Source organism: Arthrobacter sp. SO5 (assembly GCF_020532805.1).
In the GTDB taxonomy this organism is placed as follows: Bacteria; Actinomycetota; Actinomycetes; order Actinomycetales; family Micrococcaceae; genus Arthrobacter.
In genome coordinates this window covers 1-56,774 of sequence record NZ_MQTQ01000021.1, presented here as the reverse complement: position 1 = coordinate 56,774, position 56,774 = coordinate 1, and the positions used below count along the sequence as shown (strand labels likewise).

Below are 56,774 nucleotides of genomic sequence, written 5' to 3'. Positions count from 1 at the left end.
TTAGGCGCCGCGGCACGTTGCGGTTCACCGTCTTCCCCGATAATGACGCCCGGCGCAATCACCGTTCCGGGCGGTAACTGGCGGAGCCGCAGCTGGGCGTTGGCCTGTTCCCGGGCGGCGTGCTGCGCCGCAAGGGCCGTCTGGATGCCATGGAAAAGCCCCTCGAGCCAGCCGACCAGCTGGGCCTGGGCAATGCGCAATTCCGCGTCCGTGGGGGTGGTCTCATCGGGGAACGGCAGATTGATCCGTTCCAGTTCAGCGACGAGCTCCGGGGCCAGGCCGGCCTCGAGTTCCTTGATGGAGCGCCGGTGGATTCCGGCGAGCCGGACCCGTGCGGCGTCATCCAGCGGGGCAGACTTCACCTCGTCCAGCAACTGCTTCATCATGGTTCCGATCCGCATCACCTTGGCCGGTTCATCCACCATGTCCTGGAGCTGGCTGGCTTTGGGCCGGGCCGCGGCGGGCCTGTCTCCGGGCGTTCCCGGTGCTCCCCAGCCTCCCGGTGCTCCCGCGCCGGCTGCCGGTCCTGGCGTTCCAGCCGCGGCAAATGGCGGCGCCTGGCTGCCATCCCGGGCGGGTTCGGGATCCAGCGCGGTCCCCTCGACGGGACCGCCGTTGGCAGGCTGCGTGGCGTTCGGATCGCTCATGGCTTCATACTCTCACGAGCCGCGGGCGGCGAACCGGGCGCCGCAACGCGGCACCCGGGCCGCCGACGCCGGAAACGGCGGAAGACGCCGTCGAGCACGATGGTGCACAACGGCGCCTTCCGGAAAGCAGCGGCCGATCAACACGGCCCGGTCAACCAACACAGGCAGCATTCGCCCGTCAGCAGCACCGGCTCTGCGGGTTGCTGTCCTGGCGGTCCGTGTGGTCCCGCCAAAACTCCCGTTCCGTCAGCGGCGGAATGCCCTGTCCCGCGGCTGCATGATGCTCCAGGTACTTCGTGTAGGCATCCGCGCCCATCACGCCGCCCAGGTACCGGGCGAAACCCCGGAACCCGTCAATCACCGCGTTCATGTCCGCGGCCGCATCAGTGCTGCCCGGCCTTTTCGAACCGAACATCGGCCGGGAGTTTTTCCCACTCGGCCATGAGCTCCCGCTCTGCCGGGGTGGGGATCACGCCGGCGGGGGCGAAAATGCGCGACGCGACGGCGGGGTCCTCGTGATTCGGGTTCGGCACACCGCGCGTTGCGTTGCGGAATGCCTTCACCGTCGCCAGGACCGCCGTGATGATGACGATGATGCTCAAGACCACAAAGATCACCGACAGCCAGCCCTGGATCATGGTGTTGCGGACCACGGCCTCCATCGCCAGCTGGGTCTTGGCGGTGCCGAAGGAGGTCTTGCCGTCCGCGAGGGCCTTGGCGAAGGCCGCGTTGTTAGCGAAGTAGCCCACGGCCGGCACCGGCGAAAAGATCTTGTAGAAGCTGGCCGTGATGGTCACGACGGCCGCGAAGGTCAGTGGAAGCGCGACGATCCAGAGGTACTTGAAGGACCCGCGCTTGGCCGCGATGGCCATGCAGACCGAGAGGGCGATGGCAGCCAGCAGCTGGTTGGCGATGCCGAACAGCGGGAACAGCGTGTTAATGCCGCCCAGCGGATCGGTGACGCCCATCAGCAGGACGGCGCCCCAGGCCGCGACCATGATTGCGGTGCACAGCCACGCGCCGGGGCGCCAGGAGTGCTCCTTGAACTTGGGAACGAAGTTGCCGATGGAGTCCTGCAACATGAAGCGGGCCACACGGGTGCCGGCGTCGACTGCGGTCAGGATGAACAGCGCCTCGAACATGATGGCGAAGTGGTACCAGAACGCCATCATGGCCGTGCCGCCAATGAACTGCTGCATGATGTGTGCCAGCCCGACCGCGAGGGTCGGGGCGCCGCCGGTGCGGGAAACGATGCTCTGCTCGCCAACGTTCCTGGCCGTCTCGGCCAGGAAATCCGGAGTGATGTTCACGCCGGCCAGTCCCAGGCTGTTGACCCACTGCGCGGCGGTCTCCACGGTCCCGCCGGTCAGGGCCGCGGGGGCGTTCATGGCAAAGTACAGGCCGCGGTCAATGGAGATCGCGGCGACGAGTGCCATGATGGCTACGAAGGATTCCATCAGCATGCCGCCGTAGCCGATGAATCGGGTCTGGCGTTCCTTCTCGAGCAGCTTAGGCGTGGTGCCGGAGGCGATCAGGGCATGGAAGCCGGACAATGCACCGCAGGCGATCGTGACAAAAAGGAACGGGAACAAGGAACCTGACAAGACCGGTCCGTTGTCCCGGCTGGCGAACTCGCTGAACGCCGGGACCGTGACTTCCGGACGGACCACGATGACGGCCACGGCCAGCATCGCAATCACACCGATCTTCATGAACGTGGACAGGTAGTCGCGGGGTGCGAGCAGGAGCCATACGGGCAGGACCGCGGCGATGAAGCCGTAGATGATGAGTCCCCAGGCGATGGTGACCTTGTCCAGGTGGAAGACGGCCGCGCCCCATTCGGTGCCGGCGACGGCGCCGCCGCCGATGATGGCCGCCATGAGCAGCACGAAGCCGATGAGGGAGACCTCCATGACCTTGCCGGGCCGGAGGTAGCGCAGGTACACGCCCATGAACAGGGCGATCGGAATGGTCATGCCCACGGAGAAGACACCCCAGGGGCTCTCGCCGAGGGCGTTCACGACGACGAGGGCGAGGATCGCGACGATGATCACCATGATGAGCAGTGTCGCGACCAGGGCAGCGGTGCCGCCGATCACGCCGAGCTCTTCGCGCGCCATCTGGCCCAGGGAGCGTCCCCCGCGGCGCATGGAGAAGAACAGCACGAGGTAGTCCTGGACGGCACCGGCCAGAACGACGCCGATGATGATCCAGATCGTGCCCGGAAGGTACCCCATCTGGGCTGCGATGATCGGGCCAACCAGCGGGCCGGCACCGGCGATGGCGGCGAAGTGGTGGCCGAACAGGACGTTGCGGTCCGTACGGACGTAGTCCTTGCCGTCGGCCTTGTACTCGGCCGGGGTGGCGCGGCGGTCGTTCGGCTTGGTCAGGTAGCGCTCAATGACCTTGGAGTAGAAGCGGTAGCCAATCAGGTACGTACACACAGACGCGAAGACAAACCAGATGGCGTTGACGGTTTCGCCGCGGACGATGGCCAGCATAAACCAGGCAACACCGCCCAGCAGGGCGATCGCAGCCCAGAGTGCGATTTTTGCCGGCGTCCAGGTGCGATCCTCGGCGTCGGCGACGCCCGGGTCTATCCCAGTGGGCGGGAGCGCCGGGTCCGGCACAATGCCATCATCGACTTGTAAATTACTTTGCGTGCTGTGCGGCATGATGCCCACGTCTCCTCCTTGAGAATCCCAACTGGGCAAATCCACTCGACAAACCTGCCCCAAGGCACCCTACCAACCTGGCAACCGCGGGGTATGGATTGGCGCCCGCGGTGCGCCGGGCGGCCCGGCGGGGGCGTCGAACGGTAGGGAAACGCCAGGAAGAAGGGAAGCGCTAGAGCGGCGGGTTGGCCAGTTGCATGAGCCGGGCCTCGCACAGGTCCAGCCAGCGGACCTCCGCTTCGGTCTGGAAGATGAGCGAATCCAGGACCAGGAGGCGGGCGGTGTCGGCGTGGCGCTGCATCGCCGCGGTGTCGCGCCGGGCCTTGGTGTACTCCTGCAGGGCGCGGATGGAGACCGCGCGCTGGGCCTGGATGGTTGCCCCGACGTCGACTCCGGGAAGGGTCAGCCCCAGCGCGAGTTTAATGGCCAGCTCATTGCGCGGCGGATTGGCGCGCGAAACGGGCGACGTGAACCAGGCCCGGACCTCGGCCTGGCCCTCCGGGGTGATGGAGTAGTTGACGTGGCCCGCGCCGTCGGCGCCTTCCTTGCGGACGAGGCCGTCGCGCTCCAGCCGGTCCAGGGTGGTGTAGACCTGACCAATATTGAGCGGCCAGGACGAGCCGGTACGGTCCTGGAACTCAAGCCGCAGCTGATAGCCATAGCGTGGCCGGTCCTGCAGCAGTGCGAGGAGGCTGTGGCGAATCGACATGGGGCTCCCGGAGGTAGCGGGACGACAGCATACACGCGCCCCAAGACGCGTGTATACCGCGTATGGAATTACCGTACCGGCATTTACGGTCCGGACGCAATCCGGCGTATGCCATACCGGGCATACGTCGTCCCTGCCGCCCCTGGCCGGCCGCCGCCTACATAACCAGCAGGATCTTGCCTACGTGATCCCCGCTGTCGAAGTAGCGGTGCGCGGCGCGGACCTCGTCCAGCGGGAAGGTCCTCGCCACGAGCGGCCGGATCCTTCCGTCTGCCAGCAGCGGCCAGACGGCGTCGCGGACCGCGTCCATGATGACGGTCTTCTCCTCGACCGGGCGGGGGCGCAGGGCCGTGGCAATGATGGCGGCCCGCTTGCTCAGGAGCCTGCCGAGGTCCAGCTCGCCCTTGGCACCGCCCTGCAGCCCAATGACCACGAGCCGGCCGTAGTCCGCCAGGGCCTCGACGTTCTGTTTGAGGTATTTTGCGCCGACGACGTCGAGGATGACGTCCGCGCCCTTGCCGTCGTTCTGCGCACGAAGGCTCTCCGGGAAGTCCTCCTCGGCATAGTTGATCGCGATGTCCGCTCCCAGGAACGCCTTTGCCGTGCCGACCTTCTCCGCGGTCCCCGCCGTCGCAGCCACGCGGGCGCCGAAGGCTTTGGCGAGCTGGATGGCCATCGTGCCGATGCCGCCCGTGGCGCCGTGGATGAGCACGGTCTCGCCCGGCTGCAACTGGGCCGTCATGATCAGGTTGGAGTAGACCGTGGCCGCCACTTCCGGCAGGGATGCGGCGGTGACCAGGTCAACGCCGTCGGGAACCCGCAGGACCTGCCCCGCCGGAACAGCGACCTGCCCGGCGTAGCCGCCGCCGGCCAGCAGCGCAACCACCTTGTCCCCGATGGAGAATGGCTTGCTCACGCCGGGGCCGAAGCCGGCGATCCTGCCGGAAACTTCCAGTCCGGGGATCTCGGAGGCGCCCGGGGGCGGCGGGTACAGGCCCTTCCGCTGCTGGACGTCGGCACGGTTGAGTCCCGCGGCGACGACGTCGATCAGCACCTCGCCGGGGCCGGGCACCGGGGCCGGGACCTCACGGATCTCCAGGGCCTCGGGCCCGCCCGGCTCTGAAATGTAGACAGCCTTCATGGAGAACTCCGATTTTCTAACTGACTTCGTGCAGGGATGCTCCTGCGGCACACCACGTCCGGCAGCACCACTCCCAGAGTATGCGGGGTAGCTGCGACCGTCCGCGAGCGCCGCCGCGTTTTTTGTGGCTGTCCACCGGCTGTGGAACACTACTGGTTAGGGAAGGTTGTCCGAGCGGCCGATGGAGCTGGTCTTGAAAACCAGTGTGCGGTGACCCCGTACCAAGAGTTCGAATCTCTTACCTTCCGCGAAATGATGCCCCTGGCTAATGCGCTTGCCGCAGAGCCGGGGGCATTTTTGCGTTCCGCCGGTGGTCGGCCCTCGGGTTATCGAGAGCCCCAGGCGACAGCACGGCCACCTGGCCGCGCTACAGCGTGTCGAGGGGCGCAAAGCTAATCCACGCACCGGAGGACAGTACTTTCGGACGGGTCGCCACCCTTACGGATCCCACCGGAGCCGTGTTCAAGATCGTCGCCGAAAATCGCTGAGGCCTGGCCCCAGCGGATCGGGCGCCCGGAAAAACTTCAGAAAAGCTGAGGAAAAACTCCAGGAAAACTGCTGCAGTAAATGCCGGCCGGCCTCTTCCTTCCCGGAAACTGGCCGGTATTCTTTTGGCATGCCCGGCGCCCGGAGCCGCCGCGCGTAGGACATTTGCGCAGTTCACAAGCTCTGCCCACACCGTCTCTGGGGCCGCCTTTGAGGTCTCCAGGGAGCCTGTGAGGCGTTCCGCTGGGGGCCGTCTCGCCGAATGCACATGCAGTCCACCTTATGTTCATTCACCACTGATTTGCTGTGCCCGGAACTGCTTGACCAGGAGCAGACCGGCCGGTCCGCGGGCCATCTTCCCGGACACATTCCACCCAGCCCATACCTGGGCACCCTCATGAGAGTTAGAGCGGATGAAATACACACCTTGGAAAACAGCGCTGGGCACAGCACTGTCTGCGGCGCTCATAGCAGCGCCGCTGGCAGCCGTGCCGGCGTTCGCCGTGGAGGTCTCCCCGGCAGCGGCCGGCACTTCGCCGGTCATCATCAGCGAGGCCTACCTCAGCGGCGGCAGCGCCGGAGCGGCCTACAAGAACAAGTTCGTCGAGTTGTACAACAGCTCGGACGCCCCGGTCTCGCTGGACGGCTGGTCCATCCAGTACCGCTCCGCCACCGGCACCGCAGGACCGAGCACCACCGCGCCTCTCGCCGGCACCATCCCGGCCAAGGGGTATTACCTGTTCAAGGGCGGCAGCAACGGCACTGTGGGGCTGGATTTGCCCGCCGCCGATGCCACGGCCACCGGATTCAACCCGGCGGGCGGGGGCGGCACGATCGTCCTGGCCAAGCAGTCCACGGCCCTGAACCCTTTGGCCACCGGCTCGGTCATCGAACCCGCCAACGTTGCCGATCTGCTCGGCTACGGCAGCTCCAACACCTTCGAAACCCAGGCCGCCACCGCGCCGTCGGGCAACACGGACGTCAAGAGCATGAACCGCACCGGTGGTGCGGACAGCAACAACAACGCCGCCGACTTCACGCTCAACGCCGCCATCACGCCCAAGGCCGCCAACGGCACCGCCGCTCCCGGACCGGTTGACCCCGGACCGGTGACTCCCCCGGCGCTGAAGAGCATCGCCGAGATCCAGGGCACCGGCACGGCCAGCCCGCTCGCCGGCTCGCCCGTCACCACCCGCGGCAAGGTCACCGCGACGTTCCCGACCGGCGGCTTCGCCGGCTTCTATCTCCAGACCCCCGGCACCGGCGGCGACCTGACGCCCGCCAACCACACGGCGTCGGACGCCATCTTCGTCTACGCGCCGTCCGCCGTCGCGTCCGTGCAGACCGGCGACTACCTCGAAGTCACCGGCGATGTCGCCGAGTTCTACGGCATGACCCAGCTCAACGTCGCCGGCGCTGCCGGGGTCACCAAGCTCACCGACGCCGCCCCCGAGGTCAAGGCCACCGGCTTCGCCCTCCCGGCGGACGAGTCATTCCGCGAATCCCTGGAGGCCATGCTGCTGACGCCGCAGGGTCCTGTCACGGTCGCTGACAATTTCTCGCTCAACCAGTACGGCGAGATCGGCCTGGCCGGCGGCACAACCGCGCTGGAGCAGCCGACCGCCGTCGCCCCTTACGGTTCCGCCGAGTACACCGCCACCGTTGCGGCGAACGCCGCGCGCGGCATCAAGCTCGACGACGGCGCCAGCACCAACTTCCTCAAGGACGCCAGCACCAAGGCCCTGACGCTGCCGTACCTGACCACCGCGGACCCCGTCCGGGTGGGCGCGCCGGTGACGTTCAAGACCAACGTGGTGCTCAGCTACGCCAACAACTCCTGGAAGTTCCAGCCGCTGACCCAGCTGACCGCCGCCAACGCGGACGCGGTCCAGCCGGCCGGATTCGGCGCCACCCGCGCTGAGGCCCCGGCGTCCGTGGGCGGTAACCTCAAGATTGCCTCGTTCAACGTACTGAACTACTTCCCGACCACCGGCGACCAGGTCTCCGGCTGCACGTTCTACCCGGACCGGGCAGGGAACCCCATCACCGTCAAGGGCGGCTGCGACGTCCGCGGCGCCGCGAACGCCGAGAACTTCAAGCGCCAGCAGGACAAGATCGTTGCCGCCATCTCCAAGTCCGGCGCCGACGTCGTCACCCTGATGGAGGTCGAGAACTCGGCCAAGTTCGGCAAGAACCGTGACGATGCCCTCGCCAAGCTGGTTGACGCCCTGAACATCGCCACGCCCGGCATCTGGGACTACGTCCGCACACCCGCGAACGCTCCCCCGCTGGCGGACGAGGACGTCATCCGCACCGCGTTCATCTTCAAGAAGGCCGTCGCCGAACCCATCGGCGAGTCCATCATCCACAACGACACCGCCGCCTTCTCCAGCGCGCGCAAGCCGATGGCCCAGGTCTTCAAGCCCGTCGGCGCCGCCGATGACAAGAAGTTCATCGCGATCGCCAACCACTTCAAGTCCAAGGGCTCGGCTGCCACGCCGGACGACACCGACAAGGGCCAGGGCAACTCAAACCTTGCCCGCACCGCGCAGGCCAAGTCCCTGCTCGCGTTCTCGGATGACCTGCAGAAGTCCAAGGGCACCGATAAGGTCTTCCTGATCGGCGACTTCAACTCCTACGCCAAGGAGGACCCGCTCAACGTCCTCACGGGCGCCGGGTACGTCAACCAGGACGAAAAAGCCAAGAACGCCGACGGCACCGCGAAGCACTCTTACCTCTTCGGCGGCCTCGTGGGCTCGCTGGACCACATCCTCGCCTCCCCCGCAGCCAATGCCGCGGTCACCGGCGCTGACATCTGGAACATCAACTCGGTGGAGTCCGTGGCGCTGGAGTACAGCCGCTACAACAACAACGTCACCGATTACTACGCTCCGAACCAGTTCCGGGCGAGCGACCACGATCCGGTGGTGGTGGGCCTGAACCTGCCCGTCACCCCGGCCAGCGTTGACCTGAACTTCCTGGGCATCAACGATTTCCACGGCCGCATCGATTCCAACACCGTGCTGTTCGCGGGAACCATCGAGAAGCTGCGTGCCGCTGCCGCCCCGGGCGCCACGGCCTTCATTTCGGCTGGCGACAACATCGGCGCCTCGCTGTTCGCCTCGGCGATCGCCAAGGACCAGCCGACCATCGATGTGCTGAACGCCCTGGACCTGCGGACTTCCGCGGTGGGCAACCACGAGTTCGACGGCGGCTGGGCCGACTTGCGTGACCGGGTCATCGCCGGCGGCGCCAACGCCAAGTTCCCGTACCTGGGTGCCAACGTTTACAAGAAGGGCACCACCGAACCGGCCCTGCCGGAGTACACCGTGCTGGACATGAACGGTGTGAAGGTCGCCGTGATCGGCACTGTCACGCAGGAAGTGCCTTCCCTGGTCACCCCCGCGGGCATCGCCGATCTCGAGTTCGGCGATCCCGTGGACGCCATCAACCGCGTCGCCGCGAAGATCAAGGCCGGCAAGCTCGCCGACGTCATCATCGTGGAGAACCACGACGGCGCCGGTTCCGGTGCCCCCGAAGGCGCCACCCTGGAGCAGGAAGTCGCCGCCGGCGGACCCTTCGCCAGGATGATCAAGGAGGTCACTCCGGACGTTGCCGCGATCTTCAACGGCCACACGCACAAGCAGTACTCCTGGGACGCCCCGGTACTGGATTCTGCCGGTCAGCCGACGGGCAAGACCCGCCCGATCGTCCAGACCGGAAACTACGGCGAGTACATCGGCCAGATCCAGCTGACCATCGACACCAAGACGATGTCCGTGACCGGCTACAAGGCGGGCAACGTCAAGCGCACCACCACCGCGGAGCAGCCGGCCGCCGACCTCGTGGCCGCCTACCCTCGGGTTGCGGCGGTCAAGGCCATTGTTGACAAGGCCGTCGCCGACGCGGCAGCGGTCGGCAACCAGCCGGTCGGCAAGGTGACCGCGGATATCACCACCGCGTTCGCCGGTTCCCCAGCCGTGCGTGATGACCGTGCCAGCGAATCCACCCTGGGCAACCTGGTGGCCGACTCCCTCGTGGACGCACTCAAGGCGCCGGAACTCGGCGCCGCCGAAATCGGCGTCGTCAATCCGGGCGGTCTGCGCAATGAGCTGTACTACGCCCCGGACGGCACCATCACCTACGCCGAGGCCAATGCGGTCCTGCCGTTCGTGAACAATCTGTGGACCACGTCCCTGACCGGGGCGCAGTTCAAGACGCTCCTGGAGCAGCAGTGGCAGACCAACGCTGACGGCACGGTTCCCAGCCGCGCCTACCAGCAGCTGGGCCTGTCCAAGAACGTCAACTACACCTACGACGCCGCCCGCGCCGCCGGAGACCGGATCACCTCCATCCGGGTCAACGGCAGGGTAGTCGACCCGGCGAAGTCCTACCGGATCGGCACGTTCAACTTCCTGGCAACCGGCGGAGACAACTTCCGCATCTTCAAGTCCGGCACCGGCACCAAGGACTCAGGACTCGTGGACCGTGACGCGTGGATCAAGCACCTGCAGACCCACAACCCGGTCTCGCCCGACTTCGCCCGCCGTTCCGTGGCAGTTGTGAACACCACTGCCGCCCAGGTCAAGAGCGGGGAAGCCATCACCCTGGCGGTCTCCAAGCTGGACCTCACCTCGCTGGGCAGCCCGGCCAACGCCTCGCTGCGCGCCGAGTTCACAGATGCCAAGGGCACCGTCACGGCTCTGGGGACGGTACCGGTTACCGCCGGCGCCGCCACAGTGGATGTGAAGGTTCCCGCGGGCGCGGCCGCCGGCACGGGCACCCTGGTGCTCACCGCCGTCGAATCCGCCACTGTGGTGAAGGCGGACGTGCTGGTCGCCGCCAGCGCGCCCGTCCCGCCGACGTGCACCGCCCCGGTTCCGCCGAAGAAGTGGTACGACGTGTTCGGGTGGATCAAGTACACGATCGCCTGGATCCAGTACCAGAAGTGCCTCAAGGGCTAGTTTCCTAGCCCCGCACCAGTGAGCATGCCCTCCCCTGGGCTGCAGCGGCGGACATAGTGCCAAGATGTCCGTTGCTCGGCCCGGGGGTGGGGCATGCTCATTTTTCGTTGCGGGGGTCTGATGCCGAGGTCTGCTGCGCGCCCCTAGCGTCCCAGGATGCCCCGGGCGATCTCGTCGGCGTCCCGAAGGGTGCGCTGGCCGCTGCGGTAAACGGGGCCCGACGTCGGCCGGGCCTCGGCCGCGATGGCGATCCCCCACTGCGCAGCGGAGAGCTGCAGGCCCAGGACGTAGAGGCCTTCCGTCACGGAGCCGTTCGCACGCAGCGGCCGGTACGGGTGCGGAGTGACGTCAAGCCCGGAGGTCTGCACCGGGACACCTTCCACCGTCATCATGAGGCGCGGCCGGACCAGGCCCTCGGCGAGCAGCTGTTCCAGCAGGGGCGACTCGTTGACTGCCACCCGGTTGGCCGGCGCGAGCGCCTCGACCATGGCCACTGCGCTGACCGGCCCGCCGCCGACCCAGGGTGACGCGGCCGTGAAGGTCCCGGACTTGCGGTCCACGGCAAATTTGGGGTCCGGCCCCACAAAGCGGACGACGCCGGCACGCACCAGGGCGGCGAGCTGTGCGGCACGGAGCGCGGGCGGGCCGCTGGCGAGTCCTTCCACGAAGGATTCGAACCAGCCACGGAGCCCGGCGACCCACGATTCGTCGGTGATGCCGCCGTCGGCCACCGCCGTCTTGAGCGCCGCCCGGCCGTGATGCAGGGCCCCGATGGCCATCTTCACCGGATCGTCCTCACCCAGCGCCGAGCGCCGGGCGTCATCGAGCAGATACTCGACGACGGCGGCGTCGAGCTCCGCCCGGGAACCAAAAGACCTCCCGGCCAGGGGCGCTGCAAGGCCCAGCAGGTCCAGCCGGTGGGCGGGGCGGACATGCACATCGAGCACCGAATCCACGGTGTCTTCCCACTTGGCCGTGGAGTGCGCGTGCGGACGCAGGGCTTCCGCCAGCGCGGCCAGGAACGCCCGGGGATCCGTGAGAAGGGCGCCCGGCTGCGAGCGCGCGAGTGTCGAGTAGTAGGCCCAGATGGCGTCGCGGTGCAGGAGCGGCCAGAGGTCGTGGTCGAAGGCGGGCTGGATGCCGGCCTCGGCGAACCTCGCGAGCGCCTTCTCGGTGCAGTAGCGCAGGGTCACGGCGGCCGGATAATACCCGGCGAGGCCGGCCTTGGCCCGGTACGGGGTGCCGCGGCGGGAGGCGGCGATGATGAGCGGTTCCCGGCCGGAGGGCACGTAGCTGAGCCCGCCGTCGTCCGCGGTGCGGAACCGGCCGCCGCGCCCCTCGGTCAGCTGGCCCATCGCGTCAAAGAAATTCAGGCCCATTCCGCGCACCAGGACCGGTTTGCCGGCCGGCACGCACGACCAGTCGACGTCGGCCGGAGCCGCCGGCGGCAGGTAGAGCAGGCCAAGCTCGTTCGCCGCGGACTGCAGCTCCCGCTGCTCCGGGTTCAGCCGCGACGCGAGGTGGCCCAGGGCCAGCACCACGGAGTCGGCGCCGAGCACTGCGCCGTCCGCAAGCCCGACGTCGAACCTCGCTCGGCCGCCACCCTCGCCGGGAGCTGTCTCGCAGACGGAGGTCGCCGTCGTTTCGTGGAAGTCCACCGTGACGCCGTCGGGCACCCGGGTGAGCAAGTCCTCCACGGTGGAGCGGAGGTAGCGCCCGTAGAGGGCGCGGCTGGGGAAGTCGGCGGAGCCCAGCCCGGCGAGCTCTGTGCGTTCCGCGGCGGTCAGCGAGGGGCAGGGGCTCGCCCGCTGGAGCTCGCGCCAGCGGTCGAAAGTGCTTCCGGCCAGCGGCCGCGCAAGATCCTCATCCTCCGGGACGATTGTGGGGTAGAAGGACTGCGTGTTCATCAGGTAGAGCCGGGACTGGCCGGGCTGCCAGACGTGCCCTGGACCGGCGGGATAGGGATCGACCACGTCGATGTGCAGCGTACTGCCGGGCCCCTCCGGACTCCAGTTGGCGAGCAGGCGCTCCAGGACACTCGTGCCCCGGGGACCGGCGCCTATCAGTGCCGTCCGGATGCTCTGCGATGTACCCACGGCATCCAGCGTATCGGTACGCCGCCGTCGTCCCGGACGGCGGCGGTGACTTGCTACCGGCGCGACGATGTTGCTTGGATGGAGCGATGACCGCCACCGAAGCCGCTCGCCCGTCCGTGCCCGCCCACCCGTCCGGCACCGCCGCAGCACCAGCAACCGCCGCAGCACCGGCAACCAGCCCCGAACCTGTTGACGAGAACATCTGGCTTGAGGACATTTACGGCACGGAGCAGCTGGCCTGGGTCCGCGAACAAAATGCCCGCACCGAGGAGCTCCTTGAGGATAGCGAGTACGCCGAGCTCGAGGGCCGCATCCTCGAGGTCCTGGACTCCACGGACCGCATCGCGATGGTCGGCAAGCACGGCGAGTGGTACTACAACTTCTGGAAGGACCAGCAGAACCCGAAGGGCCTGTGGCGCCGGACCAACTGGGAGAGCTACCGGGACGGTTCCCCGGAGTGGGACATCCTCCTGGACGTGGACGCGCTGGCGGCCGCGGAGGGCCAGGAATGGGTCTTCCATGGAGCCAATTTCCTCCGGCCGGCCGACGGCGAGCCGCACCGCCTGGCACTGCTGGCGCTCTCGCCCGACGGCGGCGACGCGAACCGCTACCGCGAGTTCGACGTCGGGACCCGCCGCTTCGTGGACCCCGGCGCCGGCGGCTTTGACCTCCCGACGGCGAAGGGCAACGCCGTCTGGCTGGACGCAGACACGCTGTTGGTATCCAGCACGGCCGAGGGACTGCCCAGCACAACGTCCTCCTATGCCCGGACGGGAGTCAAACTGCGCCGCGGCGGCTCCCTGGCATCCGCCGAGCGCCTGTTCGAGGTCCCCGAGGACCACATGATGGCGCTCGTGGTCCACGACTCCACCCCGGGCTTCGAGCGGACCTTCGCCCTGGACTGGATCAGCTTCTTCGAAAAGACCACGTCGGTACTGCGCGACGGGCAGTGGGTTCAGCTCGACGTCCCTGCCGACGTGAACGTGAGCTCGCACCGTGAATGGCTCCTGTTCCGGCCGCAGCGGGACTGGACAGTCGACGGGACGAGGCACCCGGCCGGTTCCCTGCTCGCCGCCGATTTCGAGTCCTTCCTGGCCGGCAGCCGGGAGCTGTCCGTGCTGTTCACCCCGGACGGGCACACCTCGCTGCAGTCCTGGAGCTGGACGCGGGACTTCCTGCTGCTGAACCTGCTCCGCGATGTGTCCTCGGAGATCCGGGTCCTGGACCCGCAACAGCCCGGCACCGACGCCGCCTGGGCCGCCACAGTGCTGGACGCCTGCCCGCCGCTGCACGACGTCAACGCCTACGCGGTGGACGACGAAGACGACGCCGAGGCCACGGATGACGACGCGACCGGCGGCACCGCCGCGGCGGTGGAGCGCGAGGCTCCGGGCGCGGGGAACGACTTCTGGCTCGTGGCCACGGGCTTCACGACGCCGAGCACCCTCACCCGGGGCACGCTCACGCGCGTAAGTGACGCCGGCGGTCTCCGTGTGGCCAGCACGCACGCGGTGATCCGCACGTCGCCGTCGTTCTTCAACGAAGCCGGGTACGAGGTCCAGCAGCACTTCGCGGTGTCCAAGGACGGCACGCGCGTGCCGTACTTCCAGGTGGGGTCCAAGGATCTCGTGCTGGACGGCCAGAACCCCACCCAGCTCTCCGGGTACGGCGGCTTCGAGATCTCCCGGACGCCCGCGTACAGCGGCGCGGTCGGCCGCGCCTGGCTGGAACGGCGCACCGCGGAATCGGCCGGTGCCGAGGGCGACGCTCCGCACAGCCGCGGCGGCGTCTACGTCGTGGCCAACATCCGCGGCGGCGGCGAATACGGCCCGTCCTGGCACAGGGCAGCGCTGCAGGAAAACCGCCACAAGGCCTACGAGGACTTCGCCGCCGTCGCGGCAGACCTGGTCTCCCGCGGCGTCACCTCCCGCCAGCGCCTGGGCTGCGTGGGCGGTTCCAACGGCGGGCTGCTGGTGGGGAACATGCTCACCCAGTACCCGGAGCTCTTCGGCGCCGTGTCCTGCGGCGTGCCGCTGCTGGACATGCGCCGGTACAGCAAACTGTCCGCCGGGCACTCCTGGATCGGCGAGTACGGTGACCCGGATGTGCCGGAACAGTGGGAGTTCATCAGGACGTTCTCGCCGTACCACCTGCTCCGGGACGGCGTGGAGTACCCGGAGACGTTTATCTGGACGGCCACCTCGGATGACCGCGTGGGTCCGGTCCAGGCCCGCAAGATGGCGGCGCGGATGCAGGCGATGGGCATCCCCAACGTCTGGTTCCACGAGGCCCTTGAGGGCGGGCACGCCGGCGCCTCGGACAACCGCCAGGCCGCAGCACTGCAGAGCCGCAGCCAGCACTTCCTGTGGCGGGCGCTGGCGGGCCGGGTAGCCTGACCCGGGTCCCCTCCCAGAGCAACGCAGGGTCACTTCCGGCCCATCAGGCGGCCCGACATGGGCGCGGAGTGACCCCGCGTTGGCCGTTTTGCGCTGCATGGCACGTTCTGCGTATCCTTGGTGGGCTAGTTGATAGCAATTGGAGACGTGCCAGAGCGGCCGAATGGGCTTCACTGCTAATGAAGTGTGGGGCACAACTCCACCGGGGGTTCAAATCCCCCCGTCTCCGCGTTTGGCCCCGGTCCCAGGACCGGGGCCTTTTGCGTGCCATGGCAGGATAGGCCCATGTCGAGCAACCCCGTAAAGAGCACCCCCGCATCGAGCACCAGCGCGTTTGACGCAATCATCGTAGGCGGTGGCCACAACGGACTGGCCGCGGCAGCCTACTTGTCCAGGGCCGGCCGCAAGGTCCTGCTGCTGGAAAAGCTCGAGCATCCCGGCGGCGCCGCGGTGTCAGCCCGGGCGTTCGACGGCGTCGACGCCCGGCTTTCGCGCTACTCCTACCTCGTCAGCCTCCTGCCGCAGCAGGTCATCGACGACCTCGGCCTGCGCATCGAGCTGGCCCGGCGCCGCTATTCGTCCTACACGCCGGACCCGCACCACGGCGGCCGTGCCCTGCTGATTGACAACGGGGACGACGGCGCGCCCGCTGCATCTTTCGCTGCCATCGGCGCTCCGGACGGCGAGTTCCGCGCCTTCACAACGTTCTACGCCGGCTGCCGCCAGCTCACCGAAGCCTTGTGGCCCACTATGACCGCACCGCTCCTGACCCGGTCCGAGGCGAAAAACCTCGCAGCCGGGGCCGGGGCCGGTGGCGTGTGGGAAGCGATGATCGAGCAGCCGATCGGACACGCGATCACCGGAGAACTCCGGCACGATCTGGTCCGCGGCGTGGTGCTGACGGATGCGCTGATCGGCACGTTCGCCCGGGCTGATGACGAGGATCTCCAGCAGAACATCTGCTTCCTGTACCACCTGATCGGCGGCGGCACGGGCGACTGGGACGTACCCATCGGCGGCATGGGTGCAGTGTCCGGGGAGCTGGAACGCTCCGCCCGCGACGCCGGAGCGATGATCCTGACCTCCGCCGAGGTCACTGCGGTCCGCCCAGGCGGCGTGGTCGGCTACCGCCACGATGGTGCCGAGCACGAGGCCACGGCACCGTGGGTCCTAGCCAACGTCGCCCCGGTGGTGCTGGACCGGCTCCGGCACTCCGGCGCTGCCCCGGGCTCCCCCGCGCCGCGCCCGGGGCAGAACCCGAACCACCTGCGCGAGGGTGCCCAGGTCAAGGTGAACCTGCTGCTCAAGAGGCTCCCCCGGCTCCTGGACCGCAGTGTCAGACCGGAAGCGGCGTTCGGCGGGACCTTCCACGTCAACGAGAGCTGGGCCCAGCTCGACGCCGCCTACCTCGCCGCCGCATCCGGCACGGTGCCGGACCCGTTGCCGTGCGAGATCTACTGCCACTCGCTGACCGATCCCAGCATCCTTTCCCCCGAGTTGCAGGCGGCGGGAGCCCAGACCCTCACGGTCTTCGGCCTGCACGTCCCGGACCGGCTGATCACCGCGGACAACAACGAGGAAAGGCGCGCTGAACTGCAGGACGCCGTCCTGAAATCTTTGAACTCGGTCCTGGCTGAGCCCATCGAGGGACTGCTGCTGACCGGCCCGGACGGACGGCCCTGCATCGAAACCAAGACGACGCTGGACATCGAACGGGCGGTGGGCATGCCGCGGGGCAATATCTTCCACGGCGGCCTCGACTGGCCATTCGTCGAGGACAACGCGCCCCTGGACACCCCCGCGCAGCGCTGGGGTGTGGCGACCGACGACCCGCAGATCCTGCTCTGCGGCTCCGGCGCACGACGCGGCGGTGCCGTCAGCGCCATCGGCGGACACAACGCCGCGATGGCGGTGCTGGAGGCCGGCAGCTAGCGACGGCCCCCGGGATTGCCGCCGTGGCTCTGCTGATCCGGGTGCTCGAGGCCAGCGGCACCCGGCAGGCCGCCGCGGTCAGCCGGCCTGCCCAAGCACCAGCGGAAGCACGGCGCCGGCGCCGGCGAGCCGGAGTGCCCGTCCGCCGACTGTCACGGTCCAGCGGCTGTCAACCAGATCGTCGATGAGCATCACGCTGTGGCCCTGGATGGCTGCCAGGGCCGCTTCCAGCTCCGGTCCCACCACGAGGCGGTCCCAGACGCCGGCGAGCCGGTAGGCGCTGTTGCCGCCCCGCCCGCCCGTAGGCCCGCCGTGTTCGAGCTGCAGCTGTCCGAGGTACGGGATGCGGCCGATCTCCGAGATGCCGCGGGCCAGTGAATCCACGAGGGCCGGTTTGTTGCGGGACGGGACGCTGATGATCGCGGCGGGACGGCCGGCGCCGCTCCAGCCCGGCGTGCGAGCGTCGCCCGCACCCCACTCGCGCAGGACCTGGACGCAGGCCTGCAGCATGCCGGGGTCCACTGTCCGGTCCGGTGCGCCGGCGGAGAAGGTCTCGCGCAGCGCGCCGCCCCAGCCCAGGTCCGTGAGCCGTGCCAGCGCCCGGCCGCTGGCAACGCTTTCCGCCGGCTTGATCTTGCCCTTCACGGGGACGCCCAGCCGGTCCATGCCGCTGGGCCACTGCAGCCGCGGTTCCATCGGCACGCCCGCGCGGCTCAGCGTCTGACCTGCGGCTTCCGTGGCGGAGGCGGCGATGTCTGCCGGGAACCACTGTCCGGCGCAGTTGTCGCAGCGGCCGCAGGCGTGCGCGGTCTCATCATCCAGGACCGAGGTGATGTACTCCATCCGGCAGCCCGCCGTGTCCTGATAGATCACCATGGAATCCTGCTCATCCACCCGCGCCTCGGCAATCCTGCCGTACCGCTCGGCGTCATAGTTCCACGGCCGGCCCGTCGAGCGCCATCCGCCGCCTACCCGCTCCACGGCGCCGTCGACGGCCAGCACCTTCAGCAGCAGCTCCAGCGGGGTGCGGCGCAGGTCCACCCGCGCTTCGAGCGCCACGGTGGAGACGGCGGTCCCCGCTTCGGCGAGGGCCGTCAGGACCGCCGCGGCCTTTTCCTCCGAGGGCATCGACGCCGTCGCGAAATACTGCCAGATGTCGCGGTCCTCGGAGCCGGGCAGCAGCAGCACGTCGGCGTTGGCGGCGCCACGGCCGGCACGGCCCACCTGCTGGTAGTACGCCACGGGAGAGGACGGAGCGCCCAGGTGCACCACGAAGCCGAGGTCCGGTTTGTCGAAGCCCATGCCGAGGGCGGACGTGGCCACGAGGGCCTTGACCTGGTTGTCCTTGAGGAGCTGTTCGGCGCGTTCCCGGTCCGCGGGGTCCGTGCGGCCGGTGTAGGCGAGGACCTCGTGCCCGGCCTCGGCCAGCAGCCGGGCAGTGTCCTCGGCGGCGGACACCGTGAGGGTGTAGATGATGCCGCTTCCCGGCAACTCGGTCAGGTGCGTCAGCAGCCAGCCGAGCCGGTCGCGGGAGTCTGGCAGGCTCAGGACACCCAGGCGGAGCGACTCACGGCCCAGGGCACCGCGGATGGTCAGCACACCTGCGCCCAGCTGCTCCTCGATGTCGTGGACCACCCGCGAGTTGGCCGTAGCGGTGGTGGCCAGCACGGGAACGGAATCCGGCAACTGCGTGATCAGGTCCGCGATGCGGCGGTAGTCCGGGCGGAAGTCGTGGCCCCAGTCCGAGATGCAGTGGGCTTCGTCGATCACCAGGAGCCCGGTGCGGCGGATCAGCTCGGGCAGCTGGTTCTCACGGAAGGCGGGGTTCGTGAGCCGTTCGGGGGACACGAGCAGGACGTCGACCTCGTCCGCCGCGAGCTGCTCGCGGACGGTGTCCCAGTCCAGCTGGTTGGCGGAGTTAATCGCCACGGCGCGGACCCCGGCCCGGGCGGCGGCGGCCACCTGGTCGCGCATGAGCGCCAGCAGCGGGGACACAATCAGGGTGGGCCCGGCACCGCGGCGGCGCAGCAGAAGCGACGACACAAAGTAGACGGCCGATTTTCCCCAGCCGGTGCGCTGCACCACGAGGGCCCGGCGGCCGCCGTCGACCAGGGCTTCGATAGCCTCGAACTGGCCGTCGTGGAACTCCGCGGCCGGGTGCCCGACGAGCTCGCGCAGCACTTCCTGGGCCTGCTCCCGCGTCCCGGCGGACCTGCCGCCGCCGGCAGAACCGCCGGCGGAACCGGCGGCAGCAGCGGGGGCGGCAGCGGGGGCGGACGGGGAAAGGACTGCAGAGTTCTGGTGATCGGCCATTGCTTCAGTATCCCAGCCGCCTCCGACACCGGCGAAGCCCAGAGCACCGACATGTGGACAATCACACCGCGCCAGCACCGCGCCGGCGCCGCCAAGCCCCTGTTCCTCCACAGCCCGCCCTCCACAGCCCGTCCTCCACAGCCCAGACCCGCCCTCAACGTAAGATAAGACGCGTGACTACGGAAAAGACAAAGACTTTTGACCTCTCGGCCTCCTTCAAGGCCTATGACGTGCGCGGCATTGTGGGCGAATCGATCACCGCCGAGATCGTCGAAGCAGTCGGCGCCGCGTTCGTCGACGTTCTGGAGCTTGCGGGCCAGACCGTGCTGGTCGGCGGGGACATGCGCCCCTCCTCCCCCGAGTTCAGCAAGGCCTTCGCCAACGGCGCCGCCCGGCGCGGCGCCAACGTCCAGCTCCTGGACCTCATCTCCACGGACGAGCTCTACTACGCGTGCGGGTCACTCAACGCCGCCGGGGCCGTGTTCACCGCGAGCCATAACCCGGCCGAATACAACGGCATCAAGTTGGCCAAGGCCGGCGCCGTCCCGATCTCCTCCGAAACCGGTCTCAAGGAAATCCAGGCCCTGGCCGAGCAGTACCTCAACGCCGGTTCCATCCCCGCTGCCCCCACCCGCGGGCTCATCGGCGTGCATGATGTCCTCAAGGGCTACGCCGAATACCTGCGCAGCCTCGTGGACCTCCGCGGCACGCGCCGGCTCAAGGTGGTCGTGGACGCAGGCAACGGAATGGCTGGCCTGACCACCCCCGCAGTGCTGGGCGACGCACTCCTGCCCCAGCTGCCGCTGGAGATCATCCCGCTGTACTTCGAGCTGGACGGTTCTTTCCCGAACCACCCCGCCAACCCGCTCGAGCCGGAGAACCTGCGCGACCTGCAGGCAGCCGTCCTCGAGCACGGCGCGGACATCGGACTTGCGTTCGACGGCGACGCGGACCGCTGCTTCGTGATCGACGAAACGGGCGAGCCGGTCTCCCCCTCGGCCGTCACCGGAATGGTAGCCCGCCGCGAGATCGCCCGCGCGCAGGGCCTCGGCGAGGAAAACCCCACAATCATCCACAACCTGCTGACCTCCCGCGCCGTCCCCGAGCTCGTGGAACGCCACGGCGGCCGGGCAGTGCGCACCCGGGTGGGCCACTCCTTCATCAAGGCCGTCATGGCTGCCGAAGGCGCCATCTTCGGCGGCGAGCACTCGGCGCACTTCTACTTCCGCGACTTCTGGAACGCCGACACCGGCATGCTCGCGGCGATGCACGTCCTGGCCGCCCTCGGCCAGCAGGAGGGTCCGCTGTCCGAACTCGGCCGCGAGTACGAGCCCTATAGGTCCTCCGGGGAGATTAACTCAGAGATCGAGGACAAGGCCGCAGCCGTGGAGCGGGTCCGCGCAGACTTCCAGGCAGAGGACGTCGAGGTCGACTACCTGGACGGGAGCACCTTCATCGCCACGGACGGCAGCTACTGGTTCAACCTGCGGCCCTCCAACACGGAGCCGTTCCTCCGGCTCAACGTCGAAGCCACCGATGCCGCCACCATGGAGCGCGTCCGCGACCGCGTCCTGGCGCTGGTCCGGGGCTAAGCAGGATGTCAGAAACACCGGCAGAAGTTCTGCAGGACATGCCTTCCGAATCATCCGACACCCCTGCTGGCTCCTGGCGCGACTCGGTGCCCGAGGCGAGTGCGACGGATCTGGAGAACCTGCTCGGCACCGGCGTCGGCTCCGCCCAGGAGCAGCTGGAACGCAACGGAGGATTCCTGCCGTTCGCGCTGGTGGTCGAGAACGACGGCGAGGTCCGGCTCGTTGCCGTGACCCCCGCCGACGCGGTCGCGGGAACCGACGCGGACTTCGATGCTGATTCGATGATCAGCGATCTCACCGAGCTCCTCCGGCAGCACCGGGATGAGTTCCGCGCCGCCGCCATCGTCTGCGACATCACGCTGCTCGAGGAGGACTCGGATGCCATCCATGTGGCCGCCGAACACCGGGACGGCTCACTGTTCGCCGCTGTCCTGCCCTACGCCGCCAATCCCGCGACGCACGAGCTGGAGTTCGGCGAGCTCTCCGCCGATACCAACGAGCCCGGTGTCTGGGTGGACTAGACCGGCCTAAGCTGAACTATGAAGATCAATGCCTTCGCGGATGTGAGCCTGCGCGCCATGATGGTACTCGCGGCCGCCCCCGACGGCGGGCTGCTCACCACCCAGAGCATCGCCGACGCGGTCGGAACCCCGTACAACCACGTCAGCAAGGCGATGGCGAAACTGCGTGAACTCGGGATGATCGACGTCGAGCGGGGGCGCCGCGGCGGCGCCCGGATCAGCCGTGCCGGGCGCGTCGCCACGGTGGGCCAGCTCCTCCGCCAGCTCGACACCCGGCTGGACCCGGCAGACTGCGTCGCCCCTGGCGGGACATGCCCCCTGATCAACGAATGCCTCCTCCGCAGCGCCCTGGCCCGCGCCCGCGAAGCTTTCTACCGCGAACTCGATGACATTGTGGTCGCCTCCCTGCCGACCACCCGCCAGATGACCCCGGTGTTCCAGTCCATCGGGCTGCGCCCCGCCCTCTGAGCCGCGCCCGCTGAGACGCAATCAGCCGCGCCCGGGAATCCGCCCGATTTGAAGTTGCTTTCTACAACCTGTAGAACAGGGTATAGATACTCGTATTTCAAATGCAGGTATTTCATCGGTCCGGTTGAAGATCCCCGGGCCACTATCTCAGGAGTCAACATGCTCTCGGACAAGTCCTTTCCCGTCATCGAGGCCACCTTGCCGCTGGTCGGTTCCCGGATCGGGGAGATCACCCCCAAGTTCTACTCCCGGCTCTTCGCAGCGCATCCGGAACTGCTGGACGGGCTCTTCAGCCGCTCGAACCAGCGCAACGGCAACCAGCAGCAAGCCCTGGCCGGAAGCATCGCCGCCTTCGCCAGCCACCTCGTCAGCAACCCGGGCACCCTGCCGGAGACCGTTCTCGCCCGCATCGCACACCGCCACGCCTCCCTCGGCATCACCGAACCGCAGTACCAGGTGGTCTACGAGCACCTCTTCGCCGCCATCGCCGAGGACCTGGCCGAGGTCATCACCCCGGAAATCGCCGAGGCCTGGACCGAGGTGTACTGGCTCATGGCCGACGCGCTGATCAAGCTTGAAAAGGGCCTCTACGCCGCGCAGGCCAACGGCGTGATGTGGACCCCGTGGAGGGTTGCCGCCAAGGCCCCCGCCGGCACGGGCTCCATGACCTTCACCCTGGAACCGGCGGACGACACCCCCATCACGCCGGCCCTGCCGGGCCAGTACGTCAGCGTTAAGGTCACCCTGCCGGACGGCCTGCGCCAGGTCCGCCAGTACTCCCTCTCCGGCGACGCGGGCGCCAGCCGCAGCTTCACCACCAAAATCGACGACGGCGGCGAGGTCTCCCCCGTGCTGCACAACACCGTCGAGGTCGGCGACGTCCTGGAAATCTCCAACCCCTACGGTGAGATCACCCTCAAGGAAGGCGACAGCCCGGTGATCCTGGCCTCCGCCGGCATCGGCTGCACCCCCACGGCGTCCATCCTGCGCTCCCTCGCCGAGTCCGGCTCGGACCGCCAGGTCCTGGTCCTGCATGCGGAGAGCGATCTGGAGAGCTGGGCACTGCGCTCCCAGATGACCGACGACGTCGAACGCCTCGATGGCGCCGACCTCCAGCTCTGGCTGGAGCGCCCGGAAGCCGGGGCCAGGGAAGGCTTCATGACCCTGCGCGAAGTGGACCTTCCCGCCAACGCGTCGCTGTACCTCTGCGGACCGCTGCCCTTCATGAAGCACATCCGCAACGAGGCCATCAACGCCGGCATCCCGGCCACCAAAATCCACTACGAGGTCTTCGGCCCGGACATCTGGCTCGCCAGCTAAATCCCCGCGGCGACAGCTTAGCGACGACGGCCCCGCACCCATCATTAGGTGCGGGGCCGCCGTCGTGCTGAGTAGTGGAACTAGCTCAGGCGTGCCTTCAGGCCCGCGAGCTCGGAACGCAGGGCCTCGGGCAGTGAGTCGCCGAACCGGGCGTACCATTCCTCGATCGAGGCGAGCTCGGCCGCCCACTCCTCGGGGTCGACGCGGACTGCGTCCTCCACGTGGGCGTGGGTCAGGTCCAGGCCGGTGAGGTCCAGCGAGTCACCGGTCGGCACGTAGCCGATGGGGGTCTCGACGGCGTCCGCCTTGCCCTCGATGCGCTCGATGGCCCATTTGAGGACGCGGGCGTTGTCGCCGAATCCGGGCCAGGCGAAGCCACCGTCCGCCGTGCGCCGGAACCAGTTGACCAGGAAGATGTGGGGCAGGCGTTCCTGGTTGGCCTTGGCGGAGAGGTTGACCCAGTGGTTCAGGTAGTCGCCGGCGTCGTACCCGATGAACGGCAGCATGGCCATGGGATCGCGCCGCAGCACGCCGACCTGCCCGGCGGCCGCCGCCGTGGTCTCCGAGGACAGCGTGGAACCCATGAAGACGCCGTTGGACCAGCTGCGGGACTGGGTCACCAGCGGAATGGTGGTCTTGCGGCGGCCACCGAACAGGATCGCGGAGAGCTCCACGCCTTCCGGGCTGAAGTACTCCTCGGCCAGCATGTCGATTTGGGAGATCGGGGTGCAGAACCGCGAGTTCGGGTGGGCCGCCGGCGTGTCCGACTCGGGGGTCCAGGAGTTGCCCTGCCAGTCGGTCAGGTGCGCCGGGACCTCCTCGGTCATGCCCTCCCACCAGACACCGCCGTCGTCGGTCAGCGCGACGTTGGTGAAGATGCTGTGGCCCTTGGCGATGGCGCGCATGGCGTTGGGGTTGGTGCCCCAGCCGGTGCCGGGGGCGACGCCGAACAGGCCGGCCTCCGGGTTGGTGGCCCGCAGTTCGCCTTCCTTGCCGATCCGCATCCACGTGATGTCATCCCCGAGGGTTTCGACTTTCCAGCCCGTGATGGCGGGATCGAGGAGCGCGAGGTTGGTCTTGCCGCACGCCGACGGGAAGGCCGCGGAGATGTAGTACTTCTTCTGCTCCGGCGAGGTGAGCTTGAGGATCAGCATGTGCTCGGCGAGCCAGCCCTCGTCGCGGGCCATGACGGAGGCGATGCGCAGGGCGTAGCACTTCTTGCCCAGGAGTGCGTTGCCGCCGTAGCCCGAGCCGTAGGACCAGATGGACCGCTCTTCGGGGAAGTGCACAATCCACTTGTCCGGGTTGCACGGCCAGGCGACGTCGGCCTGGCCGTCGGCCAGCGGAGCGCCGAGGGAGTGCAGGGCCGGGACGAAGAAGGCGTTCGTGGACGTGATGCGGTCCAGCACCTCGGTGCCGATGTTGGCCATGATGCGCATGGAGGCGACAACGTAGGCGCTGTCCGTAATCTCCACGCCAAACTTGGGGTCCTCGGCGTCAAGGTGGCCCATCACGAAGGGGATGACGTACATGGTGCGGCCGCGCATGGAACCGGCGAACAGGCCGCGCAGCTTATGCTTCATGTCCGCCGGCGCCATCCAGTTGTTCGTAAACCCGGCATCGCGTTCCTTCTCGGAGCAGATGAAGGTCTGCTCTTCGACGCGGGCCACATCGGCGGGATCGGAGAACGCGGCGAAGGAGTTGGGGAAGAGCTCCTCGTTCAGCCGGGTCAGTGTGCCCGCGGCCACGAGCTCATCCGTGAGCCGGGTGTTCTCCTCTTCGGTGCCGTCGACCCAGTGGATCCGGTCCGGCCGGGTCAGTTCAGCCACCTCTTCAACCCAGGCCAGCAGGCCAGCATGGGTGGTGGGTGCTTTTTCAAGCAACGGCAGTCGCGCCAGATCGGCCATTACGGTTCCCTTCCTCGGGTTCAGTCGTGTGTCCTAAATGCTAGGTGGCGCTCGGGGCCCCGTTTCGGGCCCGGACATGGCCTGACCCGCGGCGCAGGAATCAAAATCGCGCGAATTCAAGGAACAGGCGGTCCGATTCGTCTCATTTATGTGACTAAGGTCACGTAGACCGGTCTAGTCGGCCAGATTACACCAGCTTCGATTTGTAACTACAGCCCCACCTCGCGTAAAGTAATTCGAGGTTCGAGGGAGCGAGAAGTTCCCAGAAGGCCATGATGCGCCCATAGCTCAGCTGGATAGAGCGTCTGTCTACGGAACAGAAGGTCAGGGGTTCGAATCCCTTTGGGCGCACGAGAAACAAAGATCCGCACCGGTCCGCCGGTGCGGATTTTTTGTTTAAGCTCCCTTCGCCGCATACGGCACCGCTCCGGGCGTCTATTTCCTGGCCCAGAGACCTTCGGTTGCGCTGAGTGCTCGTCACCGTGTCCCGCGGGACGCCACTACACTCTCGATCCGGAAGCCTGTATACACTCCACACAACGCATAGCTAAGGAACATGATGAAAAGCATTCATTTGTGGAAACTCACTCTTCCAACCCTATGCCTCTGCACGCTCCTGGCAGCCTGCGGAACCCCACCCTCGGGTGGGCAAAGTACTGGCGCGCCAACTTACGAGTCAAGCAGCTCCACGGCCGCATCGCCTGGTACCAGCGCCGCACCTACCAGCCCCACACCACCCCCGGGAGGCTGCCCTACGTTCCTTCCATCGGCCCCTTGTGCTAACTACGTTAGCGTTTCGGGGACCTCAAAGGGCACAGATCTACCCTGGGTGGCATCCGGAAGCGTCAAGGTTCAATTGGCCTCCGTGAACGGAACCCGCCACCTGAGCGTGCAGGACAAATGCGGCCCCCTCAGCGGGCCAGTGACCATCACACGGAGCACCATGGTCGTCGGCGAAATCGCGGTAGGCGCCGTGGGGTGCGAGGGTGACATCAGCACCCAACACCTATGGGTCATGGAGTTTCTGAAGCGACCGATCGAAATGACTTTCAGCGAAGGCATTCTGAATTGGCGAAGCGGACCGGAAACGCTCAACTTCAAGAACGAGTAGCCGTCAAAACCGGCCGAGCCTGTCTTCGCACAGCCTGCCAAAGCCCAGGGCATCCATGAAGCCGGTGAAGACCGCGACTCCGGCGTGGGAGATCAGCGACTGCCGGTGAAAGCGACCGGGAAGGACGGCTCAAACCCGCTACAACAATTAGGACCGACGCCCGGCCGGCAAGCACGAAGGGGTGAACGGGTGGAAAACGCGCAACGCATCCCTGCTGCGAGCCTCCAAAGCTGCGCTTCAGCGGGCTCGTCACCACCCAGAAGCACAGCCGCCGCGTCGTCTACAGCATCGCCGACGGACACCTGACGCGCCTGGTCATGGAAGGCCTGAACCACGCCGACCACAAGGTCACCGGCGAACCCGCCCACGACTGACCCTCCGGACCGCCGGTGGGGATCTGACGCGAAAGGAAACGTGATGCGCACGCCCGCGCCCACACCGGCGCCGGGAGCGTCGTGCCGGCACCGCTGGTCCTCCATGAAGCCTGCAGCGCCCTTGCACCTGCACAGTCCTGCCCACCTGCCCGGCCCGTCGACTGGGGCCACCATGCGCCCGAGACCCCAATGAGGGCCGCTTTCCCTTCACCTTCGCCGAGACCGCCGCCGCAACGGCACCGCCAAGCACCACAGCAAAGCAGCCAAGGCGGCGCTGCCTCAACTCCCGATGCCGCCCAGAGCGTTGCCGCTACGGAAGCCTGACCGTGCCGGTGATTGCGGCCGCGTTTAGGCAGCGTGCGGAGAGATCGTCACGCTGAGCTCGGAGTCTAGAGCGACGGCGACTCGCTCCAGTACGGGGATCGTGGGCACGGCTCCGCCGGCCTCAAGGCGGGAGAGGGCCGACTGGGTCATGCCAGCCCTGGCGGCGACCTCCGTCTGTGACAGACCCAGCGCGAGTCGGCGTTCGCGAACGGCCTGGCCGATCAAGAACGCCCGCCGTGCCTCGTCGTAGCCTTCACGATAGTCCGCACTGCCCCGGCGCTGGTGTGCGACCTCTTCATAGGAGTTATGCGTAGGGTTCATCTCAACTTTCCTCACGTTCGTAGATGGTATGCGCGGCACCATGGGACTCTTCGCAGGTCCGCTGCGCTCGTACGGCCCGTTCGACCTCGTGCGTCTCAGCACTGCGGGTCTTGTGGAACGTGGTAAGCAAGACCACGCGACGACCCGGTGCCAGCCAATAGGTCACTCTGGTCTGCTGTCTGAGCAGACGGAACCGCAGCTCGCGAACCTTCCCGCCGAGATGGCGAGCATACGGTTCGCTGAGGGTCTCGGCGCGTTCGGCAAGCAGGCCCACAAGGAAGTCGACACGACCAAAGTCGCGGTCAGTGAGGCTTTCCAGCCATGCCCGCACCTCGGGTTCGATCTCGACTCCGTACAGATCCACCATGCACCCTACGCTATATACATTTCACGCTATATTGAAGTGTGACTGACGACGATCGAGCATCGTGCCCGTCCCGTAGATGGTTCCTCGAAGGACCACTGTCCGCCTAGGGATTGAAGGTGGCTTTTCGTTCAGGGAGCATCGGCTGGTGGGCAGCTGACCGGACCGTGTTTAGAAGACCGGTCAGTTTTCGGTCCACCACGTCATCGCCCCACGGGAGCTTCCTATTGGCGAACCAGCCCAAGCGATCGTAGGCAGTCGCTGATACCAACGTCTCGTCGCCGGCTGACGTGACCCGGACGTCAATGCCTACTGGCAATCGACTGGAGCCCATCGGTATCCCGGAGAGACGAAACAGAAAATCTGATCCGGAGTGAGCCTGTATTCCGGATTCGGTCTGGGTGGCTCGAAGTCCCGCTTTATCCAAAGACGCCAGGATCCGGCCAGACACAGAGGCTGCATCGACTTCCACATTGAATTCGTCGTCCATCGAATAGATCTTCACAAACGCCCCCGATTTCATGCCCGGATCCTCCAAACCATGACTCCAGCATGGGTCATCGTCAGTCGATAGCCGTCAGGGGCTACGGCCACGAAGCGTCCCGCTGAAGGATCCCCTTACGGGCCGCATCCGGCGCCAAATAGCCCCGCAAGAAGACCGCCATTTACCGCCGAAGGTCACAAATCTCTTCCATGAATTGGCTCGCTTGTAGCAGATATGGTCTTTTCGATACGAAGTCCGGACGAGCAGTCGGCCATTGTCGGATTTGCATCATAAGTAAATGCGGCTATCGGGCACCGCTACGCTTCGATGAAGATCCATCGGGCGCGAAGAAGGGCAAGCTCCGTGAACCCTTTTGCGGCCAACGGGCAATACATAGTGTGAGCACAGACAACGACATCATCAGGCGGTCCCGGGACAGCCCCGCAGTTTTCGGGGATTTGTACGACAGACACGCTTCAGTCATTTACAGATACGCCGCACGAAGGGCTGGTGACTTCGCCGCCGACGACGTGACGTCCGAAACCTTTCTGGTCGCCGGGGAGAAGCTGGAAACCTACGACCTCGACAGGGATGACGCCCGGCCCTGGCTGTTCGGCATCGCCACCAACCTTCTCCGGCGGCACGCCCTAAGCTCCTGACGACAAGGGGTGGCCGCGCTACGCGGCCACCCCTTGGTCAACACTCGCAGGGTCATCGTTCAACCAGAGTTGCAACAGAGCAGAGACGGCCGGACACCATTGGGGGTGACCGGCCGTCTCTTGACTGCTTTAACTCCCAAGCAAACCGCCACTATGAACCGCCATTCTCGGCTAACAGTCACGGGCGTCGGCACCGTCTCTGTAAGAAGGTGGGGGCGACGTGTGTCTGGCTGTGATGGCCCGGAGGTGGGCTAGGACGGTTTTCACGTTTGCTCGTTCGAGGGTTTCGGGGCGGCCCAGGCAGTCGATATGCCGGCCGGGTCCAAGGCCGGAAATCGGTCGGAGGACAAGTTCGGGATGATGATGCATATCGAGGGTGTAGCGGGGCATTAAGGCCACGCAGTCGCTGGCGGCGACAACGGCAGCAGCGACGAAGAATTCGTTGATCCGGTGTCCGATGCATGCTTCGCCACCTGCGATGCCGGCGATTTGTTCGATGGCGTTTTCGAGAGGAAAGCCTTGGTGGACGGCCACCCAGATTTCTCCGCGGAGGTCTTCCGGGTCAATGGATTCTTTGGCCGCTAGCTGGTGGTCCTTGCGGATGACGAGGTCCAGGGGTTCGAACAACAGCGGTTCCACGCGCACCGATGCCGGCCACGGCGGACTGCCCGTCCACCGGTGGGCGATGACCAGGTCGTGATCCTGGGTGAGGGCGGGAAAGCTTTCCTGGGCCACGTCGAAGTCGCTCAGGGTAACGCCGGGCTGGCCCGGGGCGTTCAACTTGGTGAGTAGAGGGCCGAAGAGGGCCAGCGCAGCACTATGGAATGCCGTGACCGCCACTACGCCCTGCGGTTCGCTCTGGAACTGCGTGACCGCCTGCTCCGCCCGTTCAAGCGCCACCTCCACTTCCACAGCCGCCAGGGCCAAGGCGCGCCCGGCATCCGTCAGGGCGGTCCGCCGTCCGTCTTTAAAGGTCAGCGGAACAGCCACGCCGCGCTGCAGGGCGCTGAGCTGCTGCGACACCGACGAAGGTGTGACGTGGAGGGCTGCCGCGACAGCGGCGATGCTGCCCCTCTCGCCCAATTCCCTCAAAGCGCGAAGCTGTCCCAATTCCATTAGTTCAAACTAATGCATGGGCCTCAAAACGAGCCTCTGGTGCTAATGGATGTATGTGGGGAACGATTGGCCGATGGGTACTTTTCTTGTGCGGTTCCGGGTCGATCTCCTGCTGCTTTTGGTGGCGGTGTCCTGGGGATCGACCTACCTGGTGGCAAAGGAACTCGTCACTGCGAGCACGGTGTTGGCCCTTCTGGCTCTGCGGATGCTGCTCGCGGCCGGGGTCATGGCTGCAATCGCAGGCGTGCGGCGCAATCGCTTGATCCGTAAAGAGGTGTTCGCCGGCATACCGATCGGGGTGCTGCTTGCAGCGGTCTTCGTCTTCGAAACATTCGGGATCGCGCATACCTCTGCAACGAATGCTGGGCTCATCATCAGCCTCACGATGGTCTTCACCCCGGTCCTTGAGTCCGTCGTCTTGCGCCGGCGGCTACCCGCCGCGTTCTTCGCAGCCGCCATAATTGCGGTAGTCGGCGTGGTTCTGCTGGCCGGCAACGGCACCTTCGACCTTCCCAGCTTTGGAGACCTTCTCGTGCTGGGCGCCGCGGTCGTTCGCGCCGCGCACGTTGTCTCCATGCACAAACTCACCGGCGGCAAAGCCATGGATTCGCTGCACCTCACGACCGTGCAGCTGGGAACCTGCGCCCTTCTATTTACGACAGGCTCGTTCATTTACGGGGATTCCATCCCGCACTACCTCTCCCGGATGGACACAGGGCAGGGAGTGATGTTCCTCTACCTGGTGCTCATCTGCACCGTGTTTGCGTTCTTCGTTCAGATCTGGGCGGTCAGGCGAACCTCAGCATCACGGGTCAGCCTCCTCCTCGGCACAGAACCGGTCTGGGCAGCCGTCATCGGAATAGTCATCGCGCACGACAGCATAGGGATCGCCGGGTACGTCGGCATTGCCCTCATTCTCACCGGAACTGCCTGGGGCCGAGTAACGGAACAGCGGCACCGCCAGCCAGAGCGGGAGATGCAACCTCTCCGCTCAGAGCCGAGGGCAGCGATCTCGGAGAACGAAAACGCGGGGCTCTAACTGAAAATCTCTGCGAGATCCCGGCCAACGACCGGCCGCGCACTTCAGGTTGGCATCAAGGGCAAAACCGCGATTTCAAGCTGCGATTTAGCCGCCATCTGAAGTAACAGTCACACACGTCGATCACGGACACACTTACTGTCCAACAAGCCCCGCTCCGACACCCGAGGAACCCAGCCGTGGCCCGGCGCCGCTCCGGCGTAGTCTTTTGCCATGACGGCACAACGTGAGCAGGAATTCGATGTCATTGTGATCGGCGCCGGCGCCGTGGGCGAGAACGTGGCCGCCCGCGTGGTCCGGGGCGGACTCACGGCGGTGCTGGTCGAAGCCGAGCTGGTAGGAGGCGAGTGCTCCTACTGGGCCTGCATGCCCTCCAAGGCCCTCCTCCGGCCCGGCACCGCGCTCCACGGGGCCCAGAGCGTTCCCGGCGCGGCGGAGGCCGTCACCCGGACCCTGGACGTGGCTGCCGTCCTCAAGCGCCGCGACTACTTCACGTCGAACTGGCAAGACGACAGCCAGGTCAAGTGGGTTCAGGAGACCGGGATCGAGCTGATCCGCGGCCACGGCTGGATCACCGGCCCCCGGAAAGTCGAGGTAGCCGGGCTGGACGGCAACAGCTACTCCCTGTCGGCGCGGCACGCCGTCGTACTGGCGACGGGGTCCACCCCCACTATGCCGCCCATCGAAGGACTGTCCGACGTCGAGTACTGGACGACGCGGGAAGCGACCTCCGCCCGCGAGGTTCCCGCCCGGCTCGCCGTGCTCGGCGGCGGAGTGGCCGGCACAGAACTCGCCCAGGCCTTCGCGCGGCTGGGCGCCGCCGTGACACTCGTGGCCCGCGGCAGCCTGCTCGGCGCATTCCCGGCGGAGGCGTCGAAGCTCGTCGCGGCCGGGCTGCGCGCCGACGGCGTCGACCTCCACCTCCACACCGGGACGAGCAGCGTCAGCGAGAACGAGGACGGTTCCCTCACCCTTGCGCTCGACGGCGGACGCACCGTCACCGCGGACAAGCTCCTCGTCACCACGGGCAGGCACCCCGCCCTGGAAGGACTAGGGCTCGAAAGCGTGGGACTTGCCCTGGCCGAGGGCAAGGGCCTGAGGCTCCGCACCGACTCCACCGGCCAGGTCATCGGCGCGGCCGGCGACGGCAATCCCTGGCTCTACGCGGCCGGCGACGCCGCCGGGAAGGTCTTGCTCACGCACCAGGGCAAGTATGAGGCCCGGGCCACGGGCGACGCCATCGCGGCCAGGGCCAGGGGTGAACTCAACGGCAATCCGGTGCCCTGGAGCCGCTACGCCCGGACGGCCGATGACCACGCCGTGCCTAACGTGGTGTTCACGGACCCGGAGCTGGCCAATGTGGGCCGCAGCGTCCAGCAGGCCGAAAAGGACGGTTACCGGGCGTCCTCCGTGGAACTCCCCATCCAGGTGGCCGGGTCCTCGCTGCACGCCGAACACTACGAGGGCTGGGCGCAGCTGGTGATCGACGAGGACCGCAGGCTCCTACTCGGCGCCACCTTCGCGGGGCCGGACGTGGCCGAACTGCTGCACGCCGCCACCATCGCGATCGTCGGCGAGGTGCCGCTGGACCGGCTCTGGCACGCTGTGCCGTCCTACCCGACCATCAGCGAGGTGTGGCTCCGGCTCCTCGAAGAATACGGGCTCTGAGCCGCTCACCGCCCTCTGCCGGGCGGCGGCTGCTGCGTCCCGCGCATTCTATTTGAACTGACCGGTCAGTTCGGTTAGCCTTGGTAGACATCCATCTGCGAAAGGCTCCCTTTGCTCCGCGTGCACCACCTCTCAGTGAACGGCAGACGGGACAAGCTGCTTCCGGCCACCACCCTTCAGGTCAAGCGCGGCGAACTCCTGCTGGTTTCCGGCAACCGCCAGGACCAGCGCACCGCCCTGGCCCTGGCCCTGACCGGACGCATGAAGCCCTCCAGCGGCCGTTTCACCTGGGACGGCAGCGCCAGGATCAAGAACCTCCGGCAGGCGAGCGCCGTGGTGGATGCCCCCGGGGTCAACGAGCCGGAGCAGCACCTGAGCGTGCGCGACCTCGTGACCGAGGATCTGGCCCTCGTTCCCCGGCGCTACCGCGGCGGGCTGCTCAGCAAACCCTGGCTCAAGGTGAACCGCTTCGAGGACATCGCCGGGTTGTGGACCGAACAACTCACGGCCGCCCGGCGGATCCATCTCCTCACGGCCCTCGCCCTCGCCAACCCGGCCACGGACCTGCTCGTGGTGGATTCCCCGGACCGCCACGGCGCCGATCCCGCGGACTGGCTGACGCGACTGGAGGACCTGGCGCACGACGCCGGGCGGCCGCTCGCCGTCGTCGCCACCGTCACGAGCATCCCGGCGGGCTGGGACGGCCGCTGCGCGGCCATCGGCAACGCGGCCGCCACCGACCCTGCCGGCATCCCCGCTGAAGACGACATTTCCCCTGAACAACCAGGTGCCCTCGAATCATTCGAGGCCTTAGAAACCGAGGACGTTAAGTGACTGTGCTGCGGCTGGCCCGCTCCGAACTCAAGCGCATGACCGGCGGGCTGTTGCCCAAGCTGACCATCCTGGCGCTGACCATGGTGCCCCTTCTGTACGGCGCCGTGTACCTGTACGCCAACTGGGATCCCTACGGCAAGCTGAACCAGATCGACGCGGCGCTCGTGGTGGAGGACACCGGCGCCCCCGCCGCCGACGGATCCCGGCTTGAGGCCGGTAAAAAAGTCGCCGACAGCCTGGTGGACGGTCACGTCTTCAACTGGCAGACGGTCTCCGACACCGAAGAAGCGGACAAGGGCGTCAGCGACGGCAAGTACGCCTTCGCCCTGAAGATCCCCAAGGATTTCTCCGCGAACCTGGTCTCCCCCGGCAGCTTCGACGCCGCCAACCAGGCCATGCTCAATGTCACCACCAACGACGCGAACAACTACCTGCTGGGCACCATCGTGGACAAGCTCACCACGGCCGTGCACACCACGGTGGCCACCGAGGTCGGAGAGGAAACCGCGAACCAGCTCCTCACCGGCTTCGGGACCATCCACTCCAAGATGCTCAAGGCATCCGACGGCGCAGGGAAACTCTCCGACGGCGTCGCCAGCCTCCACGACGGGACAGTCACCCTGCACCAGGGCACAGGCGAGCTCAGAAACGGCGCCGCGGAGCTCTACAAGGGCCAGCTTAAGCTCCGGGACGGCGCCAACGCGCTCAGCAGCGGCGCCGGCCAGCTCGGCGCCGGACTCACCCAGCTCAAGGACAAGACCGCCACCTTGCCGGCCGATTCCCGGGCACTCGCGGACGGCGCCGCGCAGGTGGCGGCCGGGAACGCCGCGCTCAATACCAAGATGCAGGCGCTGGCCGGCCAGGTGGCCGCCAGCGATCAGGCAGCCGCCCAGGCACAGCGCAACCGGGTGGTCGCCTCCAACGGCCGGCTCGTCGGCGCCGGAACCATCACCCCCGCCCAGGCAGAGGCAATCCTGGCGGACTTCGATGCCAACCCGGCCCCGCCCGGGTCCGCGGGCCCCGCAGCTGCCCTCAAGACCGCAGCAGGGCAGATCCAGCAACTGGCGGACGGGTCCGCTGGCGTCAGTGCGGGCGCAGCCAGGCTAGCGGCAGCCACTCCCGCCCTCGGCGGGGCCATCAGCCAGGCATCCACCGGCGCGGACCAGCTCTCCAGCGGCGCCGCAACCCTCGCCGCCGGGCAGCAGAGTGCACTCGACGGTGACGCAAAACTCTCCGAAGGCGCACAGAAGCTCGACGACGGTGCCGCGCAACTCGAGACCGGGGCCGCCACGGCCTCCGACGGCGCGGGCACCCTTGCCGCTGAAATCGCCAAGGGCGCCGGGCAGGTCCCCAATCCCGACGACACCCAGAAGAACAGCGTCGCCAAGGTGATGGCGGATCCGGTGGCCGTCAGCAACGTCTCACAGGCCAAGGCCGGCTCCTACGGCGCGGGGCTCGCCCCGTTCTTCCTCACGCTGGCCCTGTGGATCGGCGTATTCATGCTGGTCCAGGCGATGCGGCCCGTTACCCAGCGGGCGCTGGCGTCCAACGCCCCCGCGTGGAAAATCGCCGTCGGCGGCTGGCTTCCCTTCCTGGCCGTCTCGGCCCTCCAGGCGAGCCTGCTCACCCTCGTGGTCGATGTGGGCCTGGGCCTCAACCCCGCCCACCCCTGGCTGATGTGGTTCCTTATGCTGGCCGCTGCCATGGCGTTCAGCGCGATCATCCAGGGCGTCGTCGCCTTGCTCGGCACGCCCGGCAAGCTCGTGGTGCTCATCCTGCTGGTGCTCCAACTGGTCTCCTCCGGAGGCACGTTCCCGTGGCAGACCACACCCCAGCCGCTCCACGTGGTACACCAGCTCCTGCCCATGGGGTACGTGGTCAACGGCATGCGGCACTTGATCTACGGCGCGGACCTGGCCGTCATCCTCCCCACAATGCTGGGGCTGCTTGGCTACACATTGCTGGGAATTGCCATGTCCACACTCGCCGTCCGGAAGCACAAGTTTTGGACCCTGAAGACCCTGAAACCGGAGATCGCCGTATGAGCACGGAGGCAGGCGCCACCGGGGTCCCCGGCGACACAGAGGCGGTCGACTCCGGAAAGAAGCTCCGCCCGGCCCGCACCAACGCGACCCGGCAGAAGCTTTTCGAGGCTTCCATGGAACTGATCGGCGAGCGCGGCGTTGCAGGGGTGACGGTCGATGAGATCGCCGCGTCCGCCGGGGTGTCCAAGGGCTCCGTCTACTACAACTTCGGCAGCAAGTCGGACCTGGTCGCCCAGTTCCTGCGCCACGGGGTGGACATCCTGCTGGCACGGCTGCTGAGCGTCAAGGACGAATCGGCGGACCCGCTCGTGGCGATGGAGGGGATGATCGGGCAGGCCATGGATTTCATGGCGGATTACCCCGCGTTCGCCCGGCTCTGGGTCAGCGAAAACTGGCGGACCCGCAGCGAGTGGCAGGACACCTTCGCCGAGCTGCGCGGCAGGCTGCTCGCCGTGGTGGGGGCTGCTATTGACGCGGTGGCTGCCGCATACGCGGTGGACCCGAAGGTTTCGCGGGGCAGCCTGGAGACAGCCATCTTCGGGGCCTGTTTTGTGGTGGGCCTGGACCGGCAAACCTACAACCCGGAACGGACACGGGAGCAAAGTGTCGCCGCAATCATGGCGTCCGTGCGCGGCTACGTGATGAAGTAGCCCTTCTCGGGGATGATTGTCCACATGCGTCACATGGGTAACAGCGGCAAGATGGCCATCGGAGCGTTTCTGGCTGCCCTCGCGTTGCTGGTGCTGACCGTCGTGACCCTGCACGGGACGGTGGCGCTGTGGTTCCTGGCCGCCTCCGTCGCCGCCTATGTGGCGTGCGTGTCCGAGGTGGTCATCCGACGGCGCCACAGGACGCTGGTGGCCAGTGGGATCGGCAGCATCCTCTTCATCGCGTTCGGCATCGCGTTCCTGCGGCAATGGGGGCTGGCTTTCAACGCCGATCCGGACGCGATGTCCACCCGGGTGGATTCCGAGCATCCGGACCTGTACTTCTACCTCGCCGTGGCCGCCGGTGCGCTGACATTGCTGCTGCTTTTCGCCGGCACGGTGCTCCCCGGCAGGCGCCGGGGGGCCGCGTCTTCCCCGCGACGCCGCCCCGCGACGGCCTCGCGGACAACATCCCGGACGCCTACGAACCGGACAGCTACTAACCCGGCAACCAGGAATCCGGCAGCTGCGAACCGTGGCCAGGTTTCCCGGGTTTCAGGCCCACGGGGCGCACCGGGCGGGACCTCGACCAAAGGGGCAGCCCCGCGGCCCGCAGCCAAGGCCCCGGCGAAATCCGCCGCTCGTCGCCCCTCCGCGACCACTTCGCCCCGCCGCTAAGCGCGCATCCGCAGATTCCACGGCCGGGCCACCGCCGTCGTCAGGCCGGCCAGCGGGACCAGCCGAGTGAGCGGCGCAGCGGCGGTCGACGGGTTCAGAGGTTCCGGGGGTGGTCGTCCCTGGTTCCGTCGTTGTCCGGATTTACGGTCTGATCCTCGGCGGGATTCCGTGCACTGCGGTCCCGGCGCAGCTCGCCGCCCGTTGCCCCGCCGGGCGTTTCCGCCTGGACGTCGCCGCGTTCGCTGGTGACCACGTCCGGATCCACTTCGTCGGCCTTGCGCAGCTGTTCCTGGGCGCCGGCCCGGACGTCCTCGGCCTCTGCCTGGCGGTCGCGGGCCTCCTCGCGCAGACGCTCGGCCTCGACTTCCGCCTGCTTGGCGTCCGCCTCGGCACGTGCGGCCTTCGCCTCGCGCTCCCTGGCGCCAATCTCGTCGGTCCTGGCTTTCTCGCGCATCTCCACGGCCCGGTTTCGGTCCTCGGCTACCTTGCGCCTGCGGCTGACCATGATTGCCGCTGCGGCGATGGCGAGCACCACAACGACGCCGATGATGATCCCGATGAGCTGTCCTGAATCCACGATGATCCACCTTTTCTCTGGGCCCCAATGAAAATCAAGGGGTAAACAGGATCAGTAAACCGCAGAATCGACCGTGAGGCCATGCACTAGGGGCCGGATTATGGACGACGGCGGCCCCACTAGCCGCTACTTGGGGCGGGGAACCTTGAAATGCGTGAGCCGGGCATCCTGTCCGTCCAGCTCCGCCCAGGTTTTCTCGGTCTCCATCACGGTCAATGCGCTCGTGGGGTACCGAGTGGCGGCGTCCATATAGGCATCATGGTCGGAATCACGCGAGGCCAGGTGCATGGCCAGGTCCTGGACGCCGGGCATGTGGGAAATCACCATCAGCGTGGTGACGGTGTCCGGGACATGGTTGATCACCGCGAGCATGCGCAGCGCGGAGGCGGCGTAGAGACCGTCCTCCAGCTTCGGCGTCGGAGCCTTGTCGCCCAGCTCGCTGCATACCCAGGTGCAGGTCTGCCGCGTCCGGAGCGCACTGGAACAGAGGATGAAGTCGGGGACCACGCCGTGCTTGAGCAGCCATTGCCCGGCCAACGGCGCCTCCCGGTGGCCGCGTTCCTCCAGCGGGCGGTCGTGGTCCGCGACGCCGCCTGGCCAGTCCGCCTTGGCGTGCCGCATGATCACCAGCCGTTTGATGTGATGCGCACTCATGGGTCAAGCCTAGTGCTGACGCCGTTCCCCCGGGCATCACACCGGCGCCGGGGTCAGTCGTCCAGGACGAACGTCACTTCCAGCACGACGTGCCACGCGACCACAGCGCCGTCGTTGACCTCCACCTTCTGGTCCTTGACCCAGGCGCCCGTGACATTGCGCAGAGTCTTGTTGGCCCTTTCGATCCCCTCTTTGATCGCGTCGTCGAACGAGGTCTTGGAGTTCGAGCTCAGGGTAGTAATACGTGCAACAGACATGGTTCCTCCCAATAGTCGGATCAACGCTCAGAGCCTACGCCGGAGCCCCGAAACCCAACAGAGTCCAAGAGCCGCCCGATGCGCGAGAAACGATCACAGGACGAGCGAAAGCGCCCGTCCCCACAAGAGGGACGGACGCTTTGCGCAGGCCAGAAGCTAGATCGAGTATTCCGGAGCGGCCCAGACAACCACCTCGGGGTGCTCGTAGAAGCGGTAGCCCTGGCCTCGCACCGTGCGCACGGTGTTGGCGAGACGTCCAAGCTTGGAGCGCAGCCGGCGGATGTGCACGTCGATGGTGCGCTCATTCGGCACCTCTTCGGCGTTACGCCACAGGCCCTCGAGGAGCTCGTCGCGGCCCACGGTGCGGGTGCCGTTCTCCACGAGGTAGTTCAGGAGCTCGAATTCCTTGAACGTGAGGTTCAGGGATTCGCCGTCGAGGTGCACCTCGCGGCGAGCAAGGTCGATGAGGACGCCGGTGGGGCGCAGATCCTGCGGCTGCTGGAGCCGGCCGGTCTCGGCACGCTGGCGGGCGCCGACAGTGGGGTCACCGAAGGTGGAACGGACGACGTCGAGCGCGGAACCCGGGGTGCTGGCCGGCGCAACGGCGACTGCCGCGTAGCTTTCAGCGCCGGCCACCAGGGACTGGGCGTAAGCCCGGATCTCCTGGGCCAGCTTGGCGATGGAGGTTCCGGCCGCCGCGGCGGTCTCCTCGTCGATCCCCATGTACAGCACGAAGCCCCGGGCCACGTTGTCGGCCGGGACAGGGCGGAGCGCGGTGCCCTCACCCGGGGCGATCACGGGAGTCGGCGCCGTGGCGGGCGACGCGGGAACGGCCCGGAGCTGGCCGTAGGAGTTCGGGTTATAGCCCTGCGCTGCGTAACCCGGGGCCGGGAAGCTGCTGCCGGATCCCGCGGGGACGAACGGCGTGCGGCCGCCGAAGCCTTGGCGGATACCGGAGGCCTGGCCGGCCTTGCTGGCGTTACGGACGGAGATGTGGACGTATCCGGATGCAACTGACATGGATTGCTACCTCAAAAGTGAATGGCCGTGCGCGGATCGAATGCTGCATTTCCCCGCAATGGAAGTGGGGAGGGGCGCCCTACGCTGGACTGGGGGCGAATGCCTAGAAAACTATCTGGGGTGGAGACGTTTAGGCGTGCATTCGACAACAGCGCATCTCGAAACCAGCGGGTGTGCTGGTCCAGGAAGCTGCGGCTGCAGGTGCTGTTGAGTTCTTGTTCACAAGTGAAGTGTGCAACGTAACAATGAAGACTTGCAAGTAACAATGGGCCGCCAAGTCCACACTGTGAGACTAAAAGCGGAAATGTAGTACAAATCACAGTTCTTCCACGCCGAGCGAAAACCAAGTGTTTTGCAGAATGGACGTTCGGTAATTAAGGTAGGCCGAAGATCGTTCGGCACAAACAGCGTTACGTTCAGTTTTATTCACTCGAAATCAAGCCGTCGAAAACCTATGTCTACTTAGCATTAAATGTCCACTGTCCCACAGGGTGGTCATTGCATCCAGCTCACGACGCTGGGGTTCACAGCTTCCGCACAGTATCTCCAAAGCCGCACCTCACCGGAAAGACGGAAGGTTGTCCCATGGCCACCTCGCACTCTTTGACCAACAACCTTCCCCAGCTCTCGCATCCGGACGGCTCCCCGATCCGGGCGCTCGTGGTGGATGACGAGCCCAGCCTCTCCGAGCTCATGAGCATGGGGCTGCGGATGGCCGGGTGGTCCGTCGCGATCGCGGCCGACGGCCCCGCGGCGGTCAAGCTCGCCAAGGACTTCCGCCCCGACGTGCTGGTTCTGGACGTGATGCTCCCCGGCTTCGACGGCGTCGAACTCCTCGGCCGGATCCACGCGTTCGCACCTAAGGTCCCTGCCCTGTTCCTCACCGCCAAGGACGACGTCCAGGACCGGATCACGGGCCTCGCCGCAGGCGGGGACGACTACGTCACAAAGCCCTTCAGCATGGAGGAAGTCCTGTTGCGCCTGCACCGCCTCGTGCAGCGCTCCGGCGTCGCCGCGACGGACTCCGCCGAACTTGTGGTGGGGGACCTTGTCCTCAATGTCGATACCCGCGACGTCACCCGGGCCGGGGAGGAACTTCACCTCACCGCGACGCAGTTCGAGCTGCTGCGCTACCTCATGGAGAATCCCAAGCGCGTCATCAGCAAGGCCCAGATCCTGGACCGTGTCTGGGACTACGACTTCGGCGGCCAGGCCAACATCGTCGAACTGTACATTTCCTACCTCCGCAAAAAGGTCGACGCCGCCCACCCGCCCATGATCCACACCGTGCGGGGCGCCGGCTATGTCCTGAAGCCGGCGGACTGATCCGTGCCCACACCTTCCGGTGAGGTCCGCGCCCCCGGGCGCGACTGGCGCGACCCCTCCACCTGGCACCTGCGCACCCGGCTGGTCCTGGTCGCCATGGGCCTGCTCGTGGCGATCTGCGGCGCCGTCGGGCTGTTCAGTTACGCCTCCATGGACCTGTTCCTCACGAAGCAGCTCGACGCCCAAATCGGCCAGGCGTCCGAGCGTGCCCGCGAATTCGGCCGCCCCGCGCAGGGCATTGCCGGCGGCAGGCCCGATCCCCTGGACGCCAGGGGCCAGGGCGTTGGCACGCTCAATGCGCGGATCCTCAACGGCGCCGTCAGCCGCGCCGGCTTCCTGGCCGGAGACGCCACGCGGAAGAGCCTCTCCCCCGGCGACGATGACGTCCTGCTCGAACTCGCGCCCAACGGTATCCCGGCGGACCGCACCCTGTCCGCCGGCGACTACCGGCTCACGGCGGTGCGGGCTCCCTATGGCGACGTGATCATCACGGGGCTTCCGCTGGCGGAGAAGCAGAACACCCTCGCCTCGCTCGTCTGGACCATGCTGGTCGTGTCCGGCGGGGGCCTCGTCATCATCGGACTCGCGGGCACGGCGCTGATCCGCCGGACCATGCAGCCGCTGGAACAGCTGTCGGCGGTGGCCACCCAGGTCTCCCGCTTACGGCTCGACGCCGGCGAGGTGGCACTCGCGGTGCGCGTGCCGGCGTCGGCAGCCCACCCCGGCACGGAAGTGGGCAGCGTGGGCCATGCCCTCAACCAGATGCTCGACAACGTCTCCAACGCGCTCGAGGCCCGGCAGCAGAGCGAAACGAAGGTGCGCCAGTTTGTCGCGGACGCGTCCCACGAGTTGCGCACCCCGCTGACCGCCATCCGCGGCTACACCGAGCTGCTGCGGATGAGCGAACATTTCACGCCCGACGGTGAGCAGTCCCTGGCCCGGGTGCAAAACCAGTCCTTGCGCATGAGCACCCTTGTGGAGGACCTGTTGCTGCTGGCACGCCTGGATGAGGGCCAGCCGCTCAAGCCGAGCGACGTCGACCTCACCCAACTGGCGATCGAGACGGTCAGCGACGAGAAGGTCATGGCGCCGGACCACACTTGGCAACTGGAGCTCTCCGAAGAGCCGGTGATGGTCCGCGGCGATGCGGCGCGGCTCCACCAGGTGCTTGCCAACCTGCTGTCCAACGCGCGCAAGCATACCGAGCCCGGGACGACCGTGGTCACGGGGGTCATGCGCTCCCCCGGCGGCGGCGCCGTCGTGACGGTCACGGACAACGGCGCCGGGATCGACCCGGACTTTGTGGGCCGGATCTTTTCGCGCTTCGCCCGGGCCGATCCCTCGAGGCATAACCCCGCCGCGGCCATGGTCCGGGCCGGCAGCCCGTTGGCCGCCGGAACGCCGGTGGGAGCACCGACGCAGGGCACCTCCGAAGGGACCAGCGGACTGGGACTCTCCATCGTGCAGTCGATCGTGGAGGCCCACGGTGGAACCGTCGGTGTGACCTCCCGGCCGGGCAGGACGGAGTTCGTCGTCCGCCTTCCCGCCGCAGGCCCGCCATTTCGACGGTTCCCTGCGCGTTAGACGTTCGGCAGCATCGAGTGGGCGCGGCGCCGTCGAAGCGGGGTCATGAGAGAGCCGCCACGCACAAGTCGACGCACCGCCGTAGCCGTTCCTGTTATCAAAATGTGACTTCTACGTGGGACTCCTGTACCGTTTTTAGGGTGCGGCCGCTACTGTGGCCGCATATCCGGACTGACGCCAAGCTCTGCCGCTTGCCGGATTCCGCTCGACCAGGCAGAGGCGGGGAACCCAGAGTTCCCGGGCATCCAGCAACTTTGCACCCTTGGGGTGAAGCCGACACGTGAGGTTCCGTGCGGCCGGATATCGCATCCGAACCCGACAGCTAACTCCGCAGGCGTTGAGAGGCGATCATGACTGACTTCAAGGTACACCCGCGCCCTGAGGGGGATTCACGGACATCCCGTGCGGCGTCCTCCCGCCACCGCGCCGAGCCCGCCAAGCCCGCGTCGGCCCTGTCCCGGTTCACCGCCGGCCTTGGATCCACCGGCCGCCGCGCCGCCCTCGTCGCCACCGCCTGTGCGGTGCTCGTCGGGGTTGGCGCATCCGGCCAGGCCGCCGACACCGCCAACCACAGCGCCAGCGACGCCAGCTCGACCGCGGCCCCCAGCACCGCCGCGCCGCTCACGCACCTGGACTTCGAACGGGTCCGCGTCACTTCACAGGAAGCCCTGCCCTCCGTGGCCGGCGTCGCGCCCCAGTCCGCCAAGGTCAAGCCCGCCGAGGCACCCGCACCCGCACCGGCGCCTGAGCCGGCGCCTGCACCGGCGCCTGCGCCCGAGCCGGCAAAGCCCGTTGCCGTCGACGATCCTGCCGGTGCGCAGGCCTACGCCGCCGCCCAACTGGGCAGCTACGGTTGGGCGCCGAGTGAGATGCAGTGCCTCCTGAAACTCTGGACCAAAGAGTCCGACTGGAAGACCACGGCCACCAACGCCAGCAGTGGCGCCTACGGAGTGGTCCAGTCCCTGCCCGCCGAGAAGATGGCGAGCGCCGGCGCCGACTACCGGACCAACTACCGGACCCAGATCAACTGGGGCCTGAACTACGTCAAGCAGCGCTACGGGTCCCCCTGCGGTGCCCTGAACTTCCACTACGCCAACAACTGGTACTGAGCCCGCAGCCCCCAAGGGCCGGCCTGCGCTGAGGCGTCTAGCCGTTGGGCCTGCCGGGGAGGCACTGCACGGCCCATTTGTTGCCGTCGGGATCGGCAAAGTAGACGAACTGCCCCCAGTCCTGGACGTCGACGTCGCTGACGTCCACGCCGTTGGTCTTGAGCTGCTGATACGCGGCCTGGATGTCGCTGACCACAATCTGCAGACTCGGGGCGGTCCCGGGCGGGGCATCGGTGAGCCCCTCGCCAATGGCGATCGAGCAACCGGAGCCTGGCGGGGTCAGCTGGACGAAGCGGACGCCGTCCGAGGGCCGCTCGTCGTAGTCGGCGTTGAAGCCGACTTTGTTGACGTAGAAGTCCTTGGCGCGGTCCACATCGGACACGGGGACAAAGACGAGTTCAAGTTTCCAGTCCATGGCGCACAGGCTAGCCCGGACCATGGATTTCCGGAAGGGACCAACGGCCGGCCCAGTCCGGCGGCTCCGCTGACGCGGCTGTTCAGCCGGCGATGCCGTAGAGGCGGTCCCCGGCATCGCCCAGGCCCGGCACGATGTAGGACTTCTCGTTGAGCCTCTCGTCAATGGATGCCAGGACGATGGTGACGTTGGCGTCGGCGAGCTCTTCCTCCAGCTTGGCCAGGCCCTCCGGGGCGGCGAGCAGGCAGATGCATGTGACGTCGGAGGCGCCGCGCTTGAAGAGGAACTTGATGGCCTCACGCAGGGTACCGCCGGTGGCCAGCATGGGATCCAGGACGAAGATCTGGCGGTCTGTGAGGTCCTCGGGGAGGCGCTCGGCGTAGGTGATGATGTCCAGGGTTTCTTCATCCCGTGCCATGCCCAGGAATCCGACCTCAGCGGTGGGGACCAGCTTGGTCATGCCTTCGAGCATGCCGAGGCCGGCCCGCAGGATGGGGACCACCAGCGGGGTGGGTTTGGTGAACGCTGTGCCGACCGTGGTGCTGACCGGGGTCTCGATGGTCACCGGTTCGGTGCGGACCTCGCGGGTGGCCTCGTAGGCCAGGAGGGTGACGAGTTCCTCGGTGAGCTGGCGGAAGACCGGCGACGGAGTGTTCTTGTCCCGCAGAACGGTGAGCTTATGGGCGACCAGCGGGTGGTCCACAACGAGAGTGCGCATGGGTCAAAACTATCACCCGGCCGGCGTGGGTCCGCCCGTGGGACCGCCGGCGCCGACGTCGTCCTTGTCCCCTTGAGCGCCGCCGGCTGCGGCACCGTCGCCAAGGTGCGCCTCGTTGTCAAAGGTGGGCGCGGGCCCCGCGTGTTCGCGGTGCCGCAGCACATGGAAGAGCCGGTGGGCCAGGATCACGATCCCCAGCCAGGCCAGCCCCAGCAGCCACCCGAAGATCACATCCGTCATCCAGTGGTGGCCCAGGTAGACCCTGCTGAGGCCCATGGCCGCAACGAAAATCACACCCGCCGCGATCAAAGCCACGCGGGCCATCATCCGTTTCACCTGCAGGCAGGCCAAGTACACGACCACCCCGATCACCACGGTGGTGTTGAGCGTGTGGCCGCTGGGGAACGACGGTGAGTTCTCATAGGGTGGGACCGCGTCGGCGTGGTCCGGGCGGGTCCGGCCCACCAGCCTCTTGCCAAAGGCGGTGGCGGTGATGGACACCGCCGCCGCGCCGCCGACCAGGATCAGCGGCCGCCAGGTCCGGCTGACCCAGATGAGCCACGCCGTGAGGATGCTGGCCAGGATCGGCATGCCGATCCCGCCACCGATATTGGTGAAAGCCGTCACGGCCGAGTCCAGGGCCGGGCTGCGCAGTTGCTCCACCCAGGCCAGCGTGGGCTTGTCCAGGCTCGCGAGGCCGGCGTCGTCCACGACGTTGTCGTACACCTCGGCGCCGAGGAAGGCCAGGAAGACGACCACCAGGCCCCCGGCCAGCAGGGTGATCCACAAAGCGGCGTAGGGGACTACCCATTTCCCCCAACGCTCAGTTAAGGCGTTCACGACCGTCTCCTACTCTTCTCTGTTGCACAGCCTACTTAGCGTCGAAACTATCATTGAGCCATGACATCACCTGAGCCCCGCCATGCCGAATGGATGGGCCTCGCCCTCGACGAGGCCCGGCGGGCGCTTGCCACCGGTGACGTCCCGATCGGCGCCGTCGTGATCGGGCCCGACGGCGCGGTGCTCGGGTCGGGGCGCAACGAACGCGAAGCCCTCGGGGACCCGACGGCGCACGCCGAGATGGTGGCCATCCGCGAGGCCGCGGCCCGGCTGCAGATACGAAGCGCCCAGGCCGGAAAACCGGGAGACGGCTGGCGTTTGGAGGACTGCACGCTGGTGGTGACACTGGAGCCCTGCTCGATGTGCGCCGGGGCCGCGGTGCTGGCCCGGATCCCCAGGGTGGTGTTCGGCGCCTGGGACGAAAAAGCCGGGGCTGCGGGCTCCGTGTTCGACATCCTCCGCGAACGCCGGCTCAACCACTGGGCCGAAGTGTATGCGGGGGTCCGGGAGCAGGAATGCGCCGCGCTGCTGCGGGACTTCTTCGCCGGACACCGCGGACGCTGAATCCCGGACACCCCGGTTCTCCCTCTTCCTCATTCGCATCGCCCGAGCCCTACAGGCCGGCAGGGGATGCGCCCGCGGACACCGCCAGCGCGTCGATCCGTTTCTGCCGGGTGGCCGGCGAATCGAGGCTGAAGGCGCGGAAGTCGCCCAGGTCTTCCCGGATCCAGGCCTCCACCTCGGCAATCCGCCGCATCACCGCGGGGGTCGGGGCGTGGAACAGCCAGGGCACAATCCGCTCCCTGCCCGGTTCGTACTGCCAGAGCCCGATGATCCGGCCTCGGTCCAGGATCGGGTGGTCCGGGAGGTCCGCCTGCAGCGCCAGGGAGGCCATGACCTTCTTGTCCCGATCGGCCTCGTCGAGCAGGTCCGCCGCGTTGCGGCGCAGCAGCACGAGCGAATCCGTCCCGGCCAGCAGCTGGATCTGCTCTCCCGCGGATTCCTCGAACGCAGCGAGGCGGCCGACGTCGTCGGGCAGCATCCACATCCCCGCTCCCCCGGCGGCGGTCTCCGCGGTGGGCACCTCCACGGCGCCGACGGCGGCCAGCGCGGCCCTGCTCTGTGCCACGGTAAAGCCCGTGAACCATTGCGACTGCTTGAACGTGGCTCCGCCGGTCCACCCGAGGTACCGGCGGACCAGCTCGGTGCGGGCGCCGTCGTCGTCAAACGGGCTGGGCGGAAGACCCCAGGCCTCGTAGGCGTACCGCTGCTGGTCAAGTCGTCCGTTGGCCGGGACGCGGCGGATCCGCCCCTGGGACTGCAGGATTCCGAGGGCGGTGGGCAGCGTAGTGGTGGCGCCCTTTCGCTTGCCTTCCTCGCCAAGGTTGCGCACGGAATCGCCGAGCTCCTCCTTGAGCTGGCGCGGATCCAGGGGCGCGCCGGCCTCGGCTAGCGTGTGCAGTACCTGCTCCTCCAGCAGCGCGATTTCGCCGCGGTCGACGCCGAGCCGGCCGAGCACCCTGAACGTCGCCTCCGCCGCGTCCAGGCTTAGCTGCAGCGACCAGGCGAAATCGTCACGGCCCAGGACATAGGTGCAGCCGCGCGCCGTGGGGAGTTCGAGGATCCGGTGCGAGAGGACGTCGGCATCCACCTGTTCGCGGCGGATGCCGGCCCGGGCAAAGAGCGTGAGGTAGGGGTTGGCGCCGCCCACGGAACGAGCCCAGCCCGCCCGGGCAAAGACCTGTTCGGCGGTACAGCCGGCCAGCGAGCCGTCCAGACCCTGTTTGTGCCAGGCCCAGGCCCGGAGCCGTTCCGGGGTGAGCGTCCCGGCCGGAGGCATGTGCGCGGTCACGGACTCGGTACTCAGCGGCTCAGGCGTCATGGGGTTCCTAGCGCGGGTCGAAGCCGAGGGAGTAGGCGGCCCAGGCATCGGGGGTTTCGCGCAGGGTAACGTCCAAGCCGGCCAGCTCTCGCCCGTCCTGTCCCTCGCGGATCCGGGCTGCCACGGCGTCTGCGATGTACCGGGCCAGGGCCTCGGTGGTGGTCAGCTTCCCGGCGAAATCTGGGTGCTCGTCCAGGTTCTGATAGTTCAGCCCAGCAAGGATCGAATCCAGCACTTCGCCGGCCTCGCCGATATCGATCACGATCGAGTCCTCATTCAGCGTGCGGCGGCGGAAGGTCACCTCCGTGACGAAAGTGGCGCCGTGCAGGCCCTGGGCGGGGCCGAACGCCTCCCGCGGGAGGCTGTGGGCGATCATGAAGTTGCGGCGGACGGTCAGGCTGAACACGGACGTTACCTCGTAGCTTCTGTTGTGGCGGGTTCGGTGGCGGGGTCTTCACTCACCGGGTACTCAATGACGTGGCACAGCGCTTCCCGCGTGCCGTCCGAGAGCTGCTGGACGACGTCGGGCAGCTCTGCGAGCGGGGATGAGCCGGTCAGGAACACGTCAAAGCCCGGATCGCGCAGCAGGGAGACGGCGAGCCGGAGCCGGTCGGCGTTGGTGCGGCGGTGGCGGCGTGCGCGGGCCACGACGCCGACCTGGCTGGCACGGATGGACAGCCGGCGTGCGTGGAAGTCTTCGCCCAGAGGCACGGTGACTTTGCGGTCGGCGTACCAGGACATTTCGATGACGTCGCCGTCGTCTCCCGCGAGCTGCAGGGCGCGCGCAAGGCCAGCCTCCGAGGCGGAGCAGTGGATGACGATGTCGCAGTCCGGCAGGGCGTCGTCGGGGTGGCTGAAGTCAACGCCGAGGGTTTCGGCGAACGCGCGCTTGGCGGGGTCGACGTCGACCAGTTGCAGCCGTCCCAGCGGAAAGTCGCTGAGAAGCTTGGCCACCATGCCGCCGACGAGCCCTGCTCCGATTACGGTGACGCGGTCGCCGAGGCGCGGGCCTGCTTCCCAGAGCCCGTTGATCGCCGTCTCGACGGTGCCGGTCAGCACCGCGCGGCGGGCGGGAACATCCTCCGGGACCACAGTGAGCGACTCCACCGGAACGACGTAAAGGTCCTGGTGCGGGTACAGGCAGAAGACCGTTTTGCCCAGCCATTCAGCCGGGCCCTCTTCGACGACCCCTACGGACAAATAGCCGAACTTCACCGGTCCGGGAAAGGAGCCTTCCTGGTTCGGCGCGGCCATTTCCGCGGCGACGCACTCCGGAACTCGGGCGTTGTGGACCACGAGTTCGGTGCCTTTGCTGATGCCCGAAAACAGGGTACGCACGAGGGCTTCATGCGGTCCGGGCGCGGGCAGGACCTCACGCCGGAGCTCACCTTTCTCGGGTCCGACGGTCCAGTAGGCGGTGGCTGCGGTCTGCTGGTGGGTCTGCTGTTGAGAGTTGCTCATCTTGCTGACGAATCTAGTCCCGTGGGGCTGCGCGGGGAAGTGTTGTCCGCCCCGGCGTGCCGTCGCGTCCGGCACGGAGGGCGCCGTTTTGGGGATGAGCGCATTGCTCCGGTACCCTATACAGGTTGGTGACGTGTCCGAGCGGCCGAAGGTGCAACACTCGAAATGTTGTTTGGTGAAAGCCAACGTGGGTTCAAATCCCACCGTCACCGCCAGATAGCGAGGCCCCTGCTTCCCTTTGTTTACAAGGCAAGCAGGGGCTTTTGCTTTGCCCGTGCCGGCGTGCCCGGCCGGAAAGAGTCTGAGGCCCTACATGCCACCCGGCCGCTGGTCACCCTTGTGGGTCCGCAGGTTATCCTGCACCTTCCCGAACATATCCTTGATGGCAGTCTCCGTGCTGGTGAGCTTGTCCGGTTGGACGTAGACCTGCTGGGTGGGCGGCAGGCTGTAGTGGGCGGGCATGCCGCCCGCGCCGTCCACACCGGCCAGGACGAGAGTCACTCCGCCCTCCTTGCGCGCGATGGCGCCGATCCGGCCAAACACCAGGGTGAACTCGTCCGGCTCGAAGCTCACGGTCAGTCCGACATGTGTCCGGTCAAGATCGCTTGCCGTGACGGCCTTCTCGTTACCGGTCCCCGAATAGCTCATGTCCATCTCCTGTGGCGTTGGTGGCGTTGTACGCGAGCAGTCTATGTCCGGGCCCCGGAGGGCGGATAGGCCCGCACTGGTGCACAATGCCTCTATGACCAATGACGCTCCCCGCCCGGTCTACTTCCTCTCGGACAGCACGGGCATCACCGCGGAAACGCTCGGCAACACCTTGCTGACCCAGTTTCCCGAGAACGACTTTGACCGCATCACGGTCCCCTTCATCACGACGATCGACCAGGCGCGGGCGGTGGTCAACGTCATCGACGGGCTGGCCGTTACCGGCCTGCGTCCCATCGTCTTCTCCACCGCGGTGGGCAGCGAGATCCGCCAGACCCTCGCCAAGTGCGAAGGAATCGTCGTGGACCTGATCGGGACGCACGTCGGCGTGCTGGAGAGCGCCCTTGGCACGACGGCCAGCGGGGAACCCGGACGGGCCCACGGGCTGGGGAACGCGGCCCGCTACCAGTCCCGGATGGCCGCCGTCGAATACGCCATGGAGCACGATGACGGCCAGAGCCTGCGCGCCCTCGAAAAGGCGCAGGTGATCCTGGTGGCCCCGTCCCGCTGCGGCAAGACGCCCACCACCATGTACCTGGCGCTACAGCACGGCATTTTCGCGGCGAACTTCCCCCTGGTGGACGAGGACTTTGAGAAGGAAGGGCTACCCCGCCCGCTCCGGCCCTTCATTTCGAAATGCTTCGGCCTCACCACCAACCCACTGCGCCTGAGCCAAGTCCGCACCGAGCGCCGCCGCGGCTCACCGTATGCGTCGCTGCGGCAGTGCGGTTTTGAGCTGCGCAGCGCCGAGCGTTTGTATGTGTCCCACGGGATTCCGTACCTGAATTCGGCCAGCGTGTCCGTGGAGGAAATGGCCGCCACCATCCTGCAGCGGATGAATCTCAAGCATTAGGGAAATTTTTCACAATCACTGTGTGGCGCAGGTCATGTGGAAACACCGGCGCAGACCTGTCAGTGTGGGGAAGACTTCCGCCTATCAGCCGGCCTTCGCCGGACGCAGGGCGGCGCCCCGGCATGCCACCCAACTGCAAAGGAGCAGCAACCATGACGACAGACATCCTGTGGTTCTCGGACCTCGGACTCAAGGACCTGGACCGGGTAGGCGGCAAGAACGCCTCCCTCGGCGAAATGGTTCAGAATCTGACCTCTGCCGGCGTTCAGGTACCGGACGGCTTCGCCACGACGGCGGACGCCTACCGCAGCTTCCTGGCAGATTCGGGCCTGGGTCAAAAGATTGCCGACAGGCTGGTGGGCCTCGATACCGATGATGTGACGGCGCTGGCCGCAGCGGGCCAGGAGATCCGGGGCCTGATCCGCGAGACGCCGTTCCTGCCCGATTTCGAGACGCAGGTCCGCGCCGCCTACCAGCAGCTCGTGGACAAGCACGGCGGTTCCGAGGACCTCTCCTGGGCCGTCCGTTCCAGCGCGACGGCGGAAGACCTCCCGGATGCCTCCTTCGCCGGTCAGCAGGAGACGTTCCTGAACGTCCGCGGCATCGAGAACATCCTGGTGGCCATCAAGGACGTCTTCGCCTCGCTCTACAACGACCGCGCCATCGCCTACCGGGTGCACCACAAGTTCGAGCACGCCGAGGTGGCACTCTCGGCGGGAATCCAGCGGATGGTGCGTTCCGACGTCGGCGCTTCCGGCGTGATGTTCACCATGGACACCGAATCCGGCTTCCAGGACGCCGTGTTCGTCACCTCCTCCTACGGCCTGGGCGAGGCCGTGGTGCAGGGCGCGGTCAACCCGGACGAGTTCTACGTGTACAAGCCGGCGCTGCTGGCGGGCCGGCCGGCCATCCTCAAACGCGGCCTCGGCGAAAAAGCGCTCCAGATGACCTACACGAGCAACCGCGAAATCGGCCACACCATTGACTTCGTTCCGGTCGAGGCGTCGCTGCGGAACCGCTTCAGCCTCACGGACGACGACGTCGAGCAGCTGGCACGCCATGCCCTCGCCATCGAAGCCCACTACGGGCGCCCCATGGACATCGAATGGGGCAAGGACGGGATCGACGGCGGCCTGTACATCCTGCAGGCGCGCCCGGAGACCGTGCAGTCCCGCCGGCCCACCGGCCAGCGGACCCGCTTCCGCCTGCACGAGACCGGCCGGGTGCTCTCCGAAGGCCGCGCCATCGGGCAGCGCATCGGTGCCGGCCGCGTCCGGATCCTCACCGCCATCGATCAGATGGCCGCCTTCAAAACCGGCGACGTCCTCGTCGCGGACATGACGGACCCGGACTGGGAACCGATCATGAAGCGCGCCTCCGCGATCGTGACCAACCGGGGCGGCCGGACCTGCCACGCGGCCATCATCGCCCGCGAACTGGGGATCCCCGCCGTCGTCGGCACCGGGGACGTCACTGACGTCCTCTCCGACGGCCTCGAAGTGACCGTTTCCTGCGCCGACGGCGAGACCGGCTACATCTACGAGGGACTCCTGGACTTCAGCGTCGAGGAAACCGAGATCACCCAGCTGCCCGAGGCCCCGGTGAAGGTCATGATGAACGTCGGCACCCCGGAGCAGGCCTTCACCTTCGCGCAGCTGCCCAACCACGGCGTGGGCCTGGCCCGGCTTGAGTTCATCATCAACCGCCAGATCGGCATCCACCCCAAGGCGCTGCTGAACCTGGACGAGCAGCCGGCGGACGTGGCCGCGGAAATCCGCGAGCGGATTGCGGCGTATGACAGCCCGCGGGATTACTACATCAAGCGCCTGGCCGAGGGTGTGGCCACGATCGCCGCGGCGTTCGCACCGGAGCCGGTCATCGTCCGGATGTCCGATTTCAAGTCCAACGAATACGCCAACCTCATCGGCGGACCGGCGTACGAACCGCACGAAGAGAACCCGATGATCGGCTTCCGCGGCGCCTCCCGCTACCTGGAGCCGTCCTTCCGGGACTGCTTCGACCTGGAGTGCGAGGCCCTGTCCTTCGTGCGGAACGAGATGGGGCTGACCAACGTCAAGCTGATGATCCCCTTCGTACGCACCCTGGACGAGGCCAGCGGCGTGATCAGCCTGCTCGCGGAGAACGGCCTGCGCCGCGGCGAGAACGGCCTTGAGGTCATCATGATGTGCGAGCTCCCGTCGAACGCCCTGCTGGCCGACGAGTTCCTGGACTACTTCGATGGGTTCTCCATCGGCTCCAATGACATGACCCAGCTGACCCTGGGCCTGGACCGGGACTCCGCCATCGTCGCGGGCAGCTTCGACGAGCGCGACCCGGCGGTCAAGAAGCTCCTGAGCATGGCGATCAAGGCCTGCAAGGAGCGCGGCAAATACGTGGGCATCTGCGGCCAGGGACCTAGCGACCATGCGGACTTCGCCCAGTGGCTGGTCAGCGAGGGCATCGACTCCGTCTCGCTGAACCCCGACACCGTGGTGGACACCTGGCTCCGGCTCGCCGGCACCGCAGCGGGCGCCGGGGCAGGCGCCGGGGCGAGCTAGGGTTCTTCGCCGGAGCCGCGGGAGGCCGCGGGGCAGGTTCGCGCCTGTCCCGCGGCTACCCTGAGTCATGACCGATCAGCATAGGACCTGGCACGAGGGGCACAAAGCCACCCTGACCAAAGGCCAGCGCGCCGCCGACATCATGCGGAACGGGATGGGGAGTTGGCCCTTCGTGGGCGGCTTCATCGGCTTCATGCTGATCTGGGCCGCCATCAACACCCTGGCGCTGGCCACGAATTCCTGGGACCCGTACCCCTACATCCTCCTGAACCTCCTGCTGTCCATGCTGGCCGGACTGCAGGGTGCCATCCTCCTCATCGCCGCCAAACGGCAGGACGCGATCGCCGCGGCGATGGCCCAGCACGATTACGACACGAACGTGAAGGCCAAAGAAGAGATCGAGCTGCTGATGACCATCAACAGCCAGCAGCTGGAAATCCTGCAGGAACTCAGAGAGCTGGCCACGGTGCGGGCCGTCAGCTGACCGTCTGGCGGGCGGTCAGCCCGCGGCCATATTGACGGCCCAACCGGTCCTGAGTACGGTCGTGCGCATCAAGCCCGCATCCGCACACCCGCATACCCGCATCCGCACAGGAGGCTCCATGGGCAGCGCCGACTACGAATTCCAGACCGTGTGGCGGGTGGCTGGCAGCCCGGATGAAGTCGCCGCCGTGCTCGCTGACGGCACAGGCCTGCCCCGCTGGTGGCCGTCCGTGTATCTGCGCGCCGAACCCCTGCCCCGTTCCACTGACGGCGACGCCGGCATCCCTCCATCCGTGCGTCTTCACACCAAGGGCTGGCTGCCCTACACGCTCCGCTGGATCCTCACCGTCACGGAACCGGTCACTAACCGCGGTTTTGCGCTCGCCGCTGCAGGCGACCTCAACGGAACAGGCCGCTGGATCTTCGAGCAGGACGGCCCGGAGACCGTCATCACCTACGACTGGCGTGTCAGCGCCGCCAAGCCGCTGCTCCGCCGGCTGAGCTGGCTCATGAAACCTGCCTTCGCGGCCAACCACCGCTGGGCCATGGCCCGCGGCCAGGAAAGCCTCGCCCTCGAACTGCGACGCCGACGCCACGGCAGCGAACCCTGGTCCGTCCCCGAGCCCCCGCCGCCCACCTTCCGGCGGCTGTTCCGCCGAGGTTAGGGCCGGACAGCGGCCGGGCACCTGCCCTGACCACCTCCACTGGGCACCTGCACTGGCCACCTCCACTGGACATTTGCACAGGACCGGCCCGGTATTGCCGTCGACTAGCCCATTGAGGCGCGGCTTCCTTTCGCGGTTAGCTGGGTCACATCAGCGTTTGCTCCCTTGACCTAGGACACATCGTGACTTTGCAGACAGATCGGGCCGGCGGCGCCCCGGCAGCCCAGACCAACGCTCAGACCCGCGGCGGCGACGAGCTGCCCGCCGGCGGACTCTGCGCAGAAGACTGCCACTTCTGCTGGGGACCTGAGACGGACTGACACCCCGACTGCAGCCGGCGGCTGCGCCACAGGCTTTCGCAGCGCGGTAGAAATGCGCCGCTAGAATCAAGGGATAGCCCGCGGACGGTAAGAGCCTGCGGCGCAATCGTGACTTGCCGCTGCCGAAGCCGCCACTGAAGCCGCTGCCGAAGGGAGTGTTCCGTGCGCACTGCCAACCGGACACCCTTCCACGGTTTGCGCTCGGCCCTGGTGGCGCTGACGGTTGTTTCCCTCGCCGCCGGGGCCCACGTCACCGCCGGCGGCCACCTCCCTTCCCCCGGAATCGTGCTGGCTCTCCTGGCCCTCACCGGGCTGGCCTCCACGGCCGCGACCCGTCTGAAGCTCAACGCCCCGGCCCTGGCGGCCCTGCTGGGGGCCGGTCAGCTGGCGCTGCACGCATCTTTCACCTCGCTGAACGGGCCAGGATCCGGGTCCGGGTCCGGCGCCACCGTGCCGCACCACACCGGCTCGGCCTGGGTGCCCGCCGTGGCAGACCACACCCGGCTTCATGAGGCGGACCCCGGCCTTTCGCTGCTGATGCTCGCCGGCCACGCGCTGGCAACGCTCGCCTGTGCCGTCCTCCTCGCCAGGGGCGAGGACGCCCTCTGGTCGCTCTCCGCATGGCTCCGCCCGCTCGTCCACCTCCCGGCCCCGGTAACTCCCGACGCCGTCGCGGCGCCGCCCGCAGCTGGCCGGCACGAGGAGTCTGTACCGCTGCCCTGGCGCAACCTCCGCCCCGATTGCCGCCGCGGGCCGCCCGCCGCCGCCGTCGTCGTCGTCGTCGTTTATTGACGTTCCTCCCTGACTCTCTTCCCTGCCGCGGCAATCCGCCACACAGCTCAGCCGCGCCGCCACCCCATTTTTGTGCGCCTGCCCGCAGCGCCAGCGCACGCCCGAAAGGCACTCTCCCATGCGCAACACCAAGAACGCGGCCGCCCTCCGCCGCGCCCTCTCCGCCGCTGCCGTCGCCGGCGGAACCGCCGTGCTGATGCTCGCCGGCGTCTCAGGCGCCTCGGCCCATGTCGGCGTCACCCCGGACAAGACCGCCGCGAACTCCTACGCCTTGCTCACCTTCGGCATCCCGCACGGGTGTGAGGGATCCGGCACCACCAAGGTGACCATCACGCTGCCCGCCGAACTCAACGACGCGCAGCCCACCGTGAACCCGAACTGGACGGCCCAGAAGGTCATCGATCAGCTGCCCGAGCCGAAGAAGCTGGCGGACGGAACTTCGATCACCAAGCGGACCAGCCAGATCGTCTATACGGCGAAGGCCCCGCTGGACCCGGAACTCCGGGACGCCCTGGTGCTCTCGGTCAAGCTCCCGGACGCTGCCGGAAAGACCCTCTACTTCCCCACCCTGCAGGATTGTGAGCAGGGCCAGACCGACTGGTCGCAGGTTCCGCAGGAAGGACAGGACGCGCACGCCCTCAAGTCCCCGGCTCCGTCGGTCGCCGTTAGCGCCGCCGCCGACGGGCACGGCGCGGACGGGCACGCCACCGACGGGCACACCACGGACGGGCACGGCGCCCCGGCGGCCGCCGCCTCGGACACGGCACCCGCCGCGACCTCGGTACAGGCCGCGGCGGTGACGGACGACGGCGCGCAGGCCCGCAGCTGGGCCGGACTCATCGCCGGGATCGGAGGACTGGCCCTGGGAGGCGCGGCACTGCTGCGGCGCCGCGGCGCCCCCAAGGACTAGCTGACCTCGATTGATGCCCGGAAATCACAATCCGGGCATCAATCGGGCGCTGCCGTCGTGGCGTCGTTGACTCAGGCAACAGCGGGCACCAAGGTGGTGCCATGACGGCTCAGCGAATCATCAACGGACTCGTATTCACGACGGCGGCTGCCGCGGCAGCGCTCCTGCTCAGCGGTTGCGGGGGCAGCACCGCGCAGTCCCAGACATCGAGCGCACCGGCGTCCTCCCCGGCCAGTTCGGCGAGCCAGCCGGCGGCGGCATCCGGCGCGGCCAAGGGCACCACCCCTGCGCCGGCGGCGCCTCCTGCGCCGCCCGCCCAGGCGACCGCCCAGTCCGGCACCGCGCTGTGCAAGGCAGCCGGGCTCGCAGCAACCACCGATGCCACCGGCGGCGGCGCGGCCGGCAGTGTCTACATGCAGCTGATCCTGACGAATTCCGGCGCCGAGCCGTGCCTGCTGAAGGGTTTTGCCGGCGTCTCGCTGACCGCCGGCGCAAACGGGGACCCGATCGGCGCCCCGGCGGCGCGCGAGGAGTCCACCCCCGTTGCCGACGTGCTGCTGGCCCCGGGCCAGGCCGGAACGGCCACGCTGCGCTACACCCAGGCCCGCAACTACCAGGACTGCACCGTGGTTCCGGCGGCAGGTTTCCGGGTCTACCCGCCCGAAGACACCGCGTCCCTGTTCCTCGCCGAACCCCATGACGCCTGCAGCAACGCGGGCATCAACGTGTTGACCATCGGGGCGTTCACGGCCAAGTAGCCCTCGCGGCCCGGCCGCCCCCGCTTCCCGCGGCGGCCGGAATCCGCACCCCC

51 protein-coding genes, 4 tRNA genes and 1 riboswitch (1 of these 56 running past the window's edge) are annotated in these 56,774 nt (G+C 67.5%); of the genes, 32 read left to right on the top strand and 23 right to left on the bottom strand.

The genetic code is table 11. The features are described from left to right. The 5 genes from BJG92_RS03775 to BJG92_RS03755 all read right to left on the bottom strand — a co-directional run. Window positions 1-647, bottom strand: the 5' portion of a protein-coding gene (locus BJG92_RS03775) for a bacterial proteasome activator family protein (RefSeq protein ID WP_232082687.1). The gene continues 70 nt to the left of window position 1, outside the view; 647 of the gene's 717 nt are visible here — the first part of the coding sequence; it begins with the start codon at window positions 645-647; the stop codon falls past the left edge of the window. A gap of 178 nt (window positions 648-825) precedes the next feature. Beyond that, on the bottom strand, window positions 826-1,017 hold the full coding sequence (locus BJG92_RS03770; protein WP_232082686.1) for a YbdD/YjiX family protein: 192 nt from the start codon (window positions 1,015-1,017) through the stop codon (window positions 826-828). Window positions 1,018-1,030: 13 nt separating this feature from the next. Then, window positions 1,031-3,322, bottom strand: coding sequence for a carbon starvation CstA family protein (locus tag BJG92_RS03765; RefSeq protein WP_232082716.1), 2,292 nt, complete (start codon window positions 3,320-3,322; stop codon window positions 1,031-1,033). Between the two features lie 172 nt (window positions 3,323-3,494). Beyond that, window positions 3,495-4,031, bottom strand: coding sequence for a PadR family transcriptional regulator (locus BJG92_RS03760; RefSeq protein WP_232082685.1), 537 nt, complete (start codon window positions 4,029-4,031; stop codon window positions 3,495-3,497). Between the two features lie 157 nt (window positions 4,032-4,188). Then, a complete protein-coding gene (locus tag BJG92_RS03755) occupies window positions 4,189-5,172 on the bottom strand; it encodes an NAD(P)H-quinone oxidoreductase (protein ID WP_232082684.1) in 984 nt (327 codons plus the stop codon). A gap of 160 nt (window positions 5,173-5,332) precedes the next feature. Here BJG92_RS03755 and BJG92_RS03750 point away from each other — a divergent pair. Together BJG92_RS03750 and BJG92_RS03745 are read left to right on the top strand one after the other, a co-directional pair. Continuing rightward, a tRNA-Ser gene (locus tag BJG92_RS03750) sits at window positions 5,333-5,420 on the top strand. Between the two features lie 651 nt (window positions 5,421-6,071). Then, the gene (locus BJG92_RS03745) at window positions 6,072-10,622 is read left to right on the top strand and encodes an ExeM/NucH family extracellular endonuclease (RefSeq protein ID WP_232082683.1); all 4,551 of its coding nucleotides are present in this window, start codon (window positions 6,072-6,074) and stop codon (window positions 10,620-10,622) included. Window positions 10,623-10,765: 143 nt separating this feature from the next. Here the strand turns inward: BJG92_RS03745 and BJG92_RS03740 are convergent, their stop codons facing one another. After that, the gene (locus BJG92_RS03740) at window positions 10,766-12,718 is read right to left on the bottom strand and encodes an FAD/NAD(P)-binding domain-containing protein (protein ID WP_232082682.1); all 1,953 of its coding nucleotides are present in this window, start codon (window positions 12,716-12,718) and stop codon (window positions 10,766-10,768) included. Window positions 12,719-12,804: 86 nt separating this feature from the next. On the opposite strand from BJG92_RS03740, the gene BJG92_RS03735 reads away from it, so the two are divergent. The 3 genes from BJG92_RS03735 to BJG92_RS03725 all read left to right on the top strand — a co-directional run bounded on the left by BJG92_RS03735 (window position 12,805) and on the right by BJG92_RS03725 (window position 17,046). After that, complete coding sequence (locus BJG92_RS03735) at window positions 12,805-15,114, top strand: prolyl oligopeptidase family protein (protein ID WP_232082681.1); 2,310 nt, start codon at window positions 12,805-12,807, stop codon at window positions 15,112-15,114. A gap of 141 nt (window positions 15,115-15,255) precedes the next feature. After that, window positions 15,256-15,343, top strand: a tRNA-Ser gene (locus BJG92_RS03730). Between the two features lie 56 nt (window positions 15,344-15,399). Then, window positions 15,400-17,046 (top strand): NAD(P)/FAD-dependent oxidoreductase, encoded by a 1,647-nt coding sequence (locus BJG92_RS03725; RefSeq protein WP_232082680.1) that lies wholly within the window; start codon window positions 15,400-15,402, stop codon window positions 17,044-17,046. 78 nt (window positions 17,047-17,124) lie between these two features. Here the strand turns inward: BJG92_RS03725 and BJG92_RS03720 are convergent, their stop codons facing one another. Beyond that, window positions 17,125-19,359, bottom strand: coding sequence for an ATP-dependent DNA helicase RecQ (locus BJG92_RS03720; RefSeq protein ID WP_232082679.1), 2,235 nt, complete (start codon window positions 19,357-19,359; stop codon window positions 17,125-17,127). 173 nt (window positions 19,360-19,532) lie between these two features. On the opposite strand from BJG92_RS03720, the gene BJG92_RS03715 reads away from it, so the two are divergent. The 4 genes from BJG92_RS03715 to BJG92_RS03700 all read left to right on the top strand — a co-directional run bounded on the left by BJG92_RS03715 (window position 19,533) and on the right by BJG92_RS03700 (window position 23,260). Beyond that, complete coding sequence (locus tag BJG92_RS03715) at window positions 19,533-20,951, top strand: phosphomannomutase/phosphoglucomutase (RefSeq protein WP_232082678.1); 1,419 nt, start codon at window positions 19,533-19,535, stop codon at window positions 20,949-20,951. A gap of 38 nt (window positions 20,952-20,989) precedes the next feature. Continuing rightward, on the top strand, window positions 20,990-21,472 hold the full coding sequence (locus tag BJG92_RS03710) for a hypothetical protein (RefSeq protein ID WP_232082677.1): 483 nt from the start codon (window positions 20,990-20,992) through the stop codon (window positions 21,470-21,472). Window positions 21,473-21,490: 18 nt separating this feature from the next. Next, complete coding sequence (locus tag BJG92_RS03705) at window positions 21,491-21,940, top strand: Rrf2 family transcriptional regulator (protein WP_232082676.1); 450 nt, start codon at window positions 21,491-21,493, stop codon at window positions 21,938-21,940. 159 nt (window positions 21,941-22,099) lie between these two features. Continuing rightward, window positions 22,100-23,260 carry a globin domain-containing protein gene (locus BJG92_RS03700; RefSeq protein ID WP_232082675.1) on the top strand — a complete coding sequence of 387 codons (1,161 nt, stop codon included), beginning with the start codon at window positions 22,100-22,102 and terminating at the stop codon, window positions 23,258-23,260. 80 nt (window positions 23,261-23,340) lie between these two features. Here the strand turns inward: BJG92_RS03700 and BJG92_RS03695 are convergent, their stop codons facing one another. Beyond that, the gene (locus BJG92_RS03695) at window positions 23,341-25,167 is read right to left on the bottom strand and encodes a phosphoenolpyruvate carboxykinase (GTP) (protein ID WP_232082674.1); all 1,827 of its coding nucleotides are present in this window, start codon (window positions 25,165-25,167) and stop codon (window positions 23,341-23,343) included. Window positions 25,168-25,444: 277 nt separating this feature from the next. Here BJG92_RS03695 and BJG92_RS03690 point away from each other — a divergent pair. The 3 genes from BJG92_RS03690 (at window position 25,445) to BJG92_RS03680 (ending at window position 26,278) form a co-directional block, all read left to right on the top strand. Continuing rightward, window positions 25,445-25,518: transfer RNA gene (locus BJG92_RS03690), tRNA-Arg, on the top strand. A gap of 225 nt (window positions 25,519-25,743) precedes the next feature. After that, window positions 25,744-25,950, top strand: a complete 207-nt coding sequence (locus BJG92_RS03685) for a hypothetical protein (RefSeq protein ID WP_232082673.1) — start codon at window positions 25,744-25,746, stop codon at window positions 25,948-25,950. 82 nt (window positions 25,951-26,032) lie between these two features. Then, on the top strand, window positions 26,033-26,278 hold the full coding sequence (locus BJG92_RS03680) for a hypothetical protein (RefSeq protein ID WP_232082672.1): 246 nt from the start codon (window positions 26,033-26,035) through the stop codon (window positions 26,276-26,278). A gap of 722 nt (window positions 26,279-27,000) precedes the next feature. On the opposite strand, the gene BJG92_RS03670 is transcribed toward BJG92_RS03680, so the two are convergent. The 3 genes from BJG92_RS03670 to BJG92_RS03660 all read right to left on the bottom strand — a co-directional run bounded on the left by BJG92_RS03670 (window position 27,001) and on the right by BJG92_RS03660 (window position 28,184). Further along, on the bottom strand, window positions 27,001-27,297 hold the full coding sequence (locus BJG92_RS03670) for a helix-turn-helix domain-containing protein (protein WP_232082671.1): 297 nt from the start codon (window positions 27,295-27,297) through the stop codon (window positions 27,001-27,003). 1 nt (window position 27,298) lies between these two features. Further along, complete coding sequence (locus BJG92_RS03665; RefSeq protein ID WP_232082670.1) at window positions 27,299-27,664, bottom strand: type II toxin-antitoxin system RelE/ParE family toxin; 366 nt, start codon at window positions 27,662-27,664, stop codon at window positions 27,299-27,301. A gap of 103 nt (window positions 27,665-27,767) precedes the next feature. Beyond that, a complete protein-coding gene (locus tag BJG92_RS03660; RefSeq protein ID WP_232082669.1) occupies window positions 27,768-28,184 on the bottom strand; it encodes a hypothetical protein in 417 nt (138 codons plus the stop codon). A gap of 359 nt (window positions 28,185-28,543) precedes the next feature. On the opposite strand from BJG92_RS03660, the gene BJG92_RS18520 reads away from it, so the two are divergent. Then, complete coding sequence (locus tag BJG92_RS18520) at window positions 28,544-28,804, top strand: RNA polymerase sigma factor (protein WP_232082668.1); 261 nt, start codon at window positions 28,544-28,546, stop codon at window positions 28,802-28,804. A gap of 171 nt (window positions 28,805-28,975) precedes the next feature. Here BJG92_RS18520 and BJG92_RS03650 read toward each other — a convergent pair whose 3' ends face one another. Next, window positions 28,976-29,920: a LysR family transcriptional regulator gene (locus BJG92_RS03650; RefSeq protein ID WP_232082667.1), complete on the bottom strand. Its 945-nt coding sequence runs from the start codon at window positions 29,918-29,920 to the stop codon at window positions 28,976-28,978. 73 nt (window positions 29,921-29,993) lie between these two features. Here BJG92_RS03650 and BJG92_RS03645 point away from each other — a divergent pair, with 73 nt between their 5' ends. The 6 genes from BJG92_RS03645 to BJG92_RS03620 all read left to right on the top strand — a co-directional run bounded on the left by BJG92_RS03645 (window position 29,994) and on the right by BJG92_RS03620 (window position 36,831). Next, window positions 29,994-30,959, top strand: coding sequence for a DMT family transporter (locus tag BJG92_RS03645; protein ID WP_232082666.1), 966 nt, complete (start codon window positions 29,994-29,996; stop codon window positions 30,957-30,959). A gap of 213 nt (window positions 30,960-31,172) precedes the next feature. Beyond that, the gene (locus BJG92_RS03640) at window positions 31,173-32,627 is read left to right on the top strand and encodes an NAD(P)/FAD-dependent oxidoreductase (protein ID WP_232082665.1); all 1,455 of its coding nucleotides are present in this window, start codon (window positions 31,173-31,175) and stop codon (window positions 32,625-32,627) included. Window positions 32,628-32,738: 111 nt separating this feature from the next. Then, entirely contained in the window at window positions 32,739-33,461 is a 723-nt protein-coding gene (locus BJG92_RS03635) for an ABC transporter ATP-binding protein (protein WP_232082664.1), read from the top strand. Beyond that, on the top strand, window positions 33,458-35,506 hold the full coding sequence (locus BJG92_RS03630; RefSeq protein ID WP_232082663.1) for a YhgE/Pip family protein: 2,049 nt from the start codon (window positions 33,458-33,460) through the stop codon (window positions 35,504-35,506). The genes BJG92_RS03635 and BJG92_RS03630 overlap by 4 nt, the downstream gene beginning before the upstream one ends. After that, on the top strand, window positions 35,503-36,156 hold the full coding sequence (locus BJG92_RS03625) for a TetR/AcrR family transcriptional regulator (RefSeq protein ID WP_232082662.1): 654 nt from the start codon (window positions 35,503-35,505) through the stop codon (window positions 36,154-36,156). The genes BJG92_RS03630 and BJG92_RS03625 overlap by 4 nt, the downstream gene beginning before the upstream one ends. 24 nt (window positions 36,157-36,180) lie before the next feature. After that, window positions 36,181-36,831 carry a hypothetical protein gene (locus BJG92_RS03620; protein ID WP_232082661.1) on the top strand — a complete coding sequence of 217 codons (651 nt, stop codon included), beginning with the start codon at window positions 36,181-36,183 and terminating at the stop codon, window positions 36,829-36,831. Between the two features lie 94 nt (window positions 36,832-36,925). Here BJG92_RS03620 and BJG92_RS03615 read toward each other — a convergent pair whose 3' ends face one another. From BJG92_RS03615 to BJG92_RS03600, 4 genes are all read right to left on the bottom strand, one after another. Then, window positions 36,926-37,408 carry a hypothetical protein gene (locus BJG92_RS03615; protein WP_232082660.1) on the bottom strand — a complete coding sequence of 161 codons (483 nt, stop codon included), beginning with the start codon at window positions 37,406-37,408 and terminating at the stop codon, window positions 36,926-36,928. Between the two features lie 126 nt (window positions 37,409-37,534). Continuing rightward, on the bottom strand, window positions 37,535-38,062 hold the full coding sequence (locus BJG92_RS03610) for a histidine phosphatase family protein (protein ID WP_232082659.1): 528 nt from the start codon (window positions 38,060-38,062) through the stop codon (window positions 37,535-37,537). Between the two features lie 53 nt (window positions 38,063-38,115). Continuing rightward, window positions 38,116-38,319 (bottom strand): dodecin family protein, encoded by a 204-nt coding sequence (locus BJG92_RS03605; protein WP_232082658.1) that lies wholly within the window; start codon window positions 38,317-38,319, stop codon window positions 38,116-38,118. Between the two features lie 156 nt (window positions 38,320-38,475). Continuing rightward, a complete protein-coding gene (locus BJG92_RS03600) occupies window positions 38,476-39,339 on the bottom strand; it encodes a winged helix-turn-helix domain-containing protein (protein ID WP_232082657.1) in 864 nt (287 codons plus the stop codon). A gap of 585 nt (window positions 39,340-39,924) precedes the next feature. On the opposite strand from BJG92_RS03600, the gene BJG92_RS03595 reads away from it, so the two are divergent. The 3 genes from BJG92_RS03595 to BJG92_RS03585 all read left to right on the top strand — a co-directional run bounded on the left by BJG92_RS03595 (window position 39,925) and on the right by BJG92_RS03585 (window position 43,358). Further along, window positions 39,925-40,665: a response regulator transcription factor gene (locus tag BJG92_RS03595; RefSeq protein WP_232082656.1), complete on the top strand. Its 741-nt coding sequence runs from the start codon at window positions 39,925-39,927 to the stop codon at window positions 40,663-40,665. 3 nt (window positions 40,666-40,668) lie between these two features. Continuing rightward, window positions 40,669-42,249, top strand: a complete 1,581-nt coding sequence (locus BJG92_RS03590; RefSeq protein ID WP_232082655.1) for a HAMP domain-containing sensor histidine kinase — start codon at window positions 40,669-40,671, stop codon at window positions 42,247-42,249. A gap of 182 nt (window positions 42,250-42,431) precedes the next feature. Beyond that, window positions 42,432-42,600, top strand: a riboswitch (cyclic di-AMP (ydaO/yuaA leader). Then, window positions 42,600-43,358 (top strand): hypothetical protein, encoded by a 759-nt coding sequence (locus tag BJG92_RS03585; RefSeq protein ID WP_232082654.1) that lies wholly within the window; start codon window positions 42,600-42,602, stop codon window positions 43,356-43,358. It overlaps the preceding riboswitch by 1 nt. A gap of 37 nt (window positions 43,359-43,395) precedes the next feature. Here BJG92_RS03585 and BJG92_RS03580 read toward each other — a convergent pair whose 3' ends face one another. The 3 genes from BJG92_RS03580 to BJG92_RS03570 form a co-directional block, all read right to left on the bottom strand. Next, window positions 43,396-43,773, bottom strand: coding sequence for a VOC family protein (locus tag BJG92_RS03580; RefSeq protein WP_232082653.1), 378 nt, complete (start codon window positions 43,771-43,773; stop codon window positions 43,396-43,398). A gap of 82 nt (window positions 43,774-43,855) precedes the next feature. After that, window positions 43,856-44,491, bottom strand: coding sequence for a uracil phosphoribosyltransferase (upp, locus tag BJG92_RS03575; RefSeq protein WP_232082652.1), 636 nt, complete (start codon window positions 44,489-44,491; stop codon window positions 43,856-43,858). 12 nt (window positions 44,492-44,503) lie between these two features. Then, the gene (locus BJG92_RS03570; protein ID WP_232082651.1) at window positions 44,504-45,331 is read right to left on the bottom strand and encodes a phosphatase PAP2 family protein; all 828 of its coding nucleotides are present in this window, start codon (window positions 45,329-45,331) and stop codon (window positions 44,504-44,506) included. A gap of 60 nt (window positions 45,332-45,391) precedes the next feature. Between BJG92_RS03570 and BJG92_RS03565 the strand changes: the two genes are divergently transcribed. Next, entirely contained in the window at window positions 45,392-45,895 is a 504-nt protein-coding gene (locus BJG92_RS03565) for a nucleoside deaminase (protein ID WP_232082650.1), read from the top strand. A 49-nt stretch (window positions 45,896-45,944) separates the two neighbouring features. Here BJG92_RS03565 and BJG92_RS03560 read toward each other — a convergent pair whose 3' ends face one another. The 3 genes from BJG92_RS03560 to BJG92_RS03550 are packed head-to-tail and all read right to left on the bottom strand — an operon-like array spanning window position 45,945 to window position 48,674. Continuing rightward, on the bottom strand, window positions 45,945-47,213 hold the full coding sequence (locus BJG92_RS03560; RefSeq protein ID WP_232082649.1) for a DNA glycosylase AlkZ-like family protein: 1,269 nt from the start codon (window positions 47,211-47,213) through the stop codon (window positions 45,945-45,947). 7 nt (window positions 47,214-47,220) lie between these two features. After that, a complete protein-coding gene (locus BJG92_RS03555) occupies window positions 47,221-47,619 on the bottom strand; it encodes a 6-carboxytetrahydropterin synthase (RefSeq protein WP_232082648.1) in 399 nt (132 codons plus the stop codon). Between the two features lie 5 nt (window positions 47,620-47,624). After that, window positions 47,625-48,674: a zinc-binding alcohol dehydrogenase gene (locus tag BJG92_RS03550; RefSeq protein WP_232082647.1), complete on the bottom strand. Its 1,050-nt coding sequence runs from the start codon at window positions 48,672-48,674 to the stop codon at window positions 47,625-47,627. Between the two features lie 127 nt (window positions 48,675-48,801). Here BJG92_RS03550 and BJG92_RS03545 point away from each other — a divergent pair. After that, window positions 48,802-48,889, top strand: a tRNA-Ser gene (locus BJG92_RS03545). A 94-nt stretch (window positions 48,890-48,983) separates the two neighbouring features. Here the strand turns inward: BJG92_RS03545 and BJG92_RS03540 are convergent. Continuing rightward, complete coding sequence (locus BJG92_RS03540) at window positions 48,984-49,322, bottom strand: hypothetical protein (protein WP_232082646.1); 339 nt, start codon at window positions 49,320-49,322, stop codon at window positions 48,984-48,986. 94 nt (window positions 49,323-49,416) lie between these two features. Between BJG92_RS03540 and BJG92_RS03535 the strand changes: the two genes are divergently transcribed. The 8 genes from BJG92_RS03535 to BJG92_RS03500 all read left to right on the top strand — a co-directional run bounded on the left by BJG92_RS03535 (window position 49,417) and on the right by BJG92_RS03500 (window position 56,721). Continuing rightward, a complete protein-coding gene (locus BJG92_RS03535; RefSeq protein ID WP_232082645.1) occupies window positions 49,417-50,235 on the top strand; it encodes a pyruvate, water dikinase regulatory protein in 819 nt (272 codons plus the stop codon). A 152-nt stretch (window positions 50,236-50,387) separates the two neighbouring features. Beyond that, window positions 50,388-52,793: a phosphoenolpyruvate synthase gene (ppsA, locus tag BJG92_RS03530; RefSeq protein ID WP_232082644.1), complete on the top strand. Its 2,406-nt coding sequence runs from the start codon at window positions 50,388-50,390 to the stop codon at window positions 52,791-52,793. 67 nt (window positions 52,794-52,860) lie between these two features. Continuing rightward, on the top strand, window positions 52,861-53,277 hold the full coding sequence (locus BJG92_RS03525; protein ID WP_232082643.1) for a DUF1003 domain-containing protein: 417 nt from the start codon (window positions 52,861-52,863) through the stop codon (window positions 53,275-53,277). A 118-nt stretch (window positions 53,278-53,395) separates the two neighbouring features. Then, window positions 53,396-53,941, top strand: coding sequence for an SRPBCC family protein (locus BJG92_RS03520; protein WP_232082642.1), 546 nt, complete (start codon window positions 53,396-53,398; stop codon window positions 53,939-53,941). A gap of 182 nt (window positions 53,942-54,123) precedes the next feature. Then, window positions 54,124-54,261, top strand: a complete 138-nt coding sequence (locus BJG92_RS03515) for a hypothetical protein (RefSeq protein WP_232082641.1) — start codon at window positions 54,124-54,126, stop codon at window positions 54,259-54,261. 162 nt (window positions 54,262-54,423) lie between these two features. Beyond that, complete coding sequence (locus BJG92_RS03510; RefSeq protein ID WP_232082640.1) at window positions 54,424-55,053, top strand: hypothetical protein; 630 nt, start codon at window positions 54,424-54,426, stop codon at window positions 55,051-55,053. A gap of 118 nt (window positions 55,054-55,171) precedes the next feature. After that, window positions 55,172-55,963, top strand: coding sequence for a YcnI family protein (locus BJG92_RS03505; RefSeq protein ID WP_232082639.1), 792 nt, complete (start codon window positions 55,172-55,174; stop codon window positions 55,961-55,963). Between the two features lie 101 nt (window positions 55,964-56,064). Further along, a complete protein-coding gene (locus BJG92_RS03500) occupies window positions 56,065-56,721 on the top strand; it encodes a DUF4232 domain-containing protein (protein WP_232082638.1) in 657 nt (218 codons plus the stop codon). The last annotated feature ends 53 nt before the right edge of the window (window positions 56,722-56,774 follow it).

Coding starts and splice junctions, on each gene's coding strand:
- BJG92_RS03770 (WP_232082686.1), bottom strand. CDS start 1,017: ATGAACGCGGTGATTGACGGGTTCCGGGGTTTCGCCCGGTACCTGGGC.
- BJG92_RS03765 (WP_232082716.1), bottom strand. CDS start 3,322: ATGCCGCACAGCACGCAAAGTAATTTACAAGTCGATGATGGCATTGTG.
- BJG92_RS03760 (WP_232082685.1), bottom strand. CDS start 4,031: ATGTCGATTCGCCACAGCCTCCTCGCACTGCTGCAGGACCGGCCACGC.
- BJG92_RS03755 (WP_232082684.1), bottom strand. CDS start 5,172: ATGAAGGCTGTCTACATTTCAGAGCCGGGCGGGCCCGAGGCCCTGGAG.
- BJG92_RS03745 (WP_232082683.1), top strand. CDS start 6,072: ATGAAATACACACCTTGGAAAACAGCGCTGGGCACAGCACTGTCTGCG.
- BJG92_RS03735 (WP_232082681.1), top strand. CDS start 12,805: ATGACCGCCACCGAAGCCGCTCGCCCGTCCGTGCCCGCCCACCCGTCC.
- BJG92_RS03725 (WP_232082680.1), top strand. CDS start 15,400: ATGTCGAGCAACCCCGTAAAGAGCACCCCCGCATCGAGCACCAGCGCG.
- BJG92_RS03720 (WP_232082679.1), bottom strand. CDS start 19,359: ATGGCCGATCACCAGAACTCTGCAGTCCTTTCCCCGTCCGCCCCCGCT.
- BJG92_RS03710 (WP_232082677.1), top strand. CDS start 20,990: ATGCCTTCCGAATCATCCGACACCCCTGCTGGCTCCTGGCGCGACTCG.
- BJG92_RS03705 (WP_232082676.1), top strand. CDS start 21,491: ATGAAGATCAATGCCTTCGCGGATGTGAGCCTGCGCGCCATGATGGTA.
- BJG92_RS03700 (WP_232082675.1), top strand. CDS start 22,100: ATGCTCTCGGACAAGTCCTTTCCCGTCATCGAGGCCACCTTGCCGCTG.
- BJG92_RS03695 (WP_232082674.1), bottom strand. CDS start 25,167: ATGGCCGATCTGGCGCGACTGCCGTTGCTTGAAAAAGCACCCACCACC.
- BJG92_RS03670 (WP_232082671.1), bottom strand. CDS start 27,297: ATGAACCCTACGCATAACTCCTATGAAGAGGTCGCACACCAGCGCCGG.
- BJG92_RS03665 (WP_232082670.1), bottom strand. CDS start 27,664: ATGGTGGATCTGTACGGAGTCGAGATCGAACCCGAGGTGCGGGCATGG.
- BJG92_RS03660 (WP_232082669.1), bottom strand. CDS start 28,184: ATGAAATCGGGGGCGTTTGTGAAGATCTATTCGATGGACGACGAATTC.
- BJG92_RS03650 (WP_232082667.1), bottom strand. CDS start 29,920: ATGGAATTGGGACAGCTTCGCGCTTTGAGGGAATTGGGCGAGAGGGGC.
- BJG92_RS03645 (WP_232082666.1), top strand. CDS start 29,994: ATGGGTACTTTTCTTGTGCGGTTCCGGGTCGATCTCCTGCTGCTTTTG.
- BJG92_RS03640 (WP_232082665.1), top strand. CDS start 31,173: ATGACGGCACAACGTGAGCAGGAATTCGATGTCATTGTGATCGGCGCC.
- BJG92_RS03625 (WP_232082662.1), top strand. CDS start 35,503: ATGAGCACGGAGGCAGGCGCCACCGGGGTCCCCGGCGACACAGAGGCG.
- BJG92_RS03620 (WP_232082661.1), top strand. CDS start 36,181: ATGCGTCACATGGGTAACAGCGGCAAGATGGCCATCGGAGCGTTTCTG.
- BJG92_RS03610 (WP_232082659.1), bottom strand. CDS start 38,062: ATGAGTGCGCATCACATCAAACGGCTGGTGATCATGCGGCACGCCAAG.
- BJG92_RS03605 (WP_232082658.1), bottom strand. CDS start 38,319: ATGTCTGTTGCACGTATTACTACCCTGAGCTCGAACTCCAAGACCTCG.
- BJG92_RS03600 (WP_232082657.1), bottom strand. CDS start 39,339: ATGTCAGTTGCATCCGGATACGTCCACATCTCCGTCCGTAACGCCAGC.
- BJG92_RS03595 (WP_232082656.1), top strand. CDS start 39,925: ATGGCCACCTCGCACTCTTTGACCAACAACCTTCCCCAGCTCTCGCAT.
- BJG92_RS03585 (WP_232082654.1), top strand. CDS start 42,600: ATGACTGACTTCAAGGTACACCCGCGCCCTGAGGGGGATTCACGGACA.
- BJG92_RS03580 (WP_232082653.1), bottom strand. CDS start 43,773: ATGGACTGGAAACTTGAACTCGTCTTTGTCCCCGTGTCCGATGTGGAC.
- upp (WP_232082652.1), bottom strand. CDS start 44,491: ATGCGCACTCTCGTTGTGGACCACCCGCTGGTCGCCCATAAGCTCACC.
- BJG92_RS03565 (WP_232082650.1), top strand. CDS start 45,392: ATGACATCACCTGAGCCCCGCCATGCCGAATGGATGGGCCTCGCCCTC.
- BJG92_RS03560 (WP_232082649.1), bottom strand. CDS start 47,213: ATGACGCCTGAGCCGCTGAGTACCGAGTCCGTGACCGCGCACATGCCT.
- BJG92_RS03550 (WP_232082647.1), bottom strand. CDS start 48,674: ATGAGCAACTCTCAACAGCAGACCCACCAGCAGACCGCAGCCACCGCC.
- BJG92_RS03540 (WP_232082646.1), bottom strand. CDS start 49,322: ATGAGCTATTCGGGGACCGGTAACGAGAAGGCCGTCACGGCAAGCGAT.
- BJG92_RS03535 (WP_232082645.1), top strand. CDS start 49,417: ATGACCAATGACGCTCCCCGCCCGGTCTACTTCCTCTCGGACAGCACG.
- ppsA (WP_232082644.1), top strand. CDS start 50,388: ATGACGACAGACATCCTGTGGTTCTCGGACCTCGGACTCAAGGACCTG.
- BJG92_RS03525 (WP_232082643.1), top strand. CDS start 52,861: ATGACCGATCAGCATAGGACCTGGCACGAGGGGCACAAAGCCACCCTG.
- BJG92_RS03520 (WP_232082642.1), top strand. CDS start 53,396: ATGGGCAGCGCCGACTACGAATTCCAGACCGTGTGGCGGGTGGCTGGC.
- BJG92_RS03505 (WP_232082639.1), top strand. CDS start 55,172: ATGCGCAACACCAAGAACGCGGCCGCCCTCCGCCGCGCCCTCTCCGCC.
- BJG92_RS03500 (WP_232082638.1), top strand. CDS start 56,065: ATGACGGCTCAGCGAATCATCAACGGACTCGTATTCACGACGGCGGCT.